The organism is Candidatus Bathyarchaeia archaeon, from assembly GCA_038883335.1.
GTDB lineage: Archaea > Thermoproteota > Bathyarchaeia > Hecatellales > Hecatellaceae > JAVZMI01.
Map to the genome: position 1 here is coordinate 1 of JAVZMI010000006.1, position 57,671 is coordinate 57,671.

A 57,671-nucleotide genomic window follows, 5' to 3' on the forward strand; every position below is an offset into this window, starting at 1 on the left:
GACGGTTCGCAGGGTCTAATGAATGAACAAGGCAAGAAGTACCGCGTGAACCCCCTTGTCATTGAGCTCTGGAACCTTTGCGACGGGAGCAGAGGAATAGATGACCTGCGCATAGCTGTGCCAAAACTGCCAATCCCCGAAGTCATAAATAAACTCAGACAAATGGGGCTAATAGAAGTGGAAAAAATCGGTAAGTAACTGAAGAGGAATAGAAAACTTAAACCGAGTGTCAAACATCCATATAAGTCGCAAGCAAGCAGCTAAAAACGCGAAAATAGTAAGCGATCCACCGAGATGGGCAAACCCCCCTTTACCTTTAATTTTCAACCAACCTGAAGTTGCTCTTTTACCGAGGTAACCTTAGCGGTCAGAGCCTAAACGGCTGAAGGTAATCCGCAAGCTTTTGTGCCTATGGCTTCCTCCACCTGCTTCTCAAAACCTAACCTGAGTTATTTACAAGTTTAACCTAATTCAGTTAAGTGGGATCTTAACATAGTTCTACGCAATGCAAAAAACAGGTTGATGTTCGGCTGAGATAAGCTTAAAGGAAAAATCTGGTGTGGGCCGGAAGGGATTTGAACCCTCGACCTGCGCCGCGTGAGGGCGCCGTCATAGCCAACTAGACCACCGGCCCTAGCGCAACTTAAGGTGGAAGTGTTAGACTCTATAAAATTATACTTCCTCCATATTGTATGTTTGATGTCTAAGCTGAAAAGATTTAATTTTAGCCTAGCTCAGCTTACTTGGCGCCGAGTTCTCTCTTCTTCCATCGTAAGTTGCTGCTTCTACACTTTCTGCATTTGTCGGCTGTAGATGGGTTCTTGACTCCACAACGCCTGCAGATCTTGTAGTAGAGGCGGCTCTGCTGAGCTATGGTCTTCTTAACTATGTCTGTTATGGGCATCGCTCGATTGCCACCTTCCAGTCAGGAAGGACTCAAGTTCGGCGATATATTTACCTTTCCCTTAGAGCGCCCATGAGTAATGTTTACCACCCTCACTTAATTTAGCCAATATCAGCCTTACAGTCTCAGCGCAGCTAAATAACCAAAACCCATTTATGGCTAGTTACGTCTTCACCAAAAGTGGCTTAGGCTAAATAGCCTTTACATAGGGTGCCTAGACATGGAATTCAAGGCAGAATCGATTCTGGGAAAGATACTTGCTTACCGGCAGGATCTGAGCCGTGAGCAATTGCTAGAACTTGTGAGAAAGAAGAAGGAGGAGACACGGCATCTCTTAAATGATGAAGGCGCAGCCTTCTTGGTAGCATCGGATCTTGGGGTGCCACTTTTAGGAGGTAGCTTGAAAACGAACCTGCAGATCAAGGATGTCATCCCATCTCTTAATGATGTCACTGTGAGCGGCCGCATCTTGGCGGTATACCCGGTTGTTGAGTTCACAAGGCCTGATGGGTCGAGAGGGAAGGTTAGGAGACTTACTATCTGCGACCGGACGGCCACCTTGGATGTCCTTCTATGGAATGAGAAGGCATATGACTCTATAGTGGGAGAGTTGAAGGTTAATAGGATCGTTAGGTTTGCTCATGGATACTCGAGAGTATCTATAACTGGGGAGACAGAGCTGCATATAGGTTCCAGAGGTGAACTGACCCTATCTCCCCCAGATGAAGCTGATTCGATGTATCCTAGGTTGGATGATCTCTTCGAGAGAATAGCCCAACTGGATTCGAGGAAGGATGTGGTTAACATCTCAGGGGTCGTGGAGAGAATTTATCCTGTGAAGACCTTCGAGAAACAAGAGGAGGTGGGCAGGGTGGTGAAGGCGACTATGAGGGATGGTTCAGGCAGAGTTAACATAGTTGCTTGGAACGACGATGTGGAGCTGGTTGAGTGCCTCAAGCCGGGTGAGGAGATCCAAATACTGAAGGGCAAGGTTAGAAGGAACATAACAGGCGAGATTGAGGTTCACATTAATAGGAAATCTCAAATAATAAAAAAGTCGTGAAGAGATTTGGCCTCATGGCTTCTTCACCTTTATGCCTATTACGCCTCACGTTGTGGAAGTATCTTCACGGCTTAGGTTATTTATCTCAGTATGGGAGACTGTCTATCCACGGGTAGAGACCTTTCAGTCTTCCGATCGACTTTTCAATCTCCTCTCTCGGGTGTGCGTATGCTTGCAGTTTCCCGGCTAGATAGTCTTCATATGCCTTCATATCAAAGTGCCCGTGCCCACACATCAATGTAAGGATAACTTTCTCCTCGTTCCTCTCCTTGCACATCAGAGCTTCATCTATCACAGCCCTTATGGCATGGGAGGGTTCAGGTGCTGGTAGAATTCCCTCCGTCTTAGTGAAGAGAGCTCCTGCTTCGAAAACCTCTAGCTGGTTGTAGGCTCTTGACTCTACTTCACCCTCGTTGATTAGGAGGGACAGACTTGGTGCTTTACCGTGGTAACGTAGTCCGCCAGCATGGATTGGGGGTGGTATGAAATCGTGGCCGAGTGTATACATTTTGAGGAGTGGAGTCATCTTCGCCGTGTCACCGTGATCATACATATATATGCCACCTGTTGTGGAAGGGCAGGCTAGGGGTTCCACCGCTATGAACCTTAGGTTCTTCCGCGCTTTTCCAGCTGCTTTATCGTAGTAGAAGGGCCAGAAGAGGCCTGAGAAACTACTGCCGCCGCCTATACAACCTGCAATGATGTCGGGGTACTCTCCTATATCTTCGAACTGTTTCTGAGCTTCCAGACCTATGACTGTCTGGTGGAGTAGGACATGGTTGAGAACGCTTCCCAGAGTATACCGGGTATTCTCGTGAGTCACAGCGTCCTCTACAGCCTCACTTATAGCTATGCCCAGGCTTCCAGGGTTGTTGGGGTTGCTCTCTAGAAGTTTCCTCCCAAAGTTAGTTCGGTCGCTTGGACTTGGCAGAACCTCAGCGCCCCAAAGCTGCATTAACGTCTTCCTATGAGGTTTCTGATCGTAACTTGCTCTGACCATGTATACGGTAGCCTGGAGCCCGAAGGCTAGGCAGCCGAAGGCGAGCGCTGAGCCCCACTGCCCAGCGCCGGTTTCGGTTGTAAGTCTCTCTCTACCTTCCTTCATGTTATAGTAGGCTTGTGCTATCGCGGTGTTGGGTTTGTGACTTCCCGGCGGGCTGACGCCCTCATATTTGTAATATATCTTGGCCGGTGTTTTGAGTGCCTTCTCTAGTCGCAAGGCGCGGTATAAGGGAGTGGGCCTCCAGAGCCTATAGAACTCGCGAACCTCGTCGGGGATAGGTATCCAACGCTCCTGAGATACCTCCTGTCTTATCAGCTCCTTCGAAAATACACGTTCTAGAACGCTCGGATTTATCGGTTCCTTGGTCGCCGGGTTTATTGGCGGTGGGATAGGTCTAGGAAGGTCTGGTTGAATATTGTACCACGACTTAGGAATCTCTTCTTCTGGTAATAGAATCTTTGAGTCGACCAACAGACAACACCACACGGATCGATCAACAACTAAAAGTCAAATGCTATTTTAGCTTAACTATTCAAGTCTGGTCAATAATCTACCACCGAAAACTTTGCCCTCAAGCAACACCACACAGAGGCTTACGGCAATTCCCACCAAAGCTCCGCCTAACACGTCCGAGGGAAAATGGAGCCCTAGATAAATTCTTGAAAGCCCAACTGCGAAGGCGAATGGAAACATAACTAAAAACCACCTCCTGTATCTGCAGGAGAGAGCTGTGGCACCTGAGAAGGCACGTATTGTGTGGCCTGAGGGAAAGGAAGAGTCAGTGGGCAGATTTAGGAGTAAGATTTTAAGGTCGCTTAGGACCATGTATGGCCTCGGCCTATAAAATATCTGGTCTAGTAATATCCCCACCACCATCCCACAAAGAAGAGCTGAAGCCAATATGAAGGCGCTCCTCTTCCCGTAACTCCCCTGCAGGAAGTAGAGCGTGGCTATCAGAGTAACCCAGACCCAACTGCCACCAAGTTCAGTAAATAGAATTGTGATAGGAACAGCTGACTGGTGGAGTAAACCGTTGATGTTTCTGGTGAGAGTGTAATCGTACTGGTCAAAGAAACCCAGCCTAATGCTTGAGGTTAAAACTACTATTGCGACGGTTAAGACTGCAACAGAGGAGACGAGGAGACGAGTATTTATAGGCCTGCAGACGTTCATGAAACCAGTATCGCCTATAGCGTATAGATACCCCAGCTTTTTAATTGCTTCTCGCGAAACCTGATAACTAAAAATGTTCCGTATTAATCCCAGAACATTCTAGTTCGTATGTAGTTTCTCTCAGCTTTGAGCACAGCTAAATAGAACCCATCTTCACTTTGGAAGCTATGCCTGAGTATACGGGCGGCAACAGTGGGCCCAACTCCACGAGCCGCCATAGCTACAACAGCTCTCCTCCCATAGTTCTGAACTATGCTTGCAGACTTCCACGCAGTAAGCCAGAGCTTCTCCTCATCCTTTGATAGGTTACATTTCTTCAGCTTCTTCCTAACAGCCTTCAACGTCGCCTCATCGTCCTTGGAGGTCACGGCTATTAGTGTGGAACCGCAGACTGGGCAGCTAACCTTATCTGGGATGCTCCTAACAATTCGAGTTCCTTCCCAGTCGCCTTTGAAGACGCAGAGGAGCTTGAGGGTCTTAGCTTCAAGTCTGCTTTTAAGGAGCTCTATAACTTCACTCCTCTCCTTCGCCGGTTGGAGGAGGTCATGGGGAGCTATCTTGTCTAGGAGAGGGTAAGCAAATGCGGAGGCAATCTCTCTTATTGGTTCGATATCCACGGTTACCTCTCCAGACCTTACACCTTCAATTACAGTCTTCAGGTGAAGGATGTCGAAGTTCTCAAGGAAGATCTCTCTCAAAGTCTCCTGGTACACGGGTGTACCTCTCAACGCTTTGAGGAGTGCCCTAGCATGGCTCAGCCGATAGTCGGCATCCCTTGAGACAAGCCCAAACCTCTTCGCGTTATGCCACAGCCTCCACAGGAATAGCGTAGTCTGATCAACTGTACTTTCCAAGACATGTAAGGCTCCCACAGGGTCGAGGCCGACTAAGAGCTCTTTGACAGTCTGGGAATCTATAGAGTGGGGTGCGATGAGTGCTATCCGATATGGGTCTGACTGGATAGCCACATCTAGGCCGGTTTTCGATGTAAGGAGTGAGGCCAATATTCTCGACAGAGTCTGGTTGAGCTTATCACCGAAGCAACCGTGAATGATCACATAATTCTCGAAGGGCTCGATAACCACCCGCCTATCATGTGCTATTAGATAACCCCCCTCAATTTGTTTCTTAATAGTGAAAACAACCTGCTTCCTCGAATCTTCATCTAAAGAATAACCCGAGAGTGGGTCGCTGGCTTCGCGGTTGTGAGTAAGTCTCTCCTCTATCTCCCGCCTAAGACGGCCAACTTCCTGTGCCACTTCGAAAGGGACAGGTATGATCTCTCCCTCCCAAGCGGGTATTGCGGCCGCTGTAGGCTCTACACCTTCAACCTCAATCGTATACCTCTCCTCATCCACTTGAAGTATCTGCCAGACGTGACCGTGGAGTATGAACTGGCTACCAACTTTACCATACCTAGCCACGAACTCTTGATCTAGGGTGCCCACTCGACGTTTGGCTGAGAAGTCAAAGACCGCGTACTGCTTCACATCGGGAATCATGGAAAGATTCTCGTAGTAGTATTGACGGCTACTATGTGGAGCGATCGTTATTACGCTGTTGAATAAACGAATCTTCCCCTCCTCATCCAGCTGCTTCACCGTTCGCTCGAAATCTTCAAAACTCAAATTAGAGTAGGGGTAGGACTTCCTGACTATTGCGTAAGCCTCCTCAAGTTTTATGACGCCGTGATCTAAGACCAAACCCACAAGTTGGTGGGCTAAGACATCTAAGGCACAGGTGTGAAGCTGAGGCTCCTCTAACAAACCTTCAAACGCTCTTCTCAGAATTACAGCCGATTCTAAGATGTCATCAGGCCAGGTGGCAATCACAAGGCCGCGCGGTCTCCCCTTTACAGCGTGGCCGCTTCGCCCTATCCTTTGGACAATGGGGGTTACCTGTCTTGGGGACATGTACTGAACTACAAAATCTATCGCACCCACATCGATGCCTAGCTCTAGAGACGATGTGCAGATTACGGCTTCAAGTCTCCCATCTTTGAGCATGTTCTCGGTCTCTATCCTCAAATCTTTAGACAAAGAGCCATGATGAACGCCTACTCTCTCAGAGGGGGCGATCATCTTTATCTTGGAAGCTATAGATTCAGCATGTTCTCTAGTATTTGTGAAGATTAAAGTAGCCTTGTGCTCTCTGATAAGGCTGAGAAGCCTCCGCAGCCGCGCCACTACCCCTGGTGGGATTAGGAACTTCTCTGCGACAGCCCGGTCTGTGTCGCTTGGGGAAGGGCTCTCTACACATGCCTCCATCTCTCTGAATGCCTCAACTTTTAAGATACGACACGACCTGCCATCCCCGGCTAGAAATCGCCCTACCAGCTCAACGTCGCCTATAGTGGCTGAGAGACCTATCCTCTGGAAGTTTACTCCAGAAAGAGCCTGGAGGCGTTCGAGAGCTATTGCCAGTTGGGATCCACGCTTGTCTTGTGCTAGTTCATGAATCTCGTCGATTACAACCCACCTCACTCTTTTCAGGTGTTCTCTGATCCTTCGCCCAACTAGAATCGCCTGGAGCGTCTCAGGCGTAGTGATGAGTAAGTCGGGAGGAACCTTAGCCTGCACGCTCCTGACGGAGAGGGGAGTGTCTCCATGCCTAACCTCGACCTTGATGCCAAGCCTCTCTCCCATCCCCGCCAACCTCCTAAAGATGTCTCGATTCAGTGAACGTAGCGGGGTGATGTATAGGATGGACACCCCCCGAAGATTATAACCCTCGCTACGCGCCCGCAATAGTAATTCTATCAGAGGTAGAATCGCCGCCTCAGTCTTACCAGTCCCAGTTGGAGATACCAGTAACACGTTATCTCCTGAGAGAATAGCTGGAATGGCCTTCTTCTGAATCTCAGTGAACCCTAATAACCCCGACCGCTCAAGCTCTTCAAGAATGGGTTTTGAAAAGTTGGAGAAAAGTTCCAGTTCTGGGGTCAAGGCTTTGGCCCCAACTTCCTCAGATACGCCAGATAGATCTTCAAGTCTGTCTGTCTATTTACATCAGTTTCCTTAGGTCTCTCTCCCTCGAGAAGAGCTACTAAAGCTTCAAAGGTATTAACCCTCTTAAGACCCGCCTCAACAACGCCTCTAACCCACTCGGAGTCGATAAGGTATGGTGCTGCCTCCACATAGGCATCATTTGCAACTTTAGAAAGGTTTGCCACCTGTTTCTTGACCATAAACTTACCTCGCATAAACTTTTGACCGTTATAGGCCGAAGAATTTAGATGGTGACCAGTTATTTAAAAACCTTTGAGACGCTTTTAAGGTGTGACTTTTTGACCTTCTCCCCAACTGTCCCTGGACCAGTTAATAGGTAGATCACAACTAAGAGTAAATCTATTACAGAGAGACTGAATAGGAGACCCTTAAATGTTTCAAACGTATCCATAGCGCTACCAGCCAATACCTTCTAAAGGTTAAACATCTCCACTGACATATTAAGGATTTAACTACTATAAGAATTAACCTAACTGCAAGTATCAAACAAAAAAATGGATGGCGAAACATAACATAAGAGCTTCATATTGCTCAAACCGAGGCGTGAGGGGATCAACTAACAAGCTCGTATGACTGAAAAATAAAAGGAAAAGTAGAAATAACATTAAAATGATCCATTAAAAATTAGCCAACCGGGAGGCACCCATATGGGAAATGGCGGTTACAAGATAGTCTTGACAGCTGGCCGGACACTGATGAGTGAATATCATAATGCAGTCTTTCTCGGCTTCAGTGCCTGTTGCCCCCGAGGCTTCATGCCTGACGAGATCTTCTTCACTTACCTCTGCCCTTCAGTCAAGGTCAACGAGGACGGCTCCGTCGACTATGCCCAGCTTGGAACTCGAAAGATCGAGGCAGCTCTGATAAATTATGGATTTAAACCCGAAGACATAATAGTAGCTCACCCTGACCACCTCGATAAGGTGATAGGCCCTAACACAAAAGTTATAGGACTCACGGAGCATGACCCACTCGGCCTCGGCCCGCCAACCTCTACCTTCATCGGAGTGGTTGGTGGGGTGCCTTACAACGCGTACAAGTTTAGAGAACTCCTCAACCACCCTGCAATCAAAGAGTATAGGTCAAGGCTTAAGATCATATTAGGTGGCGGCGGCGCTTGGCAATTCAAAGACGAGGCTGTTAGGAGAGAGTTGGGCATTGACACTGTCGTAATTGGTGAGGGAGAGAAGGTTGTTGGCCCCTTATTTGAGAAGGCTATAAGAGGAGAGGAGTTGCCTGGCCTCATACGGGGTGAAGTGGTGCCTACAGAAGAGATACCCACTATCAGAAAAGCCACTATATGTGGCATTGTAGAGGTAGCTAGGGGGTGTGGGCGAGGATGTGATTTCTGCATCCCAGATATGCTACGTTACAGAGTTATTCCTATTGGGCAAATTCTAAACGAGGTGGATGTCAACCTTAGATGGGGTAGGCAGCCTCTACTTCACGCCGAAGATATTCTCAGATATGGCGCGAAAGGGTTAAATGTGAATAGGGAAGCTGTAATCCGCCTCTTTAAAGATGTACGGAGCTATCCTGGCGTCAACAAAGTGAGCATCAGCCATTTCTGCCTCTCTTCGGTTGCAAGCGCGCCCGATGTAGTCGAAGAGATTGAGAGGATTCTAGATTTAGGCAACCCTGAGGGTCAGCTTTGGCTCAGCGGTCAGACTGGGATCGAAACAGGTAGCCCGAGACTTGTTAGGAAGCATATGCGGGGGAAGGCCAAGCCTTTCGAACCTGAAGAATACCCTGACACAGTTGTAAAAGCCTTCGAGATCCTCTCTCAACACCATTGGATTCCATGCTCCACCGTCCTTATAGGGCTCCCAGGCGAGACGGATGAAGACGCTGAGGCAACCATAAAGCTTGTCCACAGGCTTAGAGACTTTAAGAGCCTCATAGTCCCAATGTTTGCAGTCTCTTCAGAAAATCCCTCGGAATCATTTATCGCCGACAAGCTCACCGAGATGCAGGGGGAAGTCTTCCTAAGCTGTTGGGAGCACGACCTCCGCTGGTCTCAACTACTTTTAGATGAGTATATTCGAGCTGCTGACGCCGCAACCGCAGAAGGTATCAAATCGATACTCGCGTTTACCGTCTCATTGGTTACTGAGTGGCTTAACAGGTGCCGGAATGAGTACCACTGCAACATTCCAGCTATGATAAGGGACTTCCGTGAGAGTCTAGGTCAAGGCGGAAAAGCCTAGGAGACCTAACCGGCAAGTCTCTCTAGGCTTAGGTTGCGGTTGCTTTGTGTGCAGGATGGTATTTCTTGATGTAGGCTGGGTCTATACGTTTGAGTTCAGCCTCAGGAAGCATTGAGAGAAGATCCCATCCAAGTTCAAGCGTCTTCTCTATGCTACGATCCTCATAGAAGCCCTGGTTTACGAACTCGCGTTCATACCGGTCGGCAAACTGCAGGTAGAGCTTGTCCTTAGCGGTCAGGGCTTCCTCTCCGACCACCGCCACAAGCTCCCTAAGACCCCTACCTTCCGCGTAGGCATAGTAAAGTTGGTCGGCTACTTGGCGGTGATCCTCCCTCGTCTTACCTCTGCCTATACCTTGATTCATCAGTCTCGAGAGTGACGGCAGGACGTTTATGGGCGGGTAGATCCCTTTCATGTGAAGCGCCCTTTCAAGGTATATTTGCCCTTCAGTGATATAACCTGTCAGATCTGGTACTGGGTGAGTGATGTCGTCGTGGGGCATTGTAAGTATAGGCATCTGTGTGATTGAGCCCTTCTTTCCATGGATCCTTCCCGCACGCTCGTATATAGTGGCGAGGTCGGTGTACATGTATCCGGGGTACCCTCTCCTTCCTGGGACTTCTTCTCTAGCCGCCGAGATTTCTCTAAGTGCCTCAGCATAGTTGGTCATGTCGGTCAAGATGACAAGGATGTGGAACCCGTACTCGTAGGCTAGAAACTCTGAGGCCGTCAAAGCCAGCCTTGGAGTTATAAGCCTCTCTATAGCTGGGTCGTCTGCGAGGTTGATGAACATCACGACTCTGTCGAGGGCTCCCCTCTCCTCAAAATCTTCCCTGAAGAAGCGTGCTTCATCGGCTGTGATGCCCATCGCTGCGAAGACTACGGCGAATTCCTCTTCTTCACCGAGAACTTTAGCTTGGCGGGCTATCTGAGCTGCTACGGCGTTATGAGGCAGTCCTGAGCCAGAGAATAAAGGAAGCTTCTGCCCCCTGACAAGGGTGTTCATGCCATCGATTGATGAGATACCAGTCTGGATGAATTCGGATGGGACAGCTCTGGAGTAGGGGTTCATGGGAGCACCATGAATGTCCAACTCATCCTCAGGGATTATCTCCGGACCACCATCGACCGGTTTACCACTACCGTCGAATATCCTCCCTACCATGTCTTGGGAAACTGGAAACTTTAATGTCTCGCCTGAGAAGCGGACTAAAGTCCTTGAGATGTCTAAGCCTCCTGTGCCCTCGAATACTTGGATGACGGCTACTCCTTCTCCAACCTCTAAGACTTGCCCCCTCCTCTCCTCACCGCTGGGTGTCACGATCTTAACAACTTCCCCGAAGGCAACCCCGCTTGTCCTCTCGACAAAGAGGAGAGGACCAGCTATCTCATTGATTGTTCGATGCTCTTTCCCAGTTAGTAGAGCTCTACTCATGCGGTCTCCCTCCCAGCTCCTGAAACTAAAGAGTTAAACTGATCAGCCATTCTAATGTCTATCTCCTTAAATGTTTCATCAAGCTTCTCTGGTGGTATCAGTTTCATCCTCGCGATCTCCTCGACAATGGGTAGGGATAGAATGTTTTTAATTTGTATACCACGTTCAACACTCTTCAACATGTTATCATAGAAGTTTATTACAGCCCTCAACATTAGGAAGCATTTCCGAATTGAGCAGTAGCTGTCAATAGGGTGGAAGGCGCTCTGCATTAGAAAATCCTCTCTTATCATCTTAGCTGCTTCAAGGAGAGCTCGCTGACTCTCGGATAACGCATCCGGACCTACTAATCTCACGATCTCTTTTAGCTCATCCTCCTTCTGTAGAAGCTCAAGCGCCTTTGTCCTCAGGGACGCCCATAGCGAATCAACATTCGCGGTATACCACCTATCCAAAGAGTCATGATAGAGGGAGTAGCTGGTCAGCCAATTTATAGCTGGGAAGTGGCGGCGTTCAGCCAGACTCTTGTCTAACCCCCAGAAGACCTTAATGATCCTGAGAGTGTTCTGGGTTACAGGCTCGGAAAAGTCTGCCCCTGGCGGTGAAACCGCCCCAACAACACTGATCGAGCCTAGCCGTGGTTCACGCCCGAGGGTCTCTACCCTCCCAGCCCTCTCATAGAATTCTGATAGGCGTGAAGCCAGATAGGCTGGATAACCTTCCTCACCTGGCATCTCCTCCAGGCGGCCTGAAATCTCTCGGAGTGCCTCCGCCCACCTTGAGGTTGAGTCAGCCATTAATGCGACGTCGTAACCCATATCCCGGAAGTACTCGGCCATCGTGATCCCGGTATATACGCTGGCCTCTCTAGCGGCGATAGGCATATTTGATGTGTTAGCGATTAACACGGTCCGCGTCATCAGGGGTTGACCTGACCGTGGATCTTTTAACTTTGGGAAACTTTCAAGAACGTCAGCCATCTCATTTCCACGTTCACCACATCCAACGTAGATCACCACATGGGCGTCAGCCCACTGAGCCAACTGGTGTAACATAACCGTCTTACCAGTTCCAAAGCCTCCTGGGATTGCGCCTTGGCCGCCCTTCGCCATTGGGAAGAATGTGTCGAATATCCGCTGCCCAGTCAGGAGCGGCGTGTCCGAAGGAACTTTCCTCTTGTAAGGTCGTGAGATTCTAACTGGCCAGCTTTGCATCATGGGGAGCTCAATTATCCCTTTCGGCCCTTCGAGGGAAGCTACAGTCTCGTCGACAGAGTAACTACCTTCGGTAATATCCACCACCTTTCCAGAGACATTGGGGGGGACGAGGATCTTATGAGTAACTAATGGTGTCTCCTGAACTGTGCCGAGAATATCTCCCCCCACCAACTCAGCTCCCACCTTTACTGCGGGGATGAATTTCCACTTCTTACTACGGTCAAGCGGATGAGCTACAACACCCCTTTTAAAGAAAGAGCCTACGAGGCTCTGGATGCTAGGTAGGGGCCGCTGTATTCCGTCATAAATTTGACTTATGAGCCCAGGCCCCAACTCGGCGGAAAGAGGCTTCCCCGTGCGCTCTATCGCCTCACCCGGCCTGAGACCACTGGTCTCCTCGTAGACTTGAATGGTTGCCTTATCACCCTCAATCCGGATTATTTCCCCTATCAGCCTCTCACTGCCGACCCGAACTAGCTCATACATTTGAGACCCAGACATGTTCTTGGCGGAGACAACTGGACCGGCGATATGGGATATAATTCCTTTAGCCTCCAAATTAATCCCTCCTATACTTTAATCTCAACTCCTATCGTTCTCTTCACTAGACTAGCGAGGGGGGATATCCTCCTTGGGATCGGGCCTTCTCTCCCCGGTATTGTGAGAAGAGTGGGGTAAACCCTTTTTGAGATCTCATCGATTACAGGCTTGATTCCCTCAGCGACCTTCTCCGTAACTATTATTATGGCGACATCTTTGTTATCCGCCAGTTTCCTAACGACCTCGGATGCGGTGGCGTTATCTCTAACAGGGTATGAGAATTTTACCCCCGCAAGTCTGAAGTAAGTGGCTACATCCTCGTCCGCTACGACGGCTAACTTCCCCAAATTGAGACCCCTTGGAAGATAAGATAAAGACTATACTTCCCCTATAAAATTTATGCCCTAAAGCTAAAAGGCTGCAAGATGGTGAATATTAAATGGCTGTTCTGTCAGCGGCATTCGCTGTAGCCACAGTTGGAGAGACAACGTCTACAGCCCTCAGCATATATTACAGGGCTACCACATTCTGGGCAGGCTCCGTTATCGAAATTGCCCTTAAATTCGATAATCTTTTCGACAAACTTTAGAGACATAGTAGACTTCTCAGTGTGGACTTTTGGGACCTTCTTCTCCTCCAGGTACATCTCCAACGCCTTACCTATGGCGTCTGGGCAGGAAAGGATGCTCTCCTTGCCGAACCCGTAGGTTCTATCGCATATTATGCCCTTGTAATGTTTGACTATTTCGTGAGGGTCTATGCCCGATCTGAGTATGATGGAAGCCGACCTGCCCAGCCCCTCAGTTTGAGCTGAGGCACAGCCGCCTGCCTTCCCAAGTCTTGCGAACACCTCGAAGGGCTGTCCATGCTCGTCTTCGTTTATGGTCACATAGAGAGACCCGCAACCTGTCTGCATCTCGTAGGTCACACCAGTGGTCTTGCGGGGTCTTAACCTAGGCTTTATGTAAGCCTTCGCAGCTTCACCCACCCTGGCGGCTTTTGTACTCCCAGCCTCAAGAACCTGTCGGTCTCTGCTACCATCCCTATATACAGTGACACCTTTACACCCGAGCCGATATGCTAGAAGGAACGCTTTCTTTACTGCTTCTTTAGTTGCATTGTGTGGGAGGTTAATAGTCTTCGAGACGGCGTTGTCCACATGCTTCTGAAAAGCCGCTTGCATCCTAACATGCCACTCGGGATCTATGTCTAAGGCGGTAACAAAGACCCGTTTCACGTCGGATGGAATCTCTTCGAATTTTTGAATTGATCCAGCCTTAGCAATTTTCGCCATTAAATCTTCGCTGTAGAAACCTCGATCTCGAGAGATCTTATCGAAGAAGGGGTTAACCTCAACTAACCTTTGACCATCCAGAACATTCCGGACAAAGCATATTGCAAATAGAGGCTCTATGCCGCTAGAGCAACCGGCTATCAAGGAGAGCGTACCTGTGGGGGCGATGGTCGTTGTCGTTGCATTCCTGAGCTTCCTAACCCCATCGTAGATGCTCCCTTTATAGTTTGGGAACACACCCCTCTCCTCAGCCAAGGCTTCCGAGGCTTTCTTTGACTCAGCCTGAATGAACCCCATAACGGCCTCAGCGACCTCTAATGCCTTATCTGAGTTATAGGGGACACCAAGCTGGATGAGCATGTCAGCGAACCCCATTACCCCTAAGCCGATCTTTCTGTTACCTTTTGTCATCTTCTCGATTATGGGTAGGGGGTATTTGTTGGCGTCTATGACGTTGTCTAGGAAGTGGACTGCAACGTGAACCGTCCTCCTCAGCCTCTCCCAGTCAACCTCCCCACCCCTAAGCATCCTAGAAAGGTTGACCGAACCCAAATTACAACTCTCATAAGGGAGAAGAGGCTGCTCCCCACAAGGATTCGTGCTCTCGATAGCGCCGAGCTGTGGGGTTGGGTTGTCACGGTTGATCCTGTCGATGAAGATGACGCCGGGTTCACCGTTCCTGTGTGCCATCTCTACTATAAGGTCGAATACTTCCTCAGCCTTCAGTGTGCCAGTAACAGCGCAAGTCCTAGGGTTTACAAGTCCATAGCTCTCATGCCGCTCCAGAGCCCCCATAAAACTGTCAGTGAGAGCAACGGAGATATTGAAATTAGTAAACTTGGTTCCGTCTTGTTTGCAGGTTATGAACTCGAGGATGTCTGGATGATCCACCCGCAGGATCCCCATATTAGCCCCTCGCCGTGTCCCACCTTGCTTTATGGCTTCAGTGGCTGCGTCGTAGACGGACATGAAGGACACAGGGCCGCTTGAGACTCCTAGAGTAGACTTCACCAAGTCGTTCTTTGGCCTGAGCCTCGAGAACGAGAAACCAGTCCCACCCCCAGACTTGTGGATGAAAGCCGTATACTTTAGAGTCTCAAAGATTCCATCGATGGAGTCGTCTACGGGAAGAACGAAACAGGCTGACAATTGTTGAAGTTCGCGGCCAGCATTCATCAACGTCGGCGAGTTTGGGAGGAACTCTAAACTGCAGAGCAGCTGGAAGAACTCTCTTATAGTCTCCTCAACTTCACTATCAGTCTTTCCATACATCCTATCTACGGAGCCCACGTTCTCAGCTACGCGGGCGAACATATCGCGTGGTTTTTCTGCGACCCTGTTCTGCTCATCCCTTTTAAGGTATCTCTTCTCTAATACTTTGATTGCATTGTTTGAGAGAGCAGGTTCGGGGATGGATTTCAGATCGTATAGGGCAGTCATACCTTATCATGCTCCTTTTGTAACCATGAGTATGAAGGGAAGTTTAACAGTCAGCAACTTAGGACTGCTCGCAATATTAATTTTATTTAAATAATTATATAAAAAATTAGAGTTTTTAATTTAAAAAAATATACTAAAATGCAAGAGATACTTCCAGACTCATGGACTACTCAAGGGCAGATATCCGCTGGCGGTACGACTGTACCTGGTTATATTTGTAGACCCACAGGCAGAACATTTGGTTAGGTGACTCCTGAAGGTCCTCCCGCAGGCGCTACAGTGGGAAAGGTTTGGGGAGTAGACGAAAAGGCCTATACTATAGTTAGCGCAGATCTCTTTAGTCTGCTTCAGCAGCTCTTCACTAGTAGATCCATCCTCCAATGGGACGGGAGCTAGATGACCCCCCCTAGAGAGAGGATGGAACCTCGCCTCGAATTGAAGCCTCTCCAAAGGTGAGAGCTGAGCCTCACGTGGAACAGCCAAATAGTTGGTGTAGAGAGGCCGATCATTCTCATACCGGTACACCGTGGATCTTCCGTATTTCTCCAAGTCCTGCTCTGCCAAAGCTCTAGATGCTCTCTCTTCCGAGATTTGAGAGACTGTGAACCGTCTCCCTGATTTTTTATAAGATAAACTAGCAAGGCTTGCCAGATGTTCCATTATCTGAACGGCGAAGTTTTGGGCGATCACGTCCTCATATATATGACGATCTACGTGAAACTTGACGGTTTCATCTAACCCGATAACGCTTATGACTTTTAGGGATCTTTCAAGTCTGTAGTAGGCTTCCTTAGTGCTGTATTGCAGGTAGGGTAGGAGCCCTGACTTTAACCTATCCTCCATCACCTGATATTTTATATCTAGAGCTCTATCAACTATCTGGAAGGCGCTATCCAGATCTCCAAAGAACCTTTCATCACTCCCTCTTGCCTCATAGGCAATCCGTGGCAAGTTCACTGTAATGTTAGCCAAACAACCAGTCCGCATGGTGTCAACTTCCCAGTCGCCTGTAGCGTCAGCCTCAATCCTACCACCAACCGCATCGTAGCTAGAGGTATTCTGCCATTCTTCAGTATTATTGGCGATGTATACCACGCCGAATCTCGCCGCTAATTCATGAGCCTTCAATAGGCTCTCATCATACTCATCTGCGAGGCACTCACGCCTGAATTTGAGTAATAGGCGAGGGTTGAGTAGGGGTTTTTTCTCACTGAGCTCCAAGGCAGCTTCAAAAAGTAGTCTCATGAGTCTCTCCGCTTCATCCTCGTACTCACCGTATACGCCTTCCCTGCCCCCAGGAGGCACTATGGCAGGCGACTCCTTCAGGTGTTCTGGAACCAAAGCTTCGAGCCCTAAAGTCACAACTCCCGGCTGGTTACTAGTTCTAAGACCGATCGTACATAGGAGACCTTTCAGGCTCTCAAGTGCTTCACCGTCTGAGAGCCCCTCCAAGTATGGCGCAAGGAATATGTTGAAGTAATCTATTGTCTGCTCCCCAGCAACCTCCCTCTTGAAGGTTTCAGTTATATAGGAGACTGCCACCAAAGCGCCCGCTAGGCTCTTAGGTTTAGGGCAGTAAGGTAACAGCAGACTTGTTTCGAGGGCACCTAGATCCTTTGAGAGGAAATATCTCAGGTCATGGTAGATGCCACGGGGCTTTAACACCCAAGAACTCGGTTGGCATATGTATATTTGACCGGAGAGGTGAGCGTCGGCAATCTCTTTTGGGAGAATTTTTAGAAGCATATACTCGGTCATCACTTGGCCGCCCGCCGCCGAGTATACGTCCTCAACTGTCCTTGACTCCTTAGCTGCCTCTCGAAACAGCACCGTAACGTCGTAGACTGGCATCCCCAGCCTCGTCAGCTTATGTCTATAGTCCTCAAGCCCCTTCTCTATCAGGATGGCATTTACAAACTCCCTTATGAGGGGAGCAGTCAGATACTTGGCCGGAACCTTTAAGAGACGCTCCTCAGCTTCAAGAGAGATTTTTTCAGCCAAGTCTTGGGGAAGCTCAGCCTCTTCCACTAGTGCCTTGGTGATCTTACTTCTTTCGAAACCTTCAATTGTGTGGCGGGAGGTTCTCACCAAGAGTTTCCCAGACTTTTTGAGTGAGTACTCCTCGAGACTTTGAGAAAAGTTGACAACTATAGTGCCGAGTTCAGTTATCTTATACTTCTTGGTGGCTGTATCCACATCTATGAGATCTGCACTTAGTAGGCTTCGGAGGTGATACACGAATTTACCAGCATCCTTGGCCGGTTCAAGGTTGAGCATCTCCATGATCTCACTATAGGCGAGTGGTCCCCTCATATTGAGAAGCTTGAGTACCTGAAGCCTTGTAGGCGCAGACGCTGCATTAAATATATCTGCGCTAATTTTCTGCGGCTTCCTTGGCATCTGTCCTTCCCCGTTACGGGTGAGTTTGTCTAATTTTTTAAACCCAACCCTTAAATTACCATTAACGTGTTTGTAGCATATAAGCCTGAATCTCACGTGTTCTTATGTAGAGGTTTGACGGAGGTTTGGACTTGGAGAAAACATCTCAACTTCCAGGATTCTATAAGTTAAGCTACGAGAGAAGGCTGGAGATAATCAAGAAGTTCGCGGAACTCACTGAGGAGGAGACGCGGTTGCTTAGTTCAACCTCACCTCTGAAAATCGAGGTTGCGGAGAGGATGATAGAGAACTTGATTGGAGTTATGCCGGTACCCTTAGGGGTTGCCGTGAACTTCCTCATCAACGGTAAAGACTATCTAATTCCCATGGCTACTGAGGAGCCTTCAGTAGTAGCTGCCGCCAGCCATGCGGCGAAACTTGCGAGGGATGGGGGGGGATTCCTGACGGATAGTACGGATCCTGTGATGATCGGCCAAATTCAAGTCGTAGACGTCAAGGATCCTTACGGTGCGAGAGTAGCCGTCCTTAAAGAGAAAGGGAAGATTCTCTCGAAGGCGAATGAACAAGACCCACTCCTAGTATCACTTGGCGGGGGTGCAAAGGATCTTGAGGCGAGGGTGATCCAAACTTCGTCAGGCCCCATGGTTATCGCCGAGCTATTAGTAGATTGCAAGGATGCTATGGGGGCTAACGTCATCAACACGATGGCTGAAGCTGTGGCGCCGATAATAGAGGAAACAACTCGCGGGAGAGCCCTCCTGAGGATAGTCTCAAACCTTGCCACGAGACGGCTGGCCAGGGCTACAGTAGTCATCCCAAAAGAGACCCTAGGTGGGGAGAATGTGGTGGACGACATAATTGCAGCTTACGCCTTCGCGGCGGCTGATCAGTATAGATGCGCAACCCATAACAAAGGAGTAATGAACGGAATTACCGCCGTGGTACTCGCGACTGGGAACGACACGAGAGCCGTGGAGGCTGGTGCACATGCCTACGCCAGTAGGGGGGGACAATACAGCCCCTTGACTGTTTGGGAGAAGAGCGTCGAAGGCGATCTCGTCGGCAGCATAGAACTCCCTGTTGCAGTAGGACTGGTGGGTGGAGCCACAGCCTCGAATCCGATAGCAAAGGTGGCGGTTAAGATTTTAGGAGTAAAGACTGCCCGCGAGTTGGGGGAAGTTCTAGCCGCCGTGGGTTTAGCTCAGAACTTAGCCGCGTTGAGGGCGCTAGCTACTGAGGGGATACAGGAGGGACACATGAAGCTTCACGCTCGAAATATTGCTTTCGCCGCCGGGGCGAGGGGTGAAATGATCGATAGGGTTGCGGAAAGGATGATCTCAGAGCACAGAATCAGGTTAGACAGGGCTAAAGAAATTTTGAGCGAATTGACACTGGAGAAGGAAAGCTAATGCAGTCTGTGGAGGGGTGGTAGTCCAGATTGGTCTAAGATTCCTGGCTCGGGCCCAGGAGATCGTGGGTTCAAATCCCACCCACCCCACCAAACCTATCTCCAGCGATGGTTTATAGTTTAACTTCCGTTTTGCAGAGGGGCCTCGTACCCAGAATTTTACCTCTTGAAAATTATTACTAAGATCGGTGCGGTGATGTGCATAATTAGTCCGTATAGGGCAGAAGGTAATGCATCTTCAGGGTTGGAGAATTGTAAGACCGCGGCTGTTCCTACGCTAAGCTCTTTAATCCTTATAGTTAAGATGGACGCTATAAATCAATTAACTCCGAAAATATTCGGCTATGAGCCTAGGGGGAGGGGCGTTCCCCCAGATTTAGTGGAATTGTAAGTTTTACGCCGTGTCTCAAAATGGTCACGTTTATTGTATCGCCGGGGGATTTATACTCATCTAGGTATGCTCCAAGGTCCTCAAGGGTCCTAACCTCAACACCGTCAACTTGTACTATGATGTCACCGCCGATCTCCATCGTTTGGCCTAGAATAGTAATCGGATGAGTTCCACCTCTTAACCCCGCGGACTCAGCTGGGCTGCCCTCCACAACATCTACTATTAGGACGCCGCGAGTGACGTTCAAATTCATAGCCTCCGCTATTTTTAAGTCTAGAGAGAGAGCGACAATACCGATCCAAGGATGCTTAAATTCTCCTCTCTCAACAAGAGAGGTAGCGACTCTCTTTACCATATTTGATGGCACCGCGAACCCTAAACCTTCACCATACAATTTCGGAACAGTAGCTGTTGTAATGCCGATAACTTCCTCTCGATAGTTTAAAAGCGGCCCCCCAGAGTTTCCTGGATTAACAGCGGCATCAAACTGGATTACATTGTAGATCGAGAAACCCTCCCTCATTTCGAGGCTTCTGTGAGTTTGGCTCACGACGCCGGTGGTTAGAGAGCCCCCCAGACCTAGAGGGTTACCAATGGCTATTACAGGTTCTCCAACCTTTACTGAAGATGAATTACCTAAGGTGAGCGGCCTAACTCCACTAGGCAGATCTACTTTTAACACCGCAATGTCGCTATAGGGATCTGCAGATACAAACCGGCCTCTAACTGTTGTCCCATCCATAAAAATGACTTCAATCCCTAGTTGAGCCTCAAAACCCTCAACTACGTGATTGTTGGTTAGGATGTAGCCTTCATCGCTGAATACGAAACCTGACCCTTCAGACTCGCTCACCAATCCATCCTGCATGACGCCTACCTTTATTGAGACAATAGACCCTGCAACGGCCTCAAATACCCTGTCCGCTGTCTTAATTTTGCCTTGTAACTCTGAGAGGTTTGCAGATATACCTTCAATTTTCTCTTTTAAAACTTCCTGGTCACTTTTGATCTGGGATAGTTTCTCTGATAGAACTTCGACATGCTCTTTAAGTTGATTTATTTCTAGCCGAGATGGGTTGAGAACCCAGGTAAGGTAGTTGCCAGCAAGTACGCCTGCAACCAGTGCTACAGAGACTATCAGAACAACCACTTTAACAGAGAGCTCTCTCTTTGCCTCTTGCTCCATGCCAAACACTACTGAGATGTCAATGTCTATCCAGATAAATATTTCAATGCCCCTTCAGACTTAATCCGTCAAACTAGCTTCCGCGGTGTGTCCCAACTCCCCGTCTATCCTGGCTAGGTTCGGCTTCCATGTGAGCGCCAAAAACCCTCCTACCACGCCAAGAACAAAACCCACGATAACACCCCCACCTACGACTATACTAAGTGTTGAGAACACGGAGATGACGATGCCCCATAACCTCTTCTGTGAAGGGTTGCGGTATAACATAGACGCCCCCAGCAACACGATGACACCGAACATCGCCCCAGCAGCCATCAGCATGTTTAGGAGCAACAGAGCAACGGCCGAGGTGGTTATGTAGAAGTGAGAAGGAGGTATCAGTCCGGCTATGCCAAACTCGACAATAAAGGATCTGATGACGCCCAGAAGCACCACATTGAACAGTATAAGAGAACCCGCAGCGAAGGAGAGAACACATGCCGCCATTGGCCTCTCATTTCTACTCATAAAATCTACCTAGTTCAGGTTTAACACCTGATGCATATAATCCATGCTCCATTTGTAGGTTAGACTATCAATCAGCTAAGATTTGGTTGGTCAAGAAGCTCTCAACCGCCTTCACTAACTCTTCCCTGGAGCAGTCTGTCCTCCACATACTCTCTGGGAGGGTGAGCATCTCTCTCCTCTCAATTCTCCTGCCGACGATGATTACGAAGTTCCCAGCTTCATCCTCGGAAATCTCGATTGCACCCTTATTCTTCAGGCCGCGTATTCCAACTCTATCCCGAACTCTGATCTCTTTAATCTCCACACCTAAACTCTCTGTTGAGGGGATGTAACTTCTCAGCCTTATATAAATACGCCAGAACTCTTCCGCAGCTTAGGTGAGATAGACAGCCCCTGACAGAATAGAGGCTGTAATAACTTTTATACGCATTACTACGTATGAATAAGGTTAAATTGACGATAACAGTCGACGGCGCCGTCCTAAGGAGCGCCGAGAAGGTAGCCGCGGAGAGGCGAACGCCGCTATCCAGAGCGGTAGAAAGCTTCCTGCTGTTCTATTCAAAGATTAAGGTTTACTGTTTCAAATGCGGGGAGAAGATCAATATAGCTGAGGCCATGGTGTGTCCCAGCTGCGGCTGGGTAGCTTGCCCAAGCTGTGAATCCTGCAGGTGCGCCCTAGGCGAGGACGCAGCTGTGGCTGTCTACCATATTAGGAGAACCTACGAGGAGCTTTTGAGTTGGAGAGTGAAATAGCAGTGTTCCCTATAGTTTGGGTATATTGGGCGGTCAGCCTCACAGTAGTGACCTATGCGAGCAGTTATATAGTAAGAAGATTCCCGGAACACGGCTTCGCTGCGCTCACCGCTTTTTACACAATCTACTTAGGCGCATCTCAGATAATTGCCAGTAGGATTGTGGCTTTTGACTTGGGTGTTTACTCATTTTTCGCGCCAGCCGCTGTATTTGTCTACCCATTCATCGCACAGGCGATTGATATGGTAAATGAGACCTATGGGAGGGGCAAAGCCCATCTAGCGATCCTAATAGCCTTCATAACGCAGGTGTTGTTAGTGGTATTTATAGCAATGGTTAACAGTCTACCTCCAGCACCATTCTTCCAGTTTGAGGAGGCATGGCAGAGTCTATTCAGCCTGTCCATAAGGATAACTGTAGCCTCCTGGGTAGCGTTTCTAATCTGCCAGAATATAGATGCGTATGTCTTTGCTTGGCTAAAGAGAAAGTATGAGACAAAGATTCTGTTGCGGAGCACAGTAAGCGACATTTTAGATTTAACTTTGGACAGTGTGATCTTTGTAACCTTAGCCTTCTACGGGGTTATGCCTATAGTTCCCCTGATTATAGGTCAAATAGTTAGTAAGAACCTTATCGGGATTCTAGATAACCCGTGGTTTATATGGTATAAACGGATGACTGGGAAAGCTGAGGTGGAGTGGAGCAGCATAACAGTGACACAGCAAGCATAGCCTTTGACTATTAGCAACCAACCCGAGCGCCATACAGGTATGTCTTGTAATGAGTAACTGATTAGCGGTTACATGTGAATTGGGGGAGATGACAGTGAAGACAGGAGCAACGTGGAATGGGACAGACTTGGTATGGTCAGGTGACGGTAAGACCTACCTCCGCGGCGTTGGAGCTGAGTATCTCCTTCACCCCTTCTTCGAGGAGGGTTATAGGAGAGTAATTCAAGGGTATAAGCTTGGGAGGCACTATAAATTGGGGCTTTTCATTCCGTGCGCTTACGGAAAACCCTACAGCCAATCATACATTCATTACTTCATAATTAAGGCTTTGAAGAGGCTTGGTAAGGCATACGCGGACATCCACCAAATAGTGGTTTCCAATGCCGGAGTAATCCCGCGTGAGCTTGAAGAACACTACCCATATTGCTGCTATGACTGGAACCCCAGGTATGAGAACCCTGAGATAAAAGAGCTGTACACTGAAACCCTCAGCCGACGCTTGAGGCAGTACGTCGAGAGGTTCAATCTGTTCTATGATAGGTTCGCCTGTTACCTGAGATGGGATTCTGAAAGCTACCGCGCGATAAGAATGTTGGAGGAGGACATGAAGCTTAAGGTGAAGATACCTAACCTGTCCCTACGCCCTGAGAAGATACCGAAGAGCGAGGTGAAGCAGGCATCTTTTGGGGTCTACGACTATGAGGACGACATAGTCCTGATAACGCCGTCTAACCTACGCAGTCTGCAATCATCTATTAGAGGACTCTTGAGATGATAGGGGTCGACTACGACGAGAAGAGTAAGAGACTGGTAGCGATCCTCAAAGGGTTCCCCTGCTCGTGGGGACGGTGTATCTTCTGCAATCTATCCAAAGAATCTACAACTGATCTAGAGGAGCTTTTGAAGACAGATTTACATATCATCGAAGAGATAGCAAGGTATAACGCAACATGCGAGGTGAGGCGGCTTTCAATCTTCAACGGCGGATCATTCTTTGAGCTGCCCCTCTATGTAGTACAGCAGCTCTCAAATGTCACTAAGGGCAGATACGTCGACATAGAGTCGCTTCCACACTTCGTCAATGAAGACTCCGTAAAATGCACCTTAAGCCTTCTGCAGCCCAGTACCTTGGAGATACGTTTCGGCTTTGAGAGCAGCAACGAGTCTATTAGGCGTAGCTTGGGGAAATGCATAACCGAGTCTGAGGTGGCGAGAATCTCTGAGCTTAGAAAAACTGTGAGGGACAGCATGGGTGGGCGTATACGCTTCGTCGTGTATGTTCTTTTCGGGATGGAAGGTATAAGTGAGGAGAGCGTTATCGAGAGTGTGACATCATTTAAACAGTTATTCGACGGTGTGGTAGCTATTCGATATCGAAGGTACACCCCAGAGATGCCGAACACCAAGCCGATATCTCGTAGGCTCATGACCTTTTTATCCGAAAACTGCCTAGATGTGGATCTGACTGAAGGTAGGGTGTGGGAGATAGAATAGCGAGAGGTTGCTGGCTTAGAAAGTTAGGGGCAGAAGAGGTGAGTTTTGATAGTCCAATTCTGATAGTGAAAGTACCATGCTGTTCATTTTTCAGACTTCCATGTCTGGGTACATGCCTAATGTTCTCCTGAGGTCGTTCTTCAATCCTTTCTTCTCCACCTCTTTTATTAGCTCCGCAATAGAGGTTTCAAACCATACAGGTCTATCCATATCTTCCGAGATGATGAATATACTGTTACGCTCGTCCTTCAACCCAAACCTTATCAGATCGCCGAGGAGTTTCTCATCTACCTTGAAGTTGATCTCATAATCTTCACCATTTTCCAAGCTTCTGCAGTCAAATCTAGCGCTCAAACCCTGAATCGTTAGGCTCTTTACCTTATAGAAGACATCATTGAACTTTAAGTATAACCTGCCTTCACTGAGAACCTTATCAACGACTTTCAAGTATTTTTCAGCCAATGTTTAACACCGAGCTGAGTAGCGTTTTATGTTGAGGATAGATCAAACTCGACTTGGGCTGCCCCTCCAAGCTGGCAAGTCGCCGGATGTTTCCTCCGAACGCGGTTGATTAAGCTAATTATTGCTGATTGGTTATATGAAATTTTTCCAACACCCCCTAAAATTTAACGTTTAATATTTTTCTCAACTTCCCAAAGTCTTCTATAACGAATTCTCTAATATTTGGGAACCTCAATCCAGCCGAAGGATGGTAGGTTACAAAAAATTTTTCGGCTACTGATCACTAGTGTTTCACCGTGAAGATGGCTTACGCTCCCTCCCCCCAACACTGCCTTAAGTGCCACGTCCCCAAGCAGAACCACAACCTCAGGGTTTATGATTGACAGCTGCCTTTCTAAGTAAGGCATGCAGGCCTCAACCTCATCTTTCCTAGGCTTTCTGTTATTCGGTGTAAGGCATTTGACGCAGGATGTGAGATAAACCTCATCCCTGCCAAGCCCGGTGAGATTTAAAAGATCACCTAAAAAACGCCCCGCTCTACCTATAAAGGGTCTGCCAGCGGCGTCTTCACTCCTACCTGGACTTTGACCTACAAAGAGCACCCTTGCATCGAGGGCTCCCTCACCTGGTACCGCGTGAGTTCTATACGTGTGAAGACGACACTTTAGGCATGTTGAGACTTTGAGGTTTAACGCCTCGACCTGTATTTTCTTGATGGACAGAATCTCGGCCATATTACATGCACCCTGAAGCAAGTTATACCTTAGCTAATCTCGAAGGGGTGGTTTTTGCTTTGACAAATGCTTTAACGACTGTAAGGGTGTTTACCATGAATGGCAGATTTGTACACTGAACTACATATATTCCTTCTTGAGAGTAGTAGACTTCCCTAAAACTACGGAAAGCTGCCAAACGTTTATGGTGTAGACAGCATCCTTGGAAAAGTGGGGAGTGTGTTTGAGAGAAGACCCCAGTTTAGAGGAGGTTGATGAGCCTAGCCTTTTCATTTTTTTCTATGTAAACCTCTTCACCCTCCCGCATCTCAGTTATCCTCTCATCCTCATTATCAGCTGCAAGAAAGGCTGTCTCCCTCAGCACTTTGACCCTTACCTTCGAATCCTCCGAGACCACGAAGCTTCTTTCACATGTAGAGAAGGGATTGTTCAGGCAGACTCCAATCCCTTGGTCGAAGGGTTCTCCTCCAGCCGCATGATAGTAACCTGAGGAGCCAAATGGGGTTGACACAATTACGCCGTCACCGATCAAATATGGATAAATTTTGTCGTTGACTGCAAGCGAAAACCTCAGTGCTCTCGTTGGGAGTTTATTACGAACCTGTATCTCGTTCAAGGCTACGAAAACTTGATTCTTGAAAATGGCTCTAAGCTTCATTTCTTCTTTCACTTCATATAATCCATCCCTGAGTTTTAGAAGAGACTCATTCAGGTTGTTTATGGGGTATTCGCACCTCCTACAAACTCGAGTTCGCTTAAAAGCCAACTTCGGGATTGATGGGAATAACCTCTCACTGTAGAGAATGCTCCCATCGCCGCCACTCACTATAACCAGATCAGGATCCTTATGGACTACGTCAAAGCCTAACCTGGTTAGAGCATTTCTGATGAGTGCAACATCGCGGAGGCTAACTATCACGACCTTCATACGGCTACCAGAAAAAATGGTGGCTTCAAGTATATTAGAATAATTATTAACAGATTTAGGGTGTGCTAGATTTTCGACGCCTGTCAATAAATAGACTAGCAGCAATCTGTGTCTAACGGGTGGGAGCGTAAGGCTGCTCGGAATGTAAAACCTCTGCAAGCACGATCATTAAACTTCAATGTTTAACCGACCACTCTGATTATGAACCGCAGGGAAGAAGATCCCCAGCCATATTTAAAAAGGAGACACCTATAATAGGTGAATAAGTTTAACTGGAGAAGCATTGTAAAGCGTACCATGATGGAACACTTCTAGGGATGGTGAAAAGTGTCCGGGATTAAATCCGTCCAAGCTGCGCAACAGTCTCCAACCCGCAAACCGAAGACCTTCGGAACCTTACTCTCAGAGGTTATAAGGAAGAACCTCTGCGTCAGTTGTGGTGCATGCGCAGCCGCCTGCCCAGTCTCCGTCGTGGTAATGAAAGATCAAACACCGACATTGATAGGTAAATGTATACTCTGCGAGTTCTGTTACTACCAATGCCCCAGGACTGAACCCTCCCCAGAGGAACTCGAGGAGTTGGTCTTTGGACGACGTAGACTTGAGACTGAAACCTTTGGAGTTCACTTAGACTGTTATACGGCGAGATCTAAGAGGGAGGATATACTGGAAGTAGCTGCAGATGGTGGGGTTGTGACGGCGCTACTATCTTACGCCTTTGACAAAGGTATTATAGACTGCGCTGTGGTATCCGGGGTTTCAGATAATGAGCCCTGGAAAGCCATACCGAAGGTGGCCGTTACATCTGAGGAGCTTAAGAAATTTGCGGGAACACGATACACAACCAGCCAAACGCTTCTTGGAGTTAGTGAGGCTGTAGAGAACTATGGAAGGAGTAGGATAGCCGTCGTTGGAGTTCCATGCCAGATCAGGGCAATCCGCAAGATGCAGACTACGCCTATGGGAGTCTTAAAGCTGGGAGAGAGGGTAGTGTTGAGTGTAGGTTTGTTCTGCATGGAGTGCTTCAGCTACGAAGGGTTAATTCGCGAATATCTACAAGGCAAGAAGGGGCTAGACCTCTCAAAGATCAGGAAGTTCGCGATAAAAAAAGGCAAATTTGTCGTAAAGCTTGAAGGCAAAGATGTAATTGAGGTTCCCCTAGAAGAGGTGAAACCTTACGTAAAGCCAAGTTGCCTCCAGTGCGGGGACTTCGCCGCCGAGCTTGCAGATGTCTCGGTGGGATCCGTCGGCTCAGCTGAAGGGTGGTCTACAACAATACTTAGGACCGAGGCTGGTAAAAGACTATTCGAGGCTGCAGCCTCTGATGGGTATATTGAGTACCAAACTATAGATCAGGTTAAGAAAGGGTTGGAGCGCCTTACAAAGATTGTCGCCCTGAAGAGGGAGCATAGCGGAGGGAAACAGTTCGTCACAGTCCAGGATCTTAAGGTTATGCTAGGCCAGGGGCAAACCTGATGCAGAGCCTTCTTTCATTTATGCTGTTGGCACTATACGAGACACTGAAGGCGCCACTGTTACCGTGATGAAAGTTGGGTATAGCCCAAGCAGTATTGTGATGACCGTTAGAACAATTACGGGTGCAACCATAAGCCGCGGGCCCTCTTTCACACCTGATAACTGCGGAGGGGTTTGGCCGAAGAAGATCCGCCTAATCGTCCAGAGGCCGTAGCCAGCGGTCAAAGCTGAAAAGATGACGGCGACGCTGGTTACGAGTACTCGCGTTAAGTCAGTGTTCGTCTCGCTGATGAAACCAGCATACATGGAGCCGCTGAAGGTCAGGAATTCCCCCCAGAAGCCTATGAGAGGAGGAGCTCCCATTAATGTTAGGAACCCTACCATGGCGGCGGTGGCGGAGTAAGGCATCTTCCCCCCAAGCCCGCCGAGGCTCTTTATGTTTCTAGTATTGAGTGAATGGATGAATATGCCAGCTATGAGGAATAGGATAGCCTTACCTAAACCATGGCTAACGTATATGAGCACAGCGCCGGTGAGGCCCAAGGTAGAAACGGATACTACGCCGAAGAGGAGATACCCCATCTGACTAATGCTAGAGTAGGCTAGCAATCTTTTAATATCATCTTGAGCCAACGCCATGTAGCCGCCATAGATCATCGTTACCACGGCCAAGACTACCAAGGATGTTGTTAGCTGCCAATTGCCAAGAACCGTTGGGAAGCAAGTATAGATTATACGGATGGCAGCATACCCACCTATCCCCACCATCGCAGGCGAGAGCAGCGCACTTATTGGGGTCGGAGCTTCGGCGTGAGCGTCAGGCAACCATGTATGAAGTGGAAAGATAGCCATCTTAACGAAGAGCCCTATCAGTATGGCCAACGCGATGGCTATGGTGGTTGTGGGGTTTACGCCATGCATCCCGGTAGCCACATCGAAGACGTCGAATGTTCCAGAGATGAAGCGGGTTGTCACTATCCCAGCGAGTAAAGCTAGAGCACCGGACTCTGTGAACATGAAGTATTTGAATGCTATCCTCTCCCTCTGGCCCGTACCCCAGAACCCTATTAGAGCCCAAGAAGGGAGGAGCATCAACTCGAAGAAGATGAAGAAACTCGCAAGGTTTGTAGTTAACACAGTCCCCAGCATCCCCCCCGCATAGAGCAGATAAAGAGCAAAATAGTGGCCTAGTGCATGCTCACGCTCCATGTAGGGGATTGAGTAGACAGCTATTAGAGCGGAGAGCATGGCGATGAGTAAGGCGAACGGTGCACTGAGTCCGTCGGCGACTAGAGTAAAATCCCCCACAAAGGCGCCCCAACTGTAAGATGCTTCAAGGCTCCCCCCCCAAGCTGGGAGACTGAAGGAGATGAAGGTGAGGATTGCCGTGCTGTAAGCCATGACGACGAAAGCCAGCCACCCCACATATTTACCCAATACCTTACTTGTGGCAAGAGACACAGCAGAGAAAACAATCGGAGCAAATACCACTTGAAGGAGTAGACCTCCGCCGTCGATCATTCTACCACCATCCATTAGCGATAACTATTGCCAAGAGGAAAAATACAAATCCGAAGACTACAGCGACCATGTTGTAACTTAAAACTCCGGTGTGGCTCCTCCGGAAACTACTGGCTAAACCTTTAGTTGCACCAGCCAACAAATAATTGAAACGGTCGATTCCTTTCAATTCCACATTCTCCAAGACCCAACGGCTGAAATCTAAAGTGGGATATACGAAAAGCCGGTAGGCGACGCGATTAATGTACCACCTGTTAAGGACAAATTCCCTTAGAACCTTTAGGGCAGTGTAACGCTCAAGGATAGCAGCGGGGTCGATTCTCCTTCTCACGTATAAGAGGTAAGCTGGAAAGGCCCCTGCCACTAAGGCGGCTAAGGATACAGTGGTTGTCACCCATACGGCCTCCTCCGGAGGCACTCCCGCTATGGCGGAGGGCTCAACCCCATTCGGAGAGCTGCCATGACCCAGCATACCTGTAACACTTACAAGGTAATCGCTGAAGACCTCTTCTAGCCACCCTTTAATGAGGCTACCAGTGGCGCCGAAGGCTATGGTTCCGGCTACGAGTGCCATGAAGGGCCCCCACATGATTACTCCAGTTTCATGCACATGATGACCCTTCGTCTCCAAGTTTTGGATATGGTTGCTCTTAGAGCCGAAGAAGGTCAGGCCGAGCATTCTTACACTGTAGAAGCTGGTGACAGCTACTGTGATGGAGGCTAGGGCGAAGATCCAGTATTGTCCGGCTTCAAGCGATGCCTCCAATATCATGTCCTTACTCCAGAAGCCGCTGAAGAGGAGGGGGACACCCATGAGAGAGAAAACTGCTAGACTCATACCCCAGAAGGTTATCGGCATATGCCGCCTAAGCCCTCCCATATGGTACATGAACCTCGACTCGCATGCGTGGATCACCGCCCCAGCGGAGAGGAATAACGCAGCCTTGAACATAGCGTGGCTCATAAGGTGGAAGACACCAGCCGTATAGCCAACTAAAAACTCGGCAGTTGACCCTGCAACACCTAATGCAAGCATCATATAACCGAGTTGGCTGACAGTCGAGTAAGCTAGAACCTTCTTGATCTCCCCCGACACCATCCCCTGGCTGCCAGCCACAAACGCGGTGATTGCGCCCACCCAAGCCACGACATAGAAGAAGTTAACCAGCCCGTTGGGTCCCCCGTGCCAAGCTGCTAAGTAGAACATCGGGAAGATCCTACCAACAAGGTACACCCCCGCGTTAACCATGGTTGCAGCGTGGATTAGGGCGCTGACAGTTGTAGGACCGCTCATCGCGTCTGGTAACCACTCCATTAGAGGCAGTTGCGCTGATTTGCCGATGGGGCCCCCAAGTAGGAGGAATACTGCAGGGATCAGGAAAGCTGCTGGAACCCGCAGTATGCTGCCATTCTGAAGGTCGAGGAAGTTTACCGTGCCGGTGAAGACTAGAATCACGAAGATCCCCAATAGGAGGAAGAGGTCGCCTATTCGAGTTGTAATAAACGCCTTCATCCCGCAGTGGGATGGAGGGTATGCCTCGGCTCCCTCTCCAACCCAGCATTTTAGCCAGTCCTCCTTAGCGTCCCGATACCAGAAGCCTATTAAAGCGTATGAGCAAAGGCCGACGCCCTCCCAACCGAAGAGAAGCTGTATGAAGTTATCGGAGAGGACGAGAAGCAACATGCTCCCTATGAAGAGGTTCATGAAGAACCAGTACCTCGTCAAACTTGGGTCGCCACGCATGTAGCCAAGACTGTAGACCATGATGAGGAAGCCTATTATGGAGACCACATTAGCCATGATAACGCTGAGTGGATCTACGATCAAACCGGCCATCAGCTTACTCAAAATCGGCGCGCCTGGTAAGAGAAGCCACTCAACTTGAGTATGGAGCAACCTGCCCTCCAAGATGTATGGTATCATAGCTACAGTCATCACGACAGCAAAAAAAGCGAACGCGACGGCGCCGTAATCTCTAAGCCTAGAATGTATCTTAGCAAGAAGGGGTGTCAACACTGCCCCGAGGATTGGGAAAACCCAAGCCAGCCAAGCAGTCCAAACGAACTCTGCGATATACCCCATAACCTTCACCACCCAATTAAAGCGCGGGTCGCACTCTCAACAGCATTGATGACCAAACCCGGCCAAACACCTGCCAAGATGGTGATAACTGCTAATATAACTATGGGCGCTACCATGATAGGGGAAACCTCCCTGGCCATCTCGATCGCCGGCCTCGGAGCCTTAATAACTAGCCGTTGGAGAACCCAGAGGTAATACACGGCTGCAAGTATGCTGTTTAAGACTATCACGATTGTAGCGCCAACCAGGAATGGGCTCTGAGCCAGGTTGAAGCCAGCTAGAATGATGAAGAGCTTGCTCCAGAAGCCGCTAAACGGTGGAACACCGGCGAGGGTCAGTAGCCCTATAGAGAAGGAGAACCCTGTCCAAGGCATTCTCCTGCCTATGCCTTCCAACTCTGAGAGATCTCTTGATTTGGCTTCGTGGATGAAACAACCGGTGCCGAGGAAGAGAAGCCCTTTCCCCACAGCGTGGTTGAAGATGTGGAAGAGGGAGCCCTCAATTGCCAACACCGCCACGAGCGCCGCAACCGTTGGGGTCGTGGGGTAGTAGTTGCTTAGCGCGTAGGCGCCGATTCCTACCCCTGCTAAGATGTATCCTATGTTGACGACGCTTGAGTACGCCAGTAGCCTCTTCACGTCGCTCTGCAATAGTGCCATGAGGTTCGCAACAGTCATCGTAACCAATCCGAAGAGTATTAAAACAGTCCCGAAGTCGAAGGAGAACGGATCGAAGACGGTGAATAGAACCCTGTATACCGCATATACTCCAACCTTGATTACAACTCCTGAAAGCATAGCACTTATGGAGGCTGGAGCTGCTGGGTGAGCGTCAGGAAGCCATGTATGGAACGGAACTATTGAAGCTGTGACACCGAAACCACAGATGAACATCGCCGCCAACGCCAGCAAAACAATGCCAGAAGGTTTAACCAGCGCTAAACCCTCAGCCACATATGTCATATCAAGGGTGCCAGTGAGACCGTAAAGGAAAGACATCGCGTAGAGAAATAGGATCGAACCGAAGGTGCTCATCACGAGATATTTGAAGCTTGCCTCAACAGGCTCCCAGTGATGTTTACGGTAGGCTACGAGGACATAAGCGGATATAGACATTACCTCCCAGAAGATGAAGAGGTTGAAGAGGTCGCCGGCAAAAGAGACACCAACCATGCCTCCAACCATAGCGAGAAGGAGCGCGTAGTATTTCTCCACACCTATGTCGTGCTCCATATACTTCAACGAGTACACCGCCACCAGAAGACCAACCCCCACGAAAAGGTACGCCATGAAGATGCTTAGATGGTCGGCACGATAGCTAACCCCTAGAGGCGGGCTATATGCCGCCAGATGATAGACCACAACTTTGCTTGGTGAAGCCTCAACATACCCTTGAAGCCTATGTATATAATATACGGTTACCGCGAGTACGCTTATGGAGAAGAGGTCCTTCAACTTCTCTAGACGAAATGCTCTCCCAAACAGAGCTACGATCGGAACTAACATCGCACCGGCTACGAGTGTGATAATTGGGAATAACGCTGGTACGGTTATAGCTTACCACCTCAGCCTTCGAAGCTTTTTTACGTCAAGGGTAGCATAATGCCTATAAGCATTTATGACGAGGAGAACCGCTATAGTGGCCACAGCAGCGGCTATCACGATCGAGACAATAACTACACTCTGAGCTAATGCGTCTGTGAATGGTGGGGACGAGATCGCGAACCCAAGAGCTACAAAGTTTAGATGGACTGCGGACGTTAGAATCTCTATGCCTATAACGATTTTTATCATATTCCTCTTCACCGTTATGCAGTAGGTGCCCAGAATGAAGAGGCCAACTGCTGCAACCATGTACCAACTGGCCTCCAAAACCATTCGTCTCACTCCTCCTCTTCCTCTTCCACCTTAGCCTCCTCGATTGTTGCCTCCTCCAAAGCAGTCGCATATCTCTTCTCTTCGAATAGTACAGCTGCGCCCACAACTGACACGAATATTAGGAAACATAGGAGTATGACATCGAATCCGCGGAATGTCCAGAGCGAAAGCACGTCGGGCATTAGTGAACGGGACAATATTGAGTGCCGAAAAGTGGAGAGGACACCAACTAAACCCAACATCACCATTGCAAATGTTACCACAGCGGCTAAGCTGACGATTTTATTTATGCGTCTCATTGTTTACAGTCTCCTAACAGTTCGGAAGGTTACCAGTAGAAGGACGACGACTGCCCCCGCGTAGACCAATAATTGAACAGCTGCTGCGAAGGGAGCGCCTAGGATGAAGAATATAACCGCCAACAGGACACTCATGAAAAAGAAGGCAGCGATCGCCTTCAGTATATTACGAATCTCCACGGCTATAAAGGCGCTAACTACCGTTAGGATGATTAACACCAGTTGGGAAATTGCCGACAGATCCAAAATCTCACTCAAGGTTCATCAGCCCTTCCAACGCTGACGCTGGAAAGTCGACAGATAACGTTTCATTGATGTGCGGCACCTCTCTTATCAATCTGCAGTGAAACCAGCTTCCGGCGGGACTCTTTGGGTGGAAGTGCGAGCCGTGAGGGTGAATATTTTAGGTTAGGTCGTTGATACTCAGCTAACTCCTGGTCGGGGCTCATGCTAAGAGCCAGCCTCGGGCAGTAGTCCACGCAGAAGCCGCAGAAACAGCACCGCCCAATATCTACAGCGGGGAACTTCCGTTCGTCGATCATAACGATCTCGACTGCTTTATTTGGGCATATGTAGGCGCAGACGCCGCAACCTACGCACCGATCCATGTCGAGTTTTAAGCGACCTCTAGCCCTCTCGACCGGTTTGAGAGCCTCATATGGATGGAAGACAGTGAACGACCTCTTTACGAAGTGCTCAGCGATCACCTTTAGAGGTTTCACCACAGCGGACATGCGAACCACACCTCTCCCATAACTTTTAGACACCTACTAGTGTTGGGGTAAATTGCACCAACGCTAAAGTTATTAGAACCTGTATGAGCGCCAACGGTATCAGGTATGCCCACCCTGCGCTGAGCAGCTGATCTATTCTAACGCGGGGGAATACCCCCCTGAGCAGCAGAATAATCATCATCACGATGCTCGTTTTAAAGAGGAACCAGAAGATGGGAGGCAAGAAGCTGGGGCCGAGCCAACCCCCCATAAACAGAGCCGTCAATAGGAGTGATACTGTCGTTAGGTCGAGGTACTCAGCCATCATGAAACATCCGTAGAGTACGCCGCTGTACTCTGTGAACCAACCATATATCACCTCCTGCTCTGCATGTGGTAGATCAAAGGGGCGCCTAGCCACCTCCGCCAACATAGCCACAAAGAAAACCGCAAAGCCGATAGGCTGGATAACCCCAAACCATACCTTTTCCTGACTTTCAACAATTTCTACAAGGTCGAATGATCCAACTACCAGAACCACGCTAGCCACAGCTATTAGTAGCGGAATCTCATAGGCTAACAGTTGGAAGGCAGCCCTCAGCGCACCCAAAGTACAGAACTTGTTTCGAGACGCCCAACCTGCAGCAATCATAATGAATGGACGCATCGTCAGGAGCAGAATTATTACGAGTAAGCTGAGTTCAGAGTAGTAGATCACCCAGTAACGCTCAGGCTGATCTGGAACGAAGGGGATGAGACCTGGCCGATATAGCCCGAAGGGCATGAAGGCCACAGGTAACACCGATAGGGTTAAGGCTGCGATTGGTGCTGCCTTGAACAGAAGTTTATGGGCATTGTCCGGAATTATAATCTCCTTCCCCAGCAGCTTGACGAAATCAGCTATAGGTTGGAAGAGGCCCATAACTGGGCCTACATGGTATGGCCCTACTCGGAGGTGGATTCGCGCGTTAACCTTCCTCTCGAACCAGACTGCCAATAGCACCGCTAGAGACAGAAAGATCAATCCAGGGAAGATTATGATTTTCACGAAAAGCTCCGCTATATAGCCTGCCTTCCAGAGTGCCCACACCCAGTTTAAGAGCTCTTCAGGCGATAGTACTATGTAGACCATTGGGCTTCTACCTGTCTATATCCAGCGGCCAGAGGTCGAGACTCCAGAGTATGGCTGGAACGTCCGCGTAGGGGACGCCTCTACATAGATGGGCTAGTGCTTCCAAGTTTCTGAATGACGGTGTGCTCATCTTCAACCGGTAAGGACGATTGGATCCGTCGCCGACAAGATAATATCCAAGCTCCCCCCTAGCTGACTCAACCCGGCTATAGACCTCACCAACTGGAGCTGAAGGTGGCGCCGGAGACTTAATTGGCCCTTCGGGTAACGCGGAGAGAGCTTGTCTAATTATCGAGACGCTCTGCTCCATCTCCCTGAGCCTTACCAGAGAGCGATCGTAAGAGTCTCCAACTGCGCCCACAGGCACCTCGAAATCGAACCGATCGTAGACGCCATACGGCTCATCCTTTCGAACATCGACCTTTAGACCCGAGCCCCTAAGGTTAGGCCCAGCTATACCAAGCCTCACAGCCTCCTCAAGTCGAAGTTTGCCTACACCTCTAGTTCTGATCTGAAAGGTGTAACTCTCATAGAGCATTTCATAGTATACCTTCAGCCGCTCCTCAAAATAACTCAATCTCTTTAGAGCTTGCTCTGTAAAGCCCCGAGGGAGGTCTTTACGGATGCCACCCGGTACAAAAAATGAGTATGTCACCCTTGCGCCGGTATGCATCTCAAGAAGGTCGAGGAATAGCTCCCTATCGTTTATGGGCCACATGAGCATAGTTTCAAGTCCTACCGAGGTTGACATAAGGCAAAGCCAGTAGAGGTGGCTTGTAATTCTGCTTAGTTCAGCCATAATAACCCGTATAAACTCAGCTCGCTCAGGAACCTTTACGCCCATAAGCTCCTCGGCAGCAGCTACATACCCCCAGACCACGTGTACAGGGTCGATTATGTTCGCCCTCTCAAGGGGCGGAATTATGTTCATGTATGTGCGGTTCTCCGCGATCTTCTCTATGCCCCGATGTGTATAACCTACATCTGGCTCCACGCCTACAACAATATCACCGTCGACATCGAGGACTACACAGAGGTGCCCGCTGATTGGATGTTGAGGGCCGAGCTTTACACGCATAACCGCCAAAAGAAACCTCACCCCTGAGGTCCGGTTGGCAACTTGAAGTCCTTTCTGAGTGGGTAACCCTTATCCCAGCCTTCTGGAAGCAGAAGCCCTTTAAGGTTCGGATGACCTTCGAACTCTAATCCAAGCATCTCATAGGTCTCCCGCTCATGAAGGTTAGCGCTCTCCCAAACCTGAGAGAGCGTGTCTATCCGTGGTTGATCCTTTGGTACAGCAGTCTTTAATGCTAGCAATATCTTGCCTGAAATCGACCAAACGTGATATATAACCTCAAACTCATTTCTGGCAGGGTAATCTACACCAGTGACGGATACTGCGTAATCAAAGCCAAGACTCTCTTTAAGGAAGGAAGCAACCTCAACCAGCCCCTCTCTCATCACCTTAACCTCTACTCTGTACTTTCTCTGGACTTTAGCCTCAAGAACAACTTCAGGGAAGCTCTTTCGAAGCTCTTCTACCAAGCTCACCTCGCGAGTGACAGCCTCCATTAAACAGTTACCCCTTAGACTGATTCGATTGGATTTTCTTCTGCAGCATCATTATGCCTTGAATGAACGCTTCAGGCCGCGGTGGGCATCCTGGTACATACACGTCTACTGGGACGATCTTGTCTACTCCCTGAACTACACAGTAAGAGTCCCACCATAAACCCCCAGATATGGCACAGTCACCTAGAGCTATCACATACTTCGGGTCAGGCATCTGGTCATAAACCAGCCTAACCCTTTTCGCCATTTTATTGGATACAACACCCAAGATGAAGAGGAGGTCACACTGCCTAGCCGCTGGGAATGGTAGAGTACCAAATCTCTCAGCATCAAACCGGGAGCAGGAGACAGCCATAAGCTCAGGGCTACAACAGCCAGTACAGAGGTGGACAGACCAGAGTGACCAAGCGCGACCCCATCCCAAGATCTTATTCTTGTAGACCTTAAAGGTCTCCATGCCTTTATCTAAGATGTTCAACCCCAAATCTTACACCTGACTGAGCGTAGGGAGATTACTGCACTAACTAGGGCTAGGGCGAGTATAGCTACGAATGCCAAGATAACGCCCGCCGCGTCACCGCCCATCCTAGCGATCGCGGTGAGTGCTGGTGCAGTTAAGAGTAGGAATACTGCCATAGCGCCGAAGATTGCATAGATCATCGCGTAGGGGTAATATTGGATGGTGAAACGCGTGTGGGCACTGCCTTCGGGAGGATGCCCGCACTCGAAGGTCATATTCTTTTTTGGATTCGGGTTTGAAGGGCCGAGGACCTTTCCAGCTAATACGAGTGAGAGGGGGAAGATTACCATAATCAAAACATAGACACCTAACCCCAACACGTCGGGTGTTTGAACCATGTCACCATCCCAAGCTGTTTATACTTTTGTTTTATCTCCTACCAGTTATTTTTAAATTTAAATTTCCTTGATTGAGATGATGGCAGCGGCGTTAGGCTAACCCTAGTGATATATTAAATATAAACTTTATGTAGAAACTTATTGTCATATATATGAGCCTATAGATCTACGGTGGAGTCTCCGCCTTTGTAATTTATGTTGCAGTGTTACATCCGATATTCTCTAAGCGTGAAACCAGTCTAAAGAGCTCATCAAAATATATAATCATACAGCAGTTTCAACAAAGCCTCTTCAAGAGACTACGAGCTTCCAACAGGACGCTGGGGATGACGAGGGGCACAAATTTATTCACGTAAAGGTGGGAGGTAATTTTCTTGACATGATCTTTAGAGCCACCACCAGCGATATAGCCCTCAGAGAAACTGGAGATTATATCGTCAATTCCTTTCATCGGATCTGTTGGTAGTGCGTAGTGTGCCGAGTAATATACGAACTCGGCTAGATCCCAGGGCTTATTTCCACCCTTCCCAGCCTGTTCTAAATCTACGAAGTAGATCCTCCCATCCTCACAAGCTACAATGTTCTCAGGCTTGTTATCTCCGATAGTGAAATCAACGCTGTGAATCTCAGCCAACGTCTTCCCAGCTCTCCAAAGTATAGACTTCACATCATCAGCGATCGCGCCACTTCTAATTACGCCTTTTATAAGTTTGTCAAGCCGTTGACCGTCGATGAATTCCTTGAAAAGTAGAGACCTATTCCAGCTTACACGCAAGATTGATGGTGTAGCGAACTTATGCTCCCTAAGGTAAAGGCTTGCTGCACACTCGCGGGCGAGTCTAGACTTAGCTCTGACGGAAAAGTTCTGAGCGCCTATAGCCCACATGGCTATGGGTAGCCATTTGAAATCCGCCCACTCTTCAAACTTTTTTACGACTACCCGTGAGACTCCGTCATCCCGAAATAAAAGTAGATATACATTATTAAGCACCCCTCCCAGCTTCCTGATTTCGACGGCTTTGCCGCTGAATGCGCCCTCTCTCTCAACGTAATCTTCTATGGATGTTTCATCGCAGAGCCTTATGAAACCGTCTTTTGATGGCAATATGAGGAACCGTTTAGGGTCAAGTATTTCGCCTTCAGCAGCCTTTTCTGAGAGCCTCAACTCAAAGCCTATCTCGGATATTAATTCCCTCAACAAATCGAGTGGAGAGGTTACTCCGGCGTAACCCCGAAATATTCGGCTACGCAAAACCTTTTCAAGCGATTTTATGAGAGCTACTTTTGGGAAACGTTTACTTAAGCATTGGGTCACGAAATCCTCTTTGACCTTCACCAGATCGCCGAGAAAAGTTATTTTCCCCTCGCCCTCAAGCTCCTTCAGGGCTACTTTATATCCCTCCTCAACTTGGGAGAGACAGGTATCGCGCTCATTACCGCTGAGCGACCTGTAGAAGCCCCACCACATGGCCGGGTGCATCTTTAACCTCCTCGCGATCTCATCGAATACGAAAAACCTATTCTCGATTAGAATCTCACCCGCGAGACTGGAGTATTCCTTTACCAGGTTTTCGATGCTTCTAAGGATTATTTCCTTCTTTAACCTAATTTCTTTCTCCTTAAGGTAGGATGGGTTCTTAAGGGGGATATAGGGTAGCGATAGCCATCCAGCTGCGAGCTCGCCAAGCGTTGCCCCGGTAACATCCTCCTCAAAAAGAACACGGTCAACTTGCAGAACTCTAATTCTGGAGCCTTCCAATTTATGGTGGGCGATTTTTATGCCCCTCAAAAAATCCTCGAGTACCACTAGAAGCAGGTTATCAGTTCCCAAACCTTGAAGACTCTCTGAGCCAATTAGGCAGACGGCGACTATCTTAGATGGGGCTGATAGACTCTGACATAGTGATTCAATCTTTGATTGGAGTTGTTGATCCATGGTATGCGGCAAGCCCTTTTGAAAGAGCCGAAAGACCATTAGGAGGGTTACCTCTCGGCTGTGATAAACCTTCCCCAGCAGTAGGAAGAGATATCACCCTAACCTTGGGGGAGGTAAAACTCAAAGAGACAACTCTGGCTTTCAGGCCTCTTATGCAACCTCTGGAAAGCTACAGTCTCCTTCAAGTTCCCAAGGAGAGAATTTACTAGGGATATGCAACTCTTCTCGCACCAGTCGTTGTAAACTTTGTATATGGGGCAGTTTACACCTACTCTGACTTTTCCATCCTTCTTCTCGACTTGTAGAAGCTCCTTCAACTCAATAGAGGTTAGGAAGGGCAGTCGAGCATTCTCTAGAAAACTCTCAAGCTCTCCGATGCTCAGCTTCCTCGGCAAACCGCTATTAATTAGGGCTCTGGCGAACGAGTTGGCACTTAAGCTCTTCCATTCCGTCAAGGTTTTAGGGGGCTCTAGCTTAATTCTCAGACAGCCCTCTGGCGGCTCCCTCTCACTATATTCGATGCGGAATTTTTTGAGCAAATCCAGTATCCAAGGGTGGCCCGGCCGACTTGGTTCATTGGCATGTTCCGCGTAGATCCACCTCAATTCAACCTCTGAGTGTAAACAGCCGTCCTCATAGCCGCGAATGTGCAACTGCCATACATCATCAAGTTCCTTAGATAACCCGAAGACTTGTCTTCCCTTAACCAGTTGCGGTGGTTCAGTAAAACCACAGTCCCTGAGGTTCCTCTCGAATCTAGCTAAATCCTCCATCCGAATCTTGAAACAGTCACAGCGCTCAGCCGTTGAAGTGAACTCCACTATTTAGCACCACCGCAATAAGTATGCATTGGTTTAGGTCTGTCAGGATTTACCTTTAACATATAGGTAAAGGGTATGGCATCCCATGTTCTCAACTTTGACAGGCTTCCACTTTGAGATCTCATAATCGTGAGATACCACCCTCGCCCCGTCCCTAAGTTCTTTCTCCAGCTTTGGCCTCACATGCTCGTTAGCCGAGGTTGTTAAGAATAAGGTCACAATATCAGCTTCGCCTATAGGCTCTTCAAGCATATCTCCACAAAGGATGAAGATTCTATCCTCGAGCCCAAGCTTCCTTATCGCCTCTCTTGCCATCTTGACAAGATCCTCTCTGATCTCTATCCCTACAGCCTTCTTTACATTGAATTGCTGAACGGCGGCCAATAAAATTCTACCATCGCCAGCTCCGAGATCAAAGAGAGTTTCACCCGCTCGCACCTCTGCGAGCTCCAACATCCTCTTTACCACCTCAGGAGGTGACGAGATAAAAGGTACGTACACCACGGTTTGTCACTCTAATTTATCTTAAATCCTTAAAGCGGCGACTATTAAAAGTTCCCCAGCCATTTTACGGAAACAATATAAACCACTCTATTTATCCCCTGCTTATGGGTTCGAGAGTGAGAGACATAATAACGCCATATTATTGCAGTCTAGCGCTAATGTTATGTAAGCGAGCAAGAGAGATGTTGCAAGATGAGACGGCGTACTCTCAAGCCTCCCAGTTGTGTAATTTCATCTCCACCCTCTGCGTGGAGAGTGAGCTTGATGAGTGCCACAAAGAGTCCAGTCTCTGCTCATCTGTCGCAAACTACTGCTTAGACGAGTCGAGAAGGAAGGAGACAAGGGAAACCTGCAATATTGCAAAGAAACTTTGCCCTAAGAATTATCTAATTGACGGGAGTTGATTTGAGGATGCCCGCGTGGGTAGAGATCTGTGTGCTCAATGAACCCGATTTAGAAAACCCAACATTGATCCAAGGTTTGCCCGGGCTTGGGTTCGTGGGGAAGATAGCTGTAGACTATTTGATTGAGGAACTTAAACCTAAGAGCTTCGCTGAGCTGTACTCCACTTATCTTGCCATGCCTGATGGGAGCCTTGGAATTCAAGTAAACTCGGATGGCACATATACTCTCCCAAAGTTTGAGTTTTACGCCTACACACACTCTAAACCTCATCTGATCCTTCTAACGGGGAACATGCAACCGGTAGCATCTGGCCAGTATGAGGTAATGGACAGTATTCTTGATTTCGTCCAGAGGTATGGGTGTAAACGGGTCATAGCAGTTGGCGGTTTTCGAACCCATACCGAGCAGATGTTAGGTCAAGTTTATGGCGTTTTCAGCGATGAGAGGACTGCTAAGGAGGTATGCAGTCTAGGTGTCTCTGCTAGTAGAGGAGGTTCGGTAACCGGTGCTTGTGGACTCATCTTAGGTTTGGGGTGGAGGAGGAAACTCAACTGTATAGGTTTGCTTGGAGCTACGAAGGGGGAGTATCCTGATGCACTTGCAGCTAAGGCGGTAATAGACGTTGTAGCCAGGCTGGTGGGACTCCAGATAAACTTCCGCCGGTTGGATGATGAGATAGAGAATCTGCGAGCAAAGTTAGAGATCATCAACAAACTTCAGAGCGCCAGCCTTAAAAAAGTTCTAAGAGACGAGAAGGAGTCATTCTACGTGTAGTCTACTAGGGCTAAGCTGAAACTCCACTCCTAATACGTGTCAGGCTTGACTGAGGTGGATCAGGATTGTATGAGTTGTCGAAAGAAGAAATGCGGTTGATGGCCGAATCTTTGGTAACTCGTTCTATGCGAATAGGGAGGAAACCTGACGGCGGCCACGAGTCGGTTAGGATAACCTATAATTCTACGGACCCCAGCTGTGAGGAGTTCGCATTCATGGTGGAAGAGGAGTGCTGGAAAGTCGGCGCTCACACCCTACTGGTTCCTTACCGCTCATCAAGAGAGAGAACCCGCTACATCCTAACTCCTGAGGACTCTCTGAAAGAGATGAGCCCTCTCGCTAAGGCTATAGCTAAAACTGTCGACGTCACCGTTTTCATAGGAGAGCAGGACAACCCACGTTGGTCCTATGACCTAGGAGAAAAAGTTAGGCTCACAGGTCCCATAAGACAAAAGCTCAGGGAGATCTTAGACCGTAGGAGAGTTAGGTGGGTATACTTCGGGTGGCCTATACCCGGGGCGGCGGAGGGGTACGGATGTGAGATCGGAGAGTTCAGGCGAATATTCTTTAACAGCATACGGAGTTCCTTCTCCGAAGAGGTAAGACGACTCTGCGAGTATTATAGGGCTGCCTTAGAGGTGTGCCATGTCGTGTTGATAGAGGCGGAAGACTCGACCAAGTTAAGCTTGAGAGTTGAGGGCAGACCTATTCTTGTAGACAACGGGGTGATTTCGGAGGACGATGTGGCAAAGGGAGATGTAGGGTTGAATATACCCACAGGGGAAGTCTTCGTAGCCCCCATCGAAACCTCGGCTGATGGCGTTATCCTGTTCGACGTTGTGGCCGTCCCTGGATTCGGCAAAATTAAGGGTCTACGATTAAAGTTCTCTGGTGGGAAGGTTGTAGACTACGACGCCGAAGAGGGGCGGGATGTCTTCAAGCGGTTCCTCGACGCTAACACTGGAGAAAAAGATCGAATAGCCGAGTTAGGCATTGGATGCAACCCCGGCGCCGATTATACGGGTGGATGCATAATAGTTGACGAGAAGATCTATAGAACTCTACACATAGCAATCGGAAGCAACACTGGCTCCTACCACGGGAAGAATAAGGCCTCCAGCCATCTTGACATGATCAAAGATATGCGGCGTGGCCGTCTATACTTTGACGGTAAGCTGGTAATGGAGAAGGGCGAGCCGATCAGGACGGTTTAGCCTCAGCTTACATAAGGCCAAATTATACGCTCCATACAAGTGTATACGTTCATCCTTTGGCCCCTCACGAAGCCTATTAGCGTAATATGGGTCTTCTCGGCGGCATAGACTCCAGAGTATAGAGGGCATGCTACAGAAGCCACTATAGGTATGTCAGTTCGCGCCGCCTTCAACACAATATCTCCAGAGAGGCGGCCGGTGCTGACGAGCAAGCAACCCTGTAAATTAACTCTTACTAATAGTGCCCCCCCTATTGCTTTATCGACAGCCGTATGGCGCCCCACATCCTCCGCGAACGAGATGCACCTCCCATCTGCTGTGAATACTGCTGCAGCATGCACTCCCCCAGTTGCCTTGAAGGTAAGACACCGCCGGTTAAGCTCTCTCAGCGCTTGGAGGATCATCCTTGGGTGAACTTTGAGGGCTGATGTAACCTTCGGCGCTGCCAAGTTGTCGAGCAGTTTAAGGAAAGAATCGAGAGAGTCGCAGGCGGCGTTAACAAATCTCGCTATCCCATACACCTTCGGTCCTAACTTGACATTCTTAGCTGTTTGAACCTTTACACACAGATCGTCCACTAAGATGTCTTGGATCTCCTCTATCGTTGTTATAATACCTTCATCCACTAAAAAACCCACCGCGAGTTCTTTCACTTTGACTGGAGAGGCAATTATAGTTGTGAGGTGTTCTCCATTGAGGTAAAGGTTGATAGGCCCCTCAACAACCACTACCTCAGCCTCCCTTCTAAATAGCTTGGTTCGCAGATTTAGCTTTAGGGCGTCAACTTTTCTAGTGGACAATTCTATCTCAACGAAGATCTTGTAGACGCCACTATTAAACAAGTGCGGTGTAATAGAAGTGATAAAACTGCGAAATGAAACTCGCGCGCATAGATTCTGAGTTCAACGAAGGTGGGCGTCGAAACTGAATGTTAGAAGATAGGGCAGTAACCTGACCTGCAGAAGAAGGTTGCATCCTCACGGAACTTCTTCAAATCCTCCTCGGTGACGGTGGGTTTATGGTTTTCGATCGCACGAAGTAGATCCTGCGTGGAAACCTTATAGTCACGCCCAGAGGTGAACTCCGCTTCGAAGGCGAGATGCGCCACCTCCATGCAGACATACTGAATATCTGCCGGAGTATAGCGTTCCGTTTTCTCAGCCAACGCGTCTATATCTACCTCTCCCACATTCAGGCTGCTGATATATTTCTCAAAAATCTTCTTACGTGCATCCCTATTGAGGGGGCCGATTGGCATTATAATGTCAAATCTTCCTGGGCGTAGTAGAGCGGGATTCAGGTGCCGCACATTATTTGTGGCACAGATTAGAAGCGCCCTTTCATTTTCCTTGAATACAGGCAGTTGCTTAAGCATCTCATTCGAGATAAGCCTCTGGCTCTCGCTGGCAAGCTCAGGCCGTAAAGCTAACTCTTCGAACTCGTCAAAGAAAACAACCATCTCTTCTACACCAACCAAGCGCTCGAAGAGGTGTTTTATTCTATGCGCAACCTGTTCGAGGCTACTAGTAGCCAGCTCGCTGGGGTGGATCTCCACGAAGCTCCAGCCGAGTTTTCCAGCTATCGCCTTGGCGAAGATTGTTTTACCAGTTCCTGGAGGACCAAAAAGCAAAATTGTTTTGGGGGTTATAACCCCGTGCTTCTTTGCTAGTTCCTTATGTAGGAGTGGATGGAGGATTCTCTGCTCGATTAACCTTTTCTCGTTTTCCATGTCAGCTATCTCGTCCCACAGCGAATAGGGAGGTTTCTGAACTATGTGGCCACCTATCTCCTGCAAACTCTTCCTCATGATAGCCCCGCTACTGAACCGCGAAACTACCATTTAGCTTTTATTCCTTTCACAAACCGAAAACTAGGCCATTTATGAGGGCGCTGCAAAACTGCGGAAATCTTGACAGTCTCATGTTGCCACTCCCGACGTGAAAAACTATCCGCCTAGGAGGTCGGGTAGGGCTTCGGAGAAGCCAGCAACCGATCAAAAGCTTTGGCGTGATTATCCCAAGACTGAGAGGACCTCTCCTTTTAAAAGTGCCTTTCCGCCAGTGGGCACAACAAGTGGTGCGTTGCAGATGTTACAGTGTACGGTGATGCTTGCCCTCTCAAAAACTGCCTGTTCGTTACCACATTCGGGGCATTTTACTTTGATGAAGTTGCTTCTGGGTTTAGGGATCATTTCCATTCTACGCTTCTTCAAACCAGAGACACCTCTACTTCAATTCAGCTTTCCTTAAACGGACACCATACCGCTGCAACACATACCCACACTTCTTGCATGCCAGTTTAAGGGTGGTCTTTTTAGTGGTTTTTGCAGTCCTCTTCAGCTCAGGGAACTTCTGTCCACCATACCCGTGCTTATCCCTTTCATGGTGCCTAGCACCAGCCGCTAGAGCTCGGTCTTTACCCTTCTTATACAGCGAAACACCGTGTTCAGTGTGGCCTTTGCACTTCGGGCAGTAAGTGTTTAAAGTTTTAGGAATTTTCATCGGACATCTATCCTCCTACAGACGCCATGTTTGATGAGCCCTTCCGCATTCGAGGATGGTAGAGAGGCTACATCCTCAGCGTCAAAGGGCCCGTATACCTTCATGTCCCCTCCCACCAGCGCCGGAACTTCCTTAAGGAAGCGTAGTACCCACCTACGCTCTAAGTCTACGCTTGGCTTCTCGGTTACTACACCGTGGAGAGTAGCTTCTAACATAGCCCTAGCCATATTTGTGGCGTTCTTGACATGTTGATAGAGCCTCTCCTCTTCCATTGTTAACGCAGCTTCGTCTATGTTTTTACTCTCCAGAGAGATGTTCATTTTTCTCAGCCTAAGCTCTATCAGCTCTCTTAGTAGGTGAGCTGATCTCTCATCCTCCAGCCGTAGCAGGGAGGCTTCAAGAGATTCATCATCTGGACTTATTTTTTCTCTCAGCCGCTTCCTATACACACCGACATTCACATAAAAATCTTTAGGTAAAGGTTGAAGTTCCTTCTCACTACTCTCCCGCAGCCAGGACTCATATAATGCTGCATACATGGGCCCTCTCACTCAACAAGGTAAGGGAAACCAATAAATCTTCTCATAGAGGGGATGCCTTGTTCCTACAGATAAGGAAGATGGCAACTGCGGAGGGTAACACTGCTTCTTCATCTAGAAATGGCCCATAGGAGTGCCCACCGAGTCTTATCTTTGGGGCTTTATAGACCTTGACTAGTATATCACCTTCAGTAAAGGCTATAGCGTCTCTCAATGGTTCGAAGGCTGCGAGTTTATGAATTGGCATTGCGATAACCTTCAGACCTGTCTTTCCATGTAGCGTAGTGGGTAGACGGATGAGGCGGTGGATATCTGTTGTCACCACTGTGTCTACTGAAGCTGCCATGAATGTTAAGGCTTTACTCAAGATTCTCTCCAATGTCTTCGGTCCCGCAAATTCCCTGAGAGACGCCCACACACCCCCTCTCTCCCAAGCTTCGATTATACGCCCTCTATTGTTTTCGATCATTTTAGCTAGGCGACCATCAACCCCTGCCTCCTTCAACTCTTGGGGAGTTTTCAACGCTAAAGTGTAGATTGCACGGGCAAGGCGCCCTCCCCAACCGATGTCAGCTGGAGAGGGCCCTATCAGAGGGCGTTCACTCATCGTGACGCCGTGATACACCGGATTCAAACCTGTCGCCGTGACATAATCGACGACTTCCTTCCTCTCGATGGAACTCATACTCTTAACGGTGTCACTCTCTACGTGAAGGTGGTACCCTCTATGCCCAGAGAAGACCGCAAACATCTCTCTATCGCTTATACCGAAGTCTTCTTCGAGTATACAGATTAGCTTTAGCAATTCTTGTTTAGTGGCTTCGAGACATTTATCGCAGATCCACATATCCGCTTTAAGTCTCTCACCACCACATTCGGGGCACCTCGTTGGAGGTCTACCTCTGCCGAACCTGCCACATACGGTGCATCGCCACTCATCATGCTCCGCTTTGCATGTTGTAGGAAGATGGTCGCAGTCGACATCGAAGATTAGATCAGCCCCCATCCAATTCTTCTCTCCCATGGTTTCAGCATCAGGCTTTTGGTAGTAGGCTGAGGAGTAGTATGCATCTGAGGGAACGAGAACCTTTATGAAGTCTCTCAACTGGCCTATTGTTTTGAAGCTCTTATGTCGAACCGGCTTTTTATTGAATGTAAAAAATCCGAACTCCCTCCTCTCCATATCTGAGGGAGCATCAATCTCGTCGATGCTCCCCCAATAGTACTCCCGGAATTTACTCTGGATGAACCAGAGGTTCGACCGGTCTTCTGCCGTCTCCACTGTCATATTTGGAATCTACAACCTACGATATAGGCTTAAGAGTATCAAAGTTGGAAGGATGCTTGCTGGAGGGCTGGCGAGAACATCACTCCTTATGTCTTTTGGCGCCTTTTTCTAGTTCCCTAAGCTTTATTGCGTAAAAAGTTAGGGGGCTTCTAACTTTGAAGCAGCCCCCCGTAACCTCTTTACAGAGGTTGTGGGTACGCATTTTACCACAGCTTAAAGGTTTATAACTGGTGCGGCTTCTGGTCATGCCAGCGATGTGTTGAACTTGATACCGTGTCATCTTCTCATCGAAGTCCGTTGCCATCGAATATAGTTTTACCAAATCCTCAACACCCATACCAATTTTGAGTAGGAACGCTGTCAAGGTGAATCTACCCATGTGTGATAGATCTTTGCCTGTCAGCAACTCCCTGTAAAGGGAGGACATACAGGGTGGAAAGGCTTCAACATTTAGACTACCCGAGATTTCAACTGAAGGCGCTTGCTTGACATTCTCTTTAAAAAACGAACTAACCTCCCCTATGGCTCTCTCTAAGTATTCAGGCAACTTCGCCGACATTGCCGCCTCGAGTTTATTCTCGATGTGCCGTCTAATCTCCTCTTCCATCAGCCTAGATGCCTCCTTTAGTGTAACGTACACCTCACCACTATCCAACCGCCTGTTAACCAGTTTCCACCGATCCTCATTGAACCTTGAGGCATTTCTAAGATAGTCTGTGAACCAAAGTTTGACCTCACTGGGCCGATCCGGGTTGGTTAAGTTGACCTCCCACCCAAAGCTTTCTGCTACCTTGAGAAACACCTCGCAAGGCTCGCTTTCTAGATGCGCAGAGGCTTTCTTCGCTTCAGCCAAAGCGTAGCGTCTGCGTAGGTAGGGGTCCCCTACCTTTCCAGCGATCAACACCGCTAGGGGGAAGGATAGGATCTCTATCTCGTCGCTGACATCTTCGGATTCTGTGATTCTACCCAAGACAGCTTGTCGGACCCTGGAGACAGCTCTCCTTAGAATAGGCTCGTAGTCTCCATCCGCCAATTCTTCGAGTTTTATTCCAAAATCCCCAACGTAATCATATCCATCCCTCGTGAAAGGATACTTGGCGATATACGATGAGAGGCGGTCCAACTTGTTCAACATGAAACTTCCTAAAGAGGGACATTACTCCAGTCGTGGGGCTAGGTAGTAGGTTAGCTTACCTTTTAGGGGTAGCTCAAAGTCTAACCTGACTGGTTTATCGGTTGAGAACTCTACTGTGACTATCTTGGACGTGGAAGTCCCAGCCCTAATAATGTCCTGAAGGAATGAAACACCATATAGAGCCTTAACCTCAGTCTGCACACCGAACTCGAGAACTGCCTCATTCGACTTCTCAAACTCCACAACAATATTCCCAGTCTCGCTTAGGCCAGTCATTGTAAACCTGTCGGGGTTAGCCTCAAATCTTACCTGCTCACTGACCCCACCGATGTCGGAGATGGCGTCATTGAGACAGTCGGCGTCCATCTTAATCTTGGCGTCGAAAGACAGTTTAGGGACCGGTATATCTGAGGTTGCCGGTTGGAGTAGAGGCAATGAGAAGCGGCGGACATATTTCCCACGAAGCTTCATAGACAGATGCCCCCTCTCAGGGTCATGGGTTAACTCTAATGTCTCCCCACTCTCTACTCTCCGCATCAATTTTAACACGTCGCCAACATCTATGCAGAGTTTCGGTCTCACAGGCTCGTCGCAAACATACTCTTGAAAGGTTTGGGCTGGTAGCTCAAAGTCAACCATTGCAACGTGTGAGGGATCCATAGCACGGAGGGATATCCCCTCCGGTTTTATGTCGAATGTTGCTTCCTCCACCAAAGTGGCGATGGCTGACATATAATTCTTCCAAGTCTTGGCATCCGAGACGACTATTTTAAACATGACTACTCATCCCCTCATCTACCTATGAGATGTAAAATCACTAATAAATTAATAAGCCACTCGCCGCTCAGTATCCAGTAACTGTAACTCTGTAAGGTGGAAAAGTGAAGCTCTTCCACACAGCAACGGATGAGGAAGTAAAGGCGGGAGAGACTACTGACGTATATTTCATCAGAACTAGAGAAATCCTCAAAGCAAAAGGGCTCAGCGGGGTTAGAGTTGTAGCTGAAGTTACTTCAGGTGAGCTGCCAGCTGGGTGGCCATGGGCAATTCTCTGCGGTATCGAAGAGGTAGCCCACCTTTTTGAGGGATTCCCAGTAGACGTATATGCCCCTCCTGAGGGGAGCGTCATCTATCCCACGGATCACTACGGTGTGAAAGTGCCTCATCTGGTGGTTGAAGGCGCATACGGAGATTTCTGCCACCTAGAGACCCCGATGCTTGGATTCTTATGCCAAGCCTCTGGAGCCGCAACGATGGCCGCCAGAATCAGGAAGATAGTTGGCGACAAACTGCTAATCTCCTTTGGGATCAGGAGGATGCACCCTGCACTATGCCCGATGATAGACAGGGCTGCATACATCGGAGGTTTTGACGGGGCGTCTAGTCTTGCTGGGGCGAAGATCATAGGCAGGACACCGACGGGGACCATGCCTCATGCCCTCATAATAGCCTTCGGTGACCAAGTTGAGGCTTGGAAGGCTTTCGACGAGATTGTAGACCCTAAAGTTCCCCGTGTAGCGTTAGTGGATACCTACTATGACGAGAAGACTGAGGCTGTAATGGCGGCTGATGCTCTTGGGAGCAGACTTTATGGTGTGAGGCTGGATACCCCGAAGACTAGGAGAGGCAACTTTGCCGACATAATCCGGGAGGTAAGATGGGAACTTGATATCCGAGGCTACAAGAATGTTAAGATAATAGTTTCAGGTGGCATCGATGACAAGAACATAAAGCCATTATGTGATGCGGGAGCTGACGGCTTCGGGGTAGGAACCTCCATAAGTGGGGCGCCAACAATAGACTTTGCATTCGACATCGTTGAGAGAGAAGGCAAACCCGCGGCGAAACGCGGTAAACTCGGGGGCAAGAAGGAAGTTTGGAGGTGCCCCAACTGCCTTAGGGACATAGTGTGCTGGGCTGGCGTGCAACAGCCTAGATGCCCATGCTGCCTATCCGAGATGGAGCCATTATTGAAACCCCTAATAAAAGGCGGGAGGATCGTCGGCGAACTACCCAAGCCAGACGAGATAAGGAGTTTCGTACTCGACCAATTGCGGCGGGTCAATCTGTGAATCTTGGCGCTGATACGCAATTCCGAGGAGAAAAGATACTAAACTTCAGGCTTAACCAACTATTTTTCAAGAGTACTCACGCCACGTCTCACCACAGCGTGTACACCTGAAGAACTGTGTGGAAGATTCGTCGGCGCCCCTAGTTTGAACGAGCCATACGTAAGCTAACATGTTACCACATTTAGGGCACTCAGCTTTTTCCGTAGGCAGAGTCTTCAACTTGGCCTCTTTCTCACTTACGATTACTATGGGTTCTTTCGCCTCTACGGAAGACCGATCAACCTTGGCCACAACTGGTAAAGTGCTCTTTTTGGTTGCTTTATATCCGCAATTTGGACATTTCAACGAAACCTTATCGGTGACAGCCATAGTTAACCGCATTCCGCATTTTGGGCAAAATTCCATCCTCGCAGACCCCAAAGCTGATGAAACAGCCACGATTGAATTTAAACGTTTTGTATGCTAAGCTGAGGTTACCACTAAATTGAAAGTCAAAGTTCGCTTCTGCCACTATTTGAGGGTTTATCGAACTTAGGCGTACTAGTTTGCAAGAAAAATTACAAGCGTCCACAGCGGATATTGTAAATAAACTCTTCAAACTGTTTTTCAGTTTTAAGAAACTCTCAACCAAGATCTAGGCATGAAGAGTATTAGTACCGGAATTATCTCCAGCCGGCCAGCCCACATCTCAAAAATTAGGATAGCCTTGGGTATGGGAGGCAGCGCATTAAGAGGGAGGAAGTTTGGGCCTATATTACTCTGTGCAGATAGAACCGCTGAGAATGAGCTGAAGGGGTCGAGATCGCACGCTGTCATGCATAAACAGCCCACCGTAAGAAGTAATGTGTAAATTGCAAAAAAGCCGGCTACACGGAGAGCGTCCTCCTCATGTAGCAGGCTGCTGCCTATCCTTATGGGCGTTACGACACCAAGTGGCAACTTTAACTTCAGGAGGAGGTGATGTCCCAGCTTTGCCAGGATAATTAACCGCATAACCTTGATAGCCCCGCTAGTAGACCCTACACAACCACCAATAAGCATCAAAAATAGGAGTAACACCTGAGAGAACGGGGGAAATATCTCTATGTTTGCGGTTGTATAGCCTGTACTCGTGATGATTGAGACTGCCTGGAATATTGCGACCCTCAACGCGCCGAAGAAGTCGGTGAAGCCGTGGGCTATCAGGTCAAGACTGATCAGAGAGAAACTGGCCGCCAAAATCGAGAGAAAAACAAGAACCTCTTTATTATCTATAAGCGCCTTGGGCCCTACCCTGAAGACTCTTAAGTGGACTAGAAAGCTTATGGCGCCGATGATCATGAATAGAACTAATACCGCTTCCGCAGCAGGGTTGTTGAGGGCTCCTATGCTCAGATTATGCGTCGAGAAGCCACCTGTCGCTAAAGCTGTGAGAGAGTGATTGATGGCGTCGAATGGTTCGATGCCTACAAGCATTAGCGAAGAGGCACATGCCACCGTGTAAAAGAGGTATATCTGCCAGATCCGCGTGACCGTCGCCCTCGTGGAAGCAGCCAATCGCTCCTCCCTAGACTCTGCTGCATACAACCTCCAAACACCTACGCCTAATCCTTCCGGAGTTAAGAAGAGTATGAATAAAACTAGGACGCCAACACCGCCGATCCACTGTGTGAAAGACCTCCAGAAAAGGAGGCTACGAGGTAAACCCTCAACATCGCGAATTAAAGTCATACCGGTAGTTGTGAATCCTGACATTGCTTCAAAGTAGGCGTCAAGAGGAGACAGCCCACCAATTGTTATGTATGGAATAGCTCCAACCCCTGCAACCACAAGCCACACTAAGGCGGCGATTGCCATAGCCTCCGGCGTGGAAACTTCTTGTAAAGGCAACTTTCTCCTCAAGAAGAAACCGAGTGTGGTAAGGGCCGCAGCTAAGCCTAAAAAATGAGAGAAAGAGTGCTCCGAATAGATTAAGCCGACTAGTGCTGGTGGTAAGAACATCAGACCAAGAATCATAATGATACTGGCAAGGTGACCTACTATGTTCTTCACTGCGACCACGCACCAAACTAGCAGCCTATAGGCGTAGTTACTGTCTTTCCAGCAAGCGACGCCCGCAATTAGTGACACCTGAATTATGAAGACCGCCTTCAATTATAAAAAGCAATACAAAAATGGATGAGCTCAGATTGCTCTTAACGAGCTTGTTTAAAGGGGCTACAATGCTGCCACTGCGGCAGCGCGATCAACAACCCGTCACAGATTCTAGTGAGGCACATTAAATCGACCAGCTTATTAACAGTAGTTTGCATGAGCTAAAGTCGATGACGGCTATCAGCGGCAACCTAAAGCTGTTAGGAGACATGAGATTTGAGATACGCAATAAACTGGTTTACTGATCTGAAATGTCTAAAGGGCAATTGGCTAATTACATACAGTGGAAATGTACATTTCTCTCTATATAGGGGCCGATACCCATCCGAGCACTAGTATTGCGTACGCCTTAGTGATGTAAACTGACCGTCCTTAAACGTCGCTCCGCTTGTGAGGCAACTTTGAACTCTTTCGTCTCTGGCGCCTCTGGCGTCCTCTAAATTGAGGGATTAATGGGCATGTAAAAAAACGCTTTAAAGGGATGATTTTTTCACAGTTTTTGAAAGTAATCCTTATATGAGCCCCTATACTCATAGATGTTTGCGTAACAAACTTTACGCTGCCCGTGGCCTCTCATGCGGCGGCGTCAAGTGGACGTTGAAGACGAAAGTCTGAGGATGAAACACTTTGACCTCCGGCCGCGGGAACATCATGAAGACCTGAAGAAGCCCTCTAGGGCTTTAGGTCCGATGTGGGTTTGCTACACTACCGCCAATCCCAGCCAACTTGTGGCTATGCTCTCCAATCGTCAACACCGGTTGATCCTGCCGGACCTCACTGCTATCGGGTTGAGACTAAGCCATGCGAGTCGTGCGCTCCTAGGCTATGGGAGGAGCGCGGCATACGGCTCAGTATAACATGACTAACTTACCCTAAGGACGGGGATAACCCCGGGAAACTGGGGCTAATACCCGATAGGCGAGGATGCCTGGAAGGGCGCCTCGCCCAATGGGTGGAGGGACCATGCCTCTCTTCACCGCCTTAGGATAGGGTCATGTCCGATCAGGCTGTTGGTGAGGTAACGGCTCACCAAACCTATAACCGGTACGGGCCGTGAGAGCGGTAGCCCGGAGATGGACACTGAGACAAGGGTCCAGGCCCTACGGGGCGCAGCAGGCGCGAAACCTCCGCAATGCGCGAAAGCGTGACGGGGTCAACCCGAGTGTCACCTGCTGAAGGTGACTTTTCCCCAGTCTACAAAGCTGGGGGAATAAGGGGAGGGCAAGACTGGTGTCAGCCGCCGCGGTAATACCAGCTCCCCGAGTGGTGAGGACGATTATTGGGCCTAAAGCGTCCGTAGCCGGCTTGGTAAGTTTCCCGTTAAATCCGACGATCTAATCGCCGGGCTGCGGGAAATACTGCCAAGCTAGGAGGCGGGAGAGGCCAGCAGTACTTCCGGGGTAGGGGTGAAATCCTATAATCCTGGAAGGACTACCAGTGGCGAAGGCGGCTGGCCAGAACGCGCTCGACGGTGAGGGACGAAAGCTGGGGGAGCGAACCGGATTAGATACCCGGGTAGTCCCAGCCGTAAACGATGCGGGCTAAGTGTCGGGACGGCCATAGAGCCGTTCCGGTGCTGCAGGGAAGCCGTTAAGCCCGCCGCCTGGGGAGTACGGCCGCAAGGTTGAAACTTAAAGGAATTGGCGGGGGAGCACCACAAGGGGTGAAGCTTGCGGTTTAATTGGAGTCAACGCCGGGAACCTTACCGGGGGTGACAGCGGGATGAAGGCCAGGTTAAAGGTCTTGCCAGACTAGCTGAGAGGAGGTGCATGGCCGTCGCCAGTTCGTGCCGTGAGGTATCCCGTTAAGTCGGGCAACGAACGAGACCCACACCTCTAGTTGCCAGCGGGTAAAGCCGGGCACTCTAGAGGGACTGCCGCCGATAAGGCGGAGGAAGGAGTGGGCCACGGCAGGTCAGTATGCCCCGAATCCCCCGGGCCACACGCGAGCTGCAATGGCAGGGACAATGGGTTTCGACTCCGAAAGGAGGAGGTAATCCCTAAACCCTGCCTCAGTTGGGATCGAGGGCTGCAACCCGTCCTCGTGAACATGGAATCCCTAGTAATCGCGTGTCATCAGCGCGCGGTGAATACGTCCCTGCTCCTTGCACACACCGCCCGTCGCTCCAACCGAGTTGAGTTCAGATGAGGCACGGTCTCGTTGGCCGTGTCGAATCTGAGCTCAGCAAGGGGGGAGAAGTCGTAACAAGGTGGCCGTAGGGGAACCTGCGGCCGGATCACCTCCTAAGAAAACGACCACAATGGCTGGGGCGAAAGTAGTGGCAAACCCACAAGAGCAATAGATGCGATTCCGGAGCGAAAGCTTCGGGATTAAGGGCAGAGTGGACCTTTAACGGGTTCGCGGTGAATGCCGTGCAGAGTTGCACAAACTGGGTGTGGCTTCAAAGGATAGGCCCGACATGAGACGCTGTCTGGTGGATAACTAGGCTCAGGCGCCGAAGAAGGGCGTGGCTAGCTGCGATAAGCCTCGGGTAGACGTATGCAGTCTTAGAGCCGAGGATTCCCGAATGGGTATCCTACCGTGGCAGCGATGCCATGGTGCTCCCATAAGGGAGCGGGAACCCCCCGAAAGGAAGCATCTCAGTAGGGGGAGGAAAAGAAACCAATAGGGATTCCCTAAGTAGCGGCGAGCGAAAGGGGAGAAGCTCAAACCGAACGCTGTGGAGTGATCTACAGCGGATGTGGGGTTTTGGGGTCAACCGCCACTTCCCAAGCCAAGCCGAAGTGGCCTGGAAAGGCCTGCCATAGAGGGTGATAGCCCCGTAAGCATAAGTTTGGGGAGTGTTGGGTTGGCTACCTGAGTAGCACGCCTCGGTTTTGGCGTGTGAAGTTGGGAGTCACTAACTTCCAAAGCTAAATACGTCCTGAGACCGATAGCGCACTAGTACGGTGACGGAAAGTTGAAAAGAGCCCCGAGAGGGGTGTTAAAAGAGTTTGAAACCAGACAGTTACAGACGTATGCGGCCTGAAAGGGCAGATCCCAGCCAAAGGAAACCGTGGCAACATGGGAGTACGAGGCTGGGGGACCAAGGTCGCATGTTCCGTCTAGAAACACGGGCCGGGGAGTTCACAGCTGTGGCGAGCCTAAGGTGTTAACACTGGAGGCGCAGGGAAACCGACATGCCCGCAGCAGACTTCAGTCTGTGAGGGGCGGGATTTGAAAGAGTCCGGAGTCACGGCTGTGAGACTAGAAGCCGGGCGATCTAGCCCTGGGCAGGGTGAAGCCGGGCGAAAGCCTGGTGGAGGCCCGAAAGGGTGCTGACGTGCAATTCGCTCCTTTGACCTGGGGCTAGGGGCTAAAGACCAATCTAGCCCGGACGATAGCTAGTTCCCCCCGAAGTGGATCGCAGCCCAGTCCCTCCGGAGGCTGTTGAGGGGGTAGAGTGCTGATTGGGAAGTAAGGGGTCGAAAGATCCCTCTTTCCTTTCAAACTCCGAATCTCTCAACGTCGTAGATGGAGGGAAACGGGTTCCAGGGGGTAAGCCCCTGGACCGAGAGGGGAGCAACCCAGACTAAGGTTAAGGCCCCCAAGTGCCAGTTAAGTGTCAAACTAAAGGGTGTTCTTGGCCGGAGACAGTGGGGAGGTAGGCTCAGAAGCAGCCATCCTTTAAAGAGTGCGTAACAGCTCACCCACCGAGGTCAAGAGCCCCGAAAATGGACGGGGCTAAACTGGCCGCCGATACCTTAGGGCGCGGCCTTCGAGCCGCGATCTGGTAGGGGGGCGTCCCGGTGGGGTAGAAGCTGAGCCGTGAGGTTCAGTGGACCCGTCGGGAGTGCAGATCCCGGTGGTAGTAACAGCCAAGAGGGGTGAGAATCCCCTCCGCCGAAAGGGCCAGGGTTCCCCGGCAATACGTCGTTAGCCGGGGGTAAGCCGATCCTAAGGCCAGCCTTAACCGAGCTGGTCGAAAGGGAAACCGGTTAACATTCCGGTGCCCACAAGGTACCAGCGGCAACGCAGGCTCGGAGCCTGACACTTCCAGGTAGGGGGAGCGGAGTCGTCGCTCTGTTTAACTACACGAGGGCCGCGGAATGTCGTAATGACTAGAAGCGGTCCGAGTTAGGAATAGCCGCCCGTTTTAGGGCGGTTCCCCTGATCCCGGGAGTCCGTGAAAAGGGTTCCGAGACATGGGATCCTTGTGGATCGTACCTAGAACCGACACTGGTGCCCCTAGGTGAGAAGCCTAAGGCGTGTCGGGCATACTCCGTGGCGAGGGAACTCGGCAAACTAGTCCCGTAACTTCGGGAGAAGGGATGCCTGTGGTTTGGGCTTAGGCCTGAACTGCAGGTCGCAGTGACAAGGGGGTCCTGACTGTTTACTAAAAACATAGGGAGCCGCAAGCCCGAAAGGGTGTGTACGGCTCTTGAATCCTGGCCAGTGGCGGTACCTTAAACTTGGTTTCAACCGAGCTAAGGGCCGCTAAACGCCGGGAGTAACTCTGACTCTCTTAAGGTAGCCAAATGCCTTGTCGGGTAAGTTCCGACGTGCACGAATGGATCAACGAGGGCCCCGCTGTCCCCGC

At 49.3% G+C, this 57,671-nt stretch carries 55 protein-coding genes, 2 tRNA genes and 2 rRNA genes (1 of these 59 running past the window's edge); 16 read left to right on the forward strand and 43 right to left on the reverse strand.

Translation table 11 applies throughout. The features are described from left to right. Positions 1 to 198 (forward strand): hypothetical protein (locus QXJ75_03965; protein ID MEM3737227.1); only part of this gene is annotated, 198 nt, incomplete at its 5' end. 362 nt (positions 199 to 560) lie between these two features. On the opposite strand, the gene QXJ75_03970 is transcribed toward QXJ75_03965, so the two are convergent. Both QXJ75_03970 and QXJ75_03975 read right to left on the reverse strand, forming a co-directional pair. Then, positions 561 to 634, reverse strand: a tRNA-Val gene (locus tag QXJ75_03970). Between the two features lie 105 nt (positions 635 to 739). Beyond that, complete coding sequence (locus QXJ75_03975; protein ID MEM3737228.1) at positions 740 to 904, reverse strand: 50S ribosomal protein L40e; 165 nt, start codon at positions 902 to 904, stop codon at positions 740 to 742. 220 nt (positions 905 to 1,124) lie between these two features. Between QXJ75_03975 and QXJ75_03980 the strand changes: the two genes are divergently transcribed. Next, positions 1,125 to 1,967 (forward strand): OB-fold nucleic acid binding domain-containing protein, encoded by an 843-nt coding sequence (locus tag QXJ75_03980; GenBank protein ID MEM3737229.1) that lies wholly within the window; start codon positions 1,125 to 1,127, stop codon positions 1,965 to 1,967. An 85-nt stretch (positions 1,968 to 2,052) separates the two neighbouring features. Here QXJ75_03980 and QXJ75_03985 read toward each other — a convergent pair whose 3' ends face one another. The 5 genes from QXJ75_03985 to QXJ75_04005 all read right to left on the reverse strand — a co-directional run bounded on the left by QXJ75_03985 (position 2,053) and on the right by QXJ75_04005 (position 7,557). Then, positions 2,053 to 3,444 carry a TrpB-like pyridoxal phosphate-dependent enzyme gene (locus QXJ75_03985; GenBank protein MEM3737230.1) on the reverse strand — a complete coding sequence of 464 codons (1,392 nt, stop codon included), beginning with the start codon at positions 3,442 to 3,444 and terminating at the stop codon, positions 2,053 to 2,055. A 54-nt stretch (positions 3,445 to 3,498) separates the two neighbouring features. Next, positions 3,499 to 4,143 (reverse strand): phosphatase PAP2 family protein, encoded by a 645-nt coding sequence (locus tag QXJ75_03990; GenBank protein ID MEM3737231.1) that lies wholly within the window; start codon positions 4,141 to 4,143, stop codon positions 3,499 to 3,501. A gap of 83 nt (positions 4,144 to 4,226) precedes the next feature. Next, complete coding sequence (locus tag QXJ75_03995) at positions 4,227 to 7,088, reverse strand: DEAD/DEAH box helicase (GenBank protein ID MEM3737232.1); 2,862 nt, start codon at positions 7,086 to 7,088, stop codon at positions 4,227 to 4,229. After that, positions 7,085 to 7,330 carry a hypothetical protein gene (locus tag QXJ75_04000; GenBank protein ID MEM3737233.1) on the reverse strand — a complete coding sequence of 82 codons (246 nt, stop codon included), beginning with the start codon at positions 7,328 to 7,330 and terminating at the stop codon, positions 7,085 to 7,087. Before QXJ75_04000 ends, QXJ75_03995 begins: the two co-directional genes overlap by 4 nt. 59 nt (positions 7,331 to 7,389) lie before the next feature. Then, positions 7,390 to 7,557, reverse strand: a complete 168-nt coding sequence (locus QXJ75_04005) for a hypothetical protein (GenBank protein ID MEM3737234.1) — start codon at positions 7,555 to 7,557, stop codon at positions 7,390 to 7,392. 241 nt (positions 7,558 to 7,798) lie between these two features. On the opposite strand from QXJ75_04005, the gene QXJ75_04010 reads away from it, so the two are divergent. Beyond that, positions 7,799 to 9,358: a radical SAM protein gene (locus tag QXJ75_04010; protein MEM3737235.1), complete on the forward strand. Its 1,560-nt coding sequence runs from the start codon at positions 7,799 to 7,801 to the stop codon at positions 9,356 to 9,358. 28 nt (positions 9,359 to 9,386) lie between these two features. On the opposite strand, the gene QXJ75_04015 is transcribed toward QXJ75_04010, so the two are convergent. The 5 genes from QXJ75_04015 to nrdD form a co-directional block, all read right to left on the reverse strand. Further along, positions 9,387 to 10,793: a V-type ATP synthase subunit B gene (locus QXJ75_04015; GenBank protein MEM3737236.1), complete on the reverse strand. Its 1,407-nt coding sequence runs from the start codon at positions 10,791 to 10,793 to the stop codon at positions 9,387 to 9,389. Next, a complete protein-coding gene (locus tag QXJ75_04020) occupies positions 10,790 to 12,568 on the reverse strand; it encodes a V-type ATP synthase subunit A (protein ID MEM3737237.1) in 1,779 nt (592 codons plus the stop codon). Before QXJ75_04020 ends, QXJ75_04015 begins: the two co-directional genes overlap by 4 nt. A gap of 11 nt (positions 12,569 to 12,579) precedes the next feature. Then, positions 12,580 to 12,897 carry a V-type ATP synthase subunit F gene (locus tag QXJ75_04025; protein ID MEM3737238.1) on the reverse strand — a complete coding sequence of 106 codons (318 nt, stop codon included), beginning with the start codon at positions 12,895 to 12,897 and terminating at the stop codon, positions 12,580 to 12,582. 104 nt (positions 12,898 to 13,001) lie between these two features. After that, a complete protein-coding gene (locus tag QXJ75_04030) occupies positions 13,002 to 15,284 on the reverse strand; it encodes a vitamin B12-dependent ribonucleotide reductase (GenBank protein MEM3737239.1) in 2,283 nt (760 codons plus the stop codon). 159 nt (positions 15,285 to 15,443) lie between these two features. After that, the gene (gene nrdD / locus QXJ75_04035; protein MEM3737240.1) at positions 15,444 to 17,684 is read right to left on the reverse strand and encodes an anaerobic ribonucleoside-triphosphate reductase; all 2,241 of its coding nucleotides are present in this window, start codon (positions 17,682 to 17,684) and stop codon (positions 15,444 to 15,446) included. A 131-nt stretch (positions 17,685 to 17,815) separates the two neighbouring features. Between nrdD and QXJ75_04040 the strand changes: the two genes are divergently transcribed. After that, positions 17,816 to 19,093, forward strand: a complete 1,278-nt coding sequence (locus QXJ75_04040; protein ID MEM3737241.1) for a hydroxymethylglutaryl-CoA reductase, degradative — start codon at positions 17,816 to 17,818, stop codon at positions 19,091 to 19,093. A 13-nt stretch (positions 19,094 to 19,106) separates the two neighbouring features. Continuing rightward, positions 19,107 to 19,185 (forward strand) — tRNA-Pro (locus QXJ75_04045). A gap of 257 nt (positions 19,186 to 19,442) precedes the next feature. Here the strand turns inward: QXJ75_04045 and QXJ75_04050 are convergent. From QXJ75_04050 to QXJ75_04060, 3 genes are all read right to left on the reverse strand, one after another. After that, the gene (locus QXJ75_04050) at positions 19,443 to 20,669 is read right to left on the reverse strand and encodes a trypsin-like peptidase domain-containing protein (protein MEM3737242.1); all 1,227 of its coding nucleotides are present in this window, start codon (positions 20,667 to 20,669) and stop codon (positions 19,443 to 19,445) included. 60 nt (positions 20,670 to 20,729) lie between these two features. Further along, complete coding sequence (locus QXJ75_04055; GenBank protein MEM3737243.1) at positions 20,730 to 21,176, reverse strand: DUF6114 domain-containing protein; 447 nt, start codon at positions 21,174 to 21,176, stop codon at positions 20,730 to 20,732. 67 nt (positions 21,177 to 21,243) lie between these two features. Continuing rightward, positions 21,244 to 21,480 carry a hypothetical protein gene (locus tag QXJ75_04060; GenBank protein MEM3737244.1) on the reverse strand — a complete coding sequence of 79 codons (237 nt, stop codon included), beginning with the start codon at positions 21,478 to 21,480 and terminating at the stop codon, positions 21,244 to 21,246. A 134-nt stretch (positions 21,481 to 21,614) separates the two neighbouring features. Here QXJ75_04060 and QXJ75_04065 point away from each other — a divergent pair, with 134 nt between their 5' ends. The 4 genes from QXJ75_04065 (at position 21,615) to QXJ75_04080 (ending at position 24,154) form a co-directional block, all read left to right on the forward strand. After that, a complete protein-coding gene (locus QXJ75_04065) occupies positions 21,615 to 21,929 on the forward strand; it encodes a hypothetical protein (protein ID MEM3737245.1) in 315 nt (104 codons plus the stop codon). After that, complete coding sequence (locus tag QXJ75_04070; protein ID MEM3737246.1) at positions 21,914 to 22,660, forward strand: queuosine precursor transporter; 747 nt, start codon at positions 21,914 to 21,916, stop codon at positions 22,658 to 22,660. Before QXJ75_04065 ends, QXJ75_04070 begins: the two co-directional genes overlap by 16 nt. Before the next feature lie 88 nt (positions 22,661 to 22,748). After that, positions 22,749 to 23,435, forward strand: coding sequence for a DUF5591 domain-containing protein (locus QXJ75_04075; protein MEM3737247.1), 687 nt, complete (start codon positions 22,749 to 22,751; stop codon positions 23,433 to 23,435). Continuing rightward, positions 23,432 to 24,154 carry a hypothetical protein gene (locus QXJ75_04080; protein MEM3737248.1) on the forward strand — a complete coding sequence of 241 codons (723 nt, stop codon included), beginning with the start codon at positions 23,432 to 23,434 and terminating at the stop codon, positions 24,152 to 24,154. Before QXJ75_04075 ends, QXJ75_04080 begins: the two co-directional genes overlap by 4 nt. Before the next feature lie 90 nt (positions 24,155 to 24,244). Here the strand turns inward: QXJ75_04080 and QXJ75_04085 are convergent, their stop codons facing one another. The 3 genes from QXJ75_04085 to QXJ75_04095 form a co-directional block, all read right to left on the reverse strand. Continuing rightward, entirely contained in the window at positions 24,245 to 24,601 is a 357-nt protein-coding gene (locus QXJ75_04085) for a hypothetical protein (GenBank protein MEM3737249.1), read from the reverse strand. A 230-nt stretch (positions 24,602 to 24,831) separates the two neighbouring features. Continuing rightward, entirely contained in the window at positions 24,832 to 25,350 is a 519-nt protein-coding gene (locus QXJ75_04090) for a uracil-DNA glycosylase (GenBank protein ID MEM3737250.1), read from the reverse strand. 241 nt (positions 25,351 to 25,591) lie between these two features. Next, entirely contained in the window at positions 25,592 to 26,278 is a 687-nt protein-coding gene (locus QXJ75_04095) for a hypothetical protein (protein MEM3737251.1), read from the reverse strand. Positions 26,279 to 26,605: 327 nt separating this feature from the next. Between QXJ75_04095 and QXJ75_04100 the strand changes: the two genes are divergently transcribed. Beyond that, positions 26,606 to 27,754 (forward strand): Coenzyme F420 hydrogenase/dehydrogenase, beta subunit C-terminal domain, encoded by a 1,149-nt coding sequence (locus QXJ75_04100; protein ID MEM3737252.1) that lies wholly within the window; start codon positions 26,606 to 26,608, stop codon positions 27,752 to 27,754. Between the two features lie 18 nt (positions 27,755 to 27,772). Here QXJ75_04100 and QXJ75_04105 read toward each other — a convergent pair whose 3' ends face one another. The 15 genes from QXJ75_04105 to QXJ75_04175 form a co-directional block, all read right to left on the reverse strand. Continuing rightward, entirely contained in the window at positions 27,773 to 29,290 is a 1,518-nt protein-coding gene (locus QXJ75_04105) for an NADH-quinone oxidoreductase subunit M (GenBank protein MEM3737253.1), read from the reverse strand. After that, a complete protein-coding gene (locus tag QXJ75_04110; protein MEM3737254.1) occupies positions 29,277 to 31,358 on the reverse strand; it encodes an NADH-quinone oxidoreductase subunit L in 2,082 nt (693 codons plus the stop codon). The genes QXJ75_04105 and QXJ75_04110 overlap by 14 nt, the downstream gene beginning before the upstream one ends. Positions 31,359 to 31,363: 5 nt before the next feature. Next, positions 31,364 to 32,863 carry a proton-conducting transporter membrane subunit gene (locus tag QXJ75_04115; GenBank protein ID MEM3737255.1) on the reverse strand — a complete coding sequence of 500 codons (1,500 nt, stop codon included), beginning with the start codon at positions 32,861 to 32,863 and terminating at the stop codon, positions 31,364 to 31,366. Positions 32,864 to 32,914: 51 nt separating this feature from the next. Continuing rightward, positions 32,915 to 33,235, reverse strand: coding sequence for an NADH-quinone oxidoreductase subunit K (locus QXJ75_04120; protein ID MEM3737256.1), 321 nt, complete (start codon positions 33,233 to 33,235; stop codon positions 32,915 to 32,917). A 5-nt stretch (positions 33,236 to 33,240) separates the two neighbouring features. Beyond that, entirely contained in the window at positions 33,241 to 33,534 is a 294-nt protein-coding gene (locus QXJ75_04125; protein ID MEM3737257.1) for a hypothetical protein, read from the reverse strand. 3 nt (positions 33,535 to 33,537) lie between these two features. After that, positions 33,538 to 33,792, reverse strand: a complete 255-nt coding sequence (locus QXJ75_04130) for an NADH-quinone oxidoreductase subunit J (protein ID MEM3737258.1) — start codon at positions 33,790 to 33,792, stop codon at positions 33,538 to 33,540. Positions 33,793 to 33,842: 50 nt separating this feature from the next. Beyond that, positions 33,843 to 34,268, reverse strand: a complete 426-nt coding sequence (locus tag QXJ75_04135) for an NADH-quinone oxidoreductase subunit I (GenBank protein ID MEM3737259.1) — start codon at positions 34,266 to 34,268, stop codon at positions 33,843 to 33,845. A 25-nt stretch (positions 34,269 to 34,293) separates the two neighbouring features. Further along, on the reverse strand, positions 34,294 to 35,379 hold the full coding sequence (nuoH, locus tag QXJ75_04140; protein MEM3737260.1) for an NADH-quinone oxidoreductase subunit NuoH: 1,086 nt from the start codon (positions 35,377 to 35,379) through the stop codon (positions 34,294 to 34,296). A 7-nt stretch (positions 35,380 to 35,386) separates the two neighbouring features. Beyond that, positions 35,387 to 36,457 carry an NADH-quinone oxidoreductase subunit D gene (locus QXJ75_04145; GenBank protein ID MEM3737261.1) on the reverse strand — a complete coding sequence of 357 codons (1,071 nt, stop codon included), beginning with the start codon at positions 36,455 to 36,457 and terminating at the stop codon, positions 35,387 to 35,389. A 17-nt stretch (positions 36,458 to 36,474) separates the two neighbouring features. Then, positions 36,475 to 36,951, reverse strand: a complete 477-nt coding sequence (locus tag QXJ75_04150; protein MEM3737262.1) for an NADH-quinone oxidoreductase subunit C — start codon at positions 36,949 to 36,951, stop codon at positions 36,475 to 36,477. Between the two features lie 7 nt (positions 36,952 to 36,958). Beyond that, entirely contained in the window at positions 36,959 to 37,435 is a 477-nt protein-coding gene (nuoB, locus tag QXJ75_04155; GenBank protein MEM3737263.1) for an NADH-quinone oxidoreductase subunit NuoB, read from the reverse strand. Then, positions 37,426 to 37,809, reverse strand: a complete 384-nt coding sequence (locus QXJ75_04160; protein ID MEM3737264.1) for an NADH-quinone oxidoreductase subunit A — start codon at positions 37,807 to 37,809, stop codon at positions 37,426 to 37,428. Before QXJ75_04160 ends, nuoB begins: the two co-directional genes overlap by 10 nt. Before the next feature lie 277 nt (positions 37,810 to 38,086). Next, positions 38,087 to 39,757, reverse strand: coding sequence for a hypothetical protein (locus QXJ75_04165; protein ID MEM3737265.1), 1,671 nt, complete (start codon positions 39,755 to 39,757; stop codon positions 38,087 to 38,089). Between the two features lie 86 nt (positions 39,758 to 39,843). Next, complete coding sequence (locus tag QXJ75_04170) at positions 39,844 to 40,566, reverse strand: hypothetical protein (GenBank protein MEM3737266.1); 723 nt, start codon at positions 40,564 to 40,566, stop codon at positions 39,844 to 39,846. Positions 40,567 to 40,608: 42 nt separating this feature from the next. After that, positions 40,609 to 41,070: a class I SAM-dependent methyltransferase gene (locus QXJ75_04175; protein MEM3737267.1), complete on the reverse strand. Its 462-nt coding sequence runs from the start codon at positions 41,068 to 41,070 to the stop codon at positions 40,609 to 40,611. Positions 41,071 to 41,252: 182 nt separating this feature from the next. On the opposite strand from QXJ75_04175, the gene QXJ75_04180 reads away from it, so the two are divergent. The 3 genes from QXJ75_04180 (at position 41,253) to QXJ75_04190 (ending at position 43,463) form a co-directional block, all read left to right on the forward strand. Further along, positions 41,253 to 41,474, forward strand: coding sequence for a hypothetical protein (locus QXJ75_04180; protein ID MEM3737268.1), 222 nt, complete (start codon positions 41,253 to 41,255; stop codon positions 41,472 to 41,474). Then, the gene (locus QXJ75_04185) at positions 41,461 to 42,249 is read left to right on the forward strand and encodes a PAC2 family protein (GenBank protein MEM3737269.1); all 789 of its coding nucleotides are present in this window, start codon (positions 41,461 to 41,463) and stop codon (positions 42,247 to 42,249) included. Before QXJ75_04180 ends, QXJ75_04185 begins: the two co-directional genes overlap by 14 nt. Before the next feature lie 74 nt (positions 42,250 to 42,323). After that, positions 42,324 to 43,463 (forward strand): aminopeptidase, encoded by a 1,140-nt coding sequence (locus QXJ75_04190; protein MEM3737270.1) that lies wholly within the window; start codon positions 42,324 to 42,326, stop codon positions 43,461 to 43,463. Between the two features lie 2 nt (positions 43,464 to 43,465). On the opposite strand, the gene fdhD is transcribed toward QXJ75_04190, so the two are convergent. The 8 genes from fdhD to pcn form a co-directional block, all read right to left on the reverse strand. Next, a complete protein-coding gene (fdhD, locus tag QXJ75_04195) occupies positions 43,466 to 44,305 on the reverse strand; it encodes a formate dehydrogenase accessory sulfurtransferase FdhD (GenBank protein MEM3737271.1) in 840 nt (279 codons plus the stop codon). 89 nt (positions 44,306 to 44,394) lie between these two features. Continuing rightward, the gene (locus QXJ75_04200; protein MEM3737272.1) at positions 44,395 to 45,303 is read right to left on the reverse strand and encodes an ATP-binding protein; all 909 of its coding nucleotides are present in this window, start codon (positions 45,301 to 45,303) and stop codon (positions 44,395 to 44,397) included. Positions 45,304 to 45,474: 171 nt separating this feature from the next. Further along, positions 45,475 to 45,675 carry a 30S ribosomal protein S27e gene (locus QXJ75_04205; GenBank protein MEM3737273.1) on the reverse strand — a complete coding sequence of 67 codons (201 nt, stop codon included), beginning with the start codon at positions 45,673 to 45,675 and terminating at the stop codon, positions 45,475 to 45,477. 13 nt (positions 45,676 to 45,688) lie between these two features. Further along, the gene (locus tag QXJ75_04210; GenBank protein MEM3737274.1) at positions 45,689 to 45,964 is read right to left on the reverse strand and encodes a 50S ribosomal protein L44e; all 276 of its coding nucleotides are present in this window, start codon (positions 45,962 to 45,964) and stop codon (positions 45,689 to 45,691) included. Further along, complete coding sequence (locus QXJ75_04215; protein MEM3737275.1) at positions 45,961 to 46,503, reverse strand: hypothetical protein; 543 nt, start codon at positions 46,501 to 46,503, stop codon at positions 45,961 to 45,963. Before QXJ75_04215 ends, QXJ75_04210 begins: the two co-directional genes overlap by 4 nt. 43 nt (positions 46,504 to 46,546) lie before the next feature. Next, positions 46,547 to 47,791 carry a DNA primase small subunit PriS gene (locus tag QXJ75_04220; GenBank protein MEM3737276.1) on the reverse strand — a complete coding sequence of 415 codons (1,245 nt, stop codon included), beginning with the start codon at positions 47,789 to 47,791 and terminating at the stop codon, positions 46,547 to 46,549. 79 nt (positions 47,792 to 47,870) lie between these two features. After that, positions 47,871 to 48,926 (reverse strand): DNA primase large subunit PriL, encoded by a 1,056-nt coding sequence (locus QXJ75_04225; GenBank protein ID MEM3737277.1) that lies wholly within the window; start codon positions 48,924 to 48,926, stop codon positions 47,871 to 47,873. Between the two features lie 21 nt (positions 48,927 to 48,947). Beyond that, positions 48,948 to 49,703 carry a proliferating cell nuclear antigen (pcna) gene (pcn, locus tag QXJ75_04230; GenBank protein ID MEM3737278.1) on the reverse strand — a complete coding sequence of 252 codons (756 nt, stop codon included), beginning with the start codon at positions 49,701 to 49,703 and terminating at the stop codon, positions 48,948 to 48,950. A gap of 104 nt (positions 49,704 to 49,807) precedes the next feature. Here pcn and QXJ75_04235 point away from each other — a divergent pair, with 104 nt between their 5' ends. Beyond that, complete coding sequence (locus QXJ75_04235; protein MEM3737279.1) at positions 49,808 to 50,998, forward strand: nicotinate phosphoribosyltransferase; 1,191 nt, start codon at positions 49,808 to 49,810, stop codon at positions 50,996 to 50,998. A gap of 66 nt (positions 50,999 to 51,064) precedes the next feature. Here QXJ75_04235 and QXJ75_04240 read toward each other — a convergent pair whose 3' ends face one another. Further along, positions 51,065 to 51,436 carry a transcription factor S gene (locus tag QXJ75_04240; GenBank protein ID MEM3737280.1) on the reverse strand — a complete coding sequence of 124 codons (372 nt, stop codon included), beginning with the start codon at positions 51,434 to 51,436 and terminating at the stop codon, positions 51,065 to 51,067. A gap of 174 nt (positions 51,437 to 51,610) precedes the next feature. Continuing rightward, complete coding sequence (locus QXJ75_04245; GenBank protein ID MEM3737281.1) at positions 51,611 to 53,131, reverse strand: TrkH family potassium uptake protein; 1,521 nt, start codon at positions 53,129 to 53,131, stop codon at positions 51,611 to 51,613. A gap of 751 nt (positions 53,132 to 53,882) precedes the next feature. On the opposite strand from QXJ75_04245, the gene QXJ75_04250 reads away from it, so the two are divergent. Both QXJ75_04250 and QXJ75_04255 read left to right on the forward strand, forming a co-directional pair. Beyond that, positions 53,883 to 55,376, forward strand: a 16S ribosomal RNA gene (locus QXJ75_04250). A gap of 165 nt (positions 55,377 to 55,541) precedes the next feature. Next, positions 55,542 to 57,671, forward strand: a 23S ribosomal RNA gene (locus tag QXJ75_04255) (it continues 938 nt past the right edge of the window). The 16S and 23S rRNA genes sit together here, the layout of an rRNA operon.

Excerpts from the sequence above, each read along its gene's own strand:
- QXJ75_03975 (MEM3737228.1), bottom strand. The coding sequence starts at position 904 with ATGCCCATAACAGACATAGTTAAGAAGACCATAGCTCAGCAGAGCCGC.
- QXJ75_03980 (MEM3737229.1), top strand. The coding sequence starts at position 1,125 with ATGGAATTCAAGGCAGAATCGATTCTGGGAAAGATACTTGCTTACCGG.
- QXJ75_03990 (MEM3737231.1), bottom strand. The coding sequence starts at position 4,143 with ATGAACGTCTGCAGGCCTATAAATACTCGTCTCCTCGTCTCCTCTGTT.
- QXJ75_04000 (MEM3737233.1), bottom strand. The coding sequence starts at position 7,330 with ATGGTCAAGAAACAGGTGGCAAACCTTTCTAAAGTTGCAAATGATGCC.
- QXJ75_04010 (MEM3737235.1), top strand. The coding sequence starts at position 7,799 with ATGGGAAATGGCGGTTACAAGATAGTCTTGACAGCTGGCCGGACACTG.
- QXJ75_04015 (MEM3737236.1), bottom strand. The coding sequence starts at position 10,793 with ATGAGTAGAGCTCTACTAACTGGGAAAGAGCATCGAACAATCAATGAG.
- QXJ75_04030 (MEM3737239.1), bottom strand. The coding sequence starts at position 15,284 with ATGACTGCCCTATACGATCTGAAATCCATCCCCGAACCTGCTCTCTCA.
- nrdD (MEM3737240.1), bottom strand. The coding sequence starts at position 17,684 with ATGCCAAGGAAGCCGCAGAAAATTAGCGCAGATATATTTAATGCAGCG.
- QXJ75_04050 (MEM3737242.1), bottom strand. The coding sequence starts at position 20,669 with ATGGAGCAAGAGGCAAAGAGAGAGCTCTCTGTTAAAGTGGTTGTTCTG.
- QXJ75_04055 (MEM3737243.1), bottom strand. The coding sequence starts at position 21,176 with ATGAGTAGAAATGAGAGGCCAATGGCGGCATGTGTTCTCTCCTTCGCT.
- QXJ75_04065 (MEM3737245.1), top strand. The coding sequence starts at position 21,615 with ATGAATAAGGTTAAATTGACGATAACAGTCGACGGCGCCGTCCTAAGG.
- QXJ75_04075 (MEM3737247.1), top strand. The coding sequence starts at position 22,749 with ATGACAGTGAAGACAGGAGCAACGTGGAATGGGACAGACTTGGTATGG.
- QXJ75_04080 (MEM3737248.1), top strand. The coding sequence starts at position 23,432 with ATGATAGGGGTCGACTACGACGAGAAGAGTAAGAGACTGGTAGCGATC.
- QXJ75_04090 (MEM3737250.1), bottom strand. The coding sequence starts at position 25,350 with ATGGCCGAGATTCTGTCCATCAAGAAAATACAGGTCGAGGCGTTAAAC.
- QXJ75_04095 (MEM3737251.1), bottom strand. The coding sequence starts at position 26,278 with ATGAAGGTCGTGATAGTTAGCCTCCGCGATGTTGCACTCATCAGAAAT.
- QXJ75_04105 (MEM3737253.1), bottom strand. The coding sequence starts at position 29,290 with ATGGATGGTGGTAGAATGATCGACGGCGGAGGTCTACTCCTTCAAGTG.
- QXJ75_04110 (MEM3737254.1), bottom strand. The coding sequence starts at position 31,358 with ATGGGGTATATCGCAGAGTTCGTTTGGACTGCTTGGCTGGCTTGGGTT.
- QXJ75_04115 (MEM3737255.1), bottom strand. The coding sequence starts at position 32,863 with ATGTTAGTTCCGATCGTAGCTCTGTTTGGGAGAGCATTTCGTCTAGAG.
- QXJ75_04120 (MEM3737256.1), bottom strand. The coding sequence starts at position 33,235 with ATGGTTTTGGAGGCCAGTTGGTACATGGTTGCAGCAGTTGGCCTCTTC.
- QXJ75_04125 (MEM3737257.1), bottom strand. The coding sequence starts at position 33,534 with ATGAGACGCATAAATAAAATCGTCAGCTTAGCCGCTGTGGTAACATTT.
- QXJ75_04135 (MEM3737259.1), bottom strand. The coding sequence starts at position 34,268 with ATGTCCGCTGTGGTGAAACCTCTAAAGGTGATCGCTGAGCACTTCGTA.
- nuoH (MEM3737260.1), bottom strand. The coding sequence starts at position 35,379 with ATGGTCTACATAGTACTATCGCCTGAAGAGCTCTTAAACTGGGTGTGG.
- QXJ75_04145 (MEM3737261.1), bottom strand. The coding sequence starts at position 36,457 with ATGCGTGTAAAGCTCGGCCCTCAACATCCAATCAGCGGGCACCTCTGT.
- QXJ75_04150 (MEM3737262.1), bottom strand. The coding sequence starts at position 36,951 with ATGGAGGCTGTCACTCGCGAGGTGAGCTTGGTAGAAGAGCTTCGAAAG.
- QXJ75_04160 (MEM3737264.1), bottom strand. The coding sequence starts at position 37,809 with ATGGTTCAAACACCCGACGTGTTGGGGTTAGGTGTCTATGTTTTGATT.
- QXJ75_04180 (MEM3737268.1), top strand. The coding sequence starts at position 41,253 with ATGTTGCAAGATGAGACGGCGTACTCTCAAGCCTCCCAGTTGTGTAAT.
- QXJ75_04200 (MEM3737272.1), bottom strand. The coding sequence starts at position 45,303 with ATGGTAGTTTCGCGGTTCAGTAGCGGGGCTATCATGAGGAAGAGTTTG.
- QXJ75_04210 (MEM3737274.1), bottom strand. The coding sequence starts at position 45,964 with ATGAAAATTCCTAAAACTTTAAACACTTACTGCCCGAAGTGCAAAGGC.
- QXJ75_04215 (MEM3737275.1), bottom strand. The coding sequence starts at position 46,503 with ATGTATGCAGCATTATATGAGTCCTGGCTGCGGGAGAGTAGTGAGAAG.
- QXJ75_04220 (MEM3737276.1), bottom strand. The coding sequence starts at position 47,791 with ATGACAGTGGAGACGGCAGAAGACCGGTCGAACCTCTGGTTCATCCAG.
- QXJ75_04225 (MEM3737277.1), bottom strand. The coding sequence starts at position 48,926 with ATGTTGAACAAGTTGGACCGCCTCTCATCGTATATCGCCAAGTATCCT.
- pcn (MEM3737278.1), bottom strand. The coding sequence starts at position 49,703 with ATGTTTAAAATAGTCGTCTCGGATGCCAAGACTTGGAAGAATTATATG.